Source organism: Empedobacter sp. GD03739, from assembly GCF_029843245.1.
GTDB classification, from domain to species: Bacteria; Bacteroidota; Bacteroidia; order Flavobacteriales; family Weeksellaceae; genus Empedobacter; species Empedobacter falsenii_B.
Window position 1 is genome coordinate 1 of the sequence record NZ_JAOCHX010000011.1, and the last position, 57,671, is coordinate 57,671.

A 57,671-nucleotide genomic window follows, 5' to 3' on the forward strand; every position below is an offset into this window, starting at 1 on the left:
GAGTTAAGTTTTCATTTCTATTTATCGCTTCTTTCGGAATTGGTAATTGCCATCTATAATCTGATTCTTTCAATTCTAATTGGACAGGTGCCGTTCCACTTCCATCTGCTCTATAGCCATTTCCAGAACGTTTGATTCCTTTACTATATTTTAATGGAATGTTTTTTACTCCTAAAAGTCTTTTTAAAGTAAACCATCGATCTCCATTCTCAAAGGCTAACTTCTTTCTGTAATAATTGCTTCAAATAATTCTTCTCCTTTTTCCTCTCCTTTAAAATTAGAATATCGCTGTGCTCTTTCTATGTTTAATGTTTGAAGAGACTGTACTAAATCACCTTTCAAATAATAAGCTTCTGCCAAATTAAAAATAACTTCCTCTACTCTCAAATACCTTGCATGATTGATATAATTTTTAATTTGACCCGGATAATATTTATTGATAACAATATTTGCATTATTCGCATCTCCCGCTAAATTATAAATCTTAAAATATGTATTTTTTCGTTCCGGTTCTGTTGATCCATTATACAAATCATACAAAGCTTTATCAGCAGAGAATTCCATCACCATATTATTTGCATTGGTTCCATAACCAAAATTAGAGCCTATTGACGGATCATTGGCTTGTAAATAAGGAATTTCAAATAAACTTCCTTGGCTTGTTTTTGACGACCAGAAACTCGCAATTTCATTTTTAGAAGTTGGCTGAATTTCATTTACAACTTTTTGTCCATACTTAATAACTTTATCATAGTTACCATTATACAAATAAACACGACTTAAGAAAGCACTTGCTGAATATTGATTCAAACGATTAATATCCTGATAATTACCTGGTAAATAATTGATAACACTTTCTATATCTTGAGTAATATTATCATAAACTTCTTTTATTGTTTTTGTACGACTTGACTGAAATTCAGGGTTATAAGTTGTTAGGTAAGGAATCCCTATCGAAGAAGCTGATGTTGCACTTTGAGTTGGAATTTCAGCATAATGTCTGGCGATTTCAAAATGTGCAATTGCCCGAATCAATATCGCTTCTGCTTTTATTCTATTTTTGAATTCTCCTTCTTTTAAATTATTAATTTTAGAAAGGATAAAGTTGGCATCTGAGATCATTCGATACGCGGCTACATAAATATCTGTAGGTGTTTGACTAGAATCATATGTCCAGTTATTTGCAGCGCGATTAGATCCTCTACCTCCATAATTGGACAATAAATTATCTGACAAGATATCTCCAACAACCACTAAATCTCTGGAATAGCCACTTCCTCCATAAAACCCGATTTGTTTAAAATCTTGGTACAATCCATAAATTGCTTTTGTAAAATCTTCTTCTGTCTTATAAAAACCATCAACCAATACATCGTTTGGTGATTCTTTTTTTATGTCATCATCTGAACAAGAATTAAATAGTGTCAACAGTCCTAAAACTGTAAGTAGAATTATATTTTTTTTCATAATTTCTTAAAATGTAATGTTAAAACCAAGTGAGTAAGTACGAACTTGAGGATATGTAAATAACGAATATGAGCCCGAAACATATCCCGCATCACCGACACTCATCATACTCTGAGAACCTGTAGCTGAAACCGGATCTCCATGATATTTTGTCCACAATGCTAAATTCTGTACTTGTGCATAAAGCCTCAGATTTTTAATAAACGTATTTTTCAACAACTCCGTGAATGTGTAACCAATAGAAAGATTTCTGAACATTACATAATTCGATTTCTCAAGATATTTTGTTGATTCTTGTTCGCCTAGAGTAGTTGGTCGACCAAACTTTGCATGATCTCCAGGATTTCTCCAAAAATCGTTTGCTTCCACTACCTGATTAAAATTCATAGGAGCATTTGTTAAATCTCTATATGTATAATTGTACATATACGCGCCTAAACTATACGTAAAATCTGCACTGATATCAAAACCGTAAAAGTGAGTATTTAATCCAAATCCTCCATACAATTTTGGAAGAGGAGTCTTTCCTGTTGCTACGGCATCTTCAGCTCTATACTCTTCTGTGATATGGCCATCTTTATCTAAATACAAGTTTTTTCCATTCTCAGGGTTAATACCTACATAGCGGACCAAACGAAACTGATAAGGCGATTGTCCTTTTACATGAATCATGCTTGGTGAAATCTCATCACCTGTGCCAATTAATAATTCATCTTTTCCATTTAATTCATTGATTTTATAATTTACCGAAGTTAAATTTCCATAAAATGATAATTTAAAATTCTTTTGAGAAATTGCTGCAATATTAAGATCCAATTCTATTCCTTTGGATGTTATTTCTCCTGCATTAACGGTTTTACTTAAATCTCCTGATTCTATTGGTAACAACGTTCTGAAAATAAAATTCTTTCTGTTGTCATTAAAATACGCGAAAGACCCTGTGACAATGTGTTTGAAAAAATCAAACTCGGCTCCTACATTTAATTTTCGATTGGTTTCCCATGTCATCTTAGGATCAATTGCATATCTCGGAGGAATTGCAGTTGTATTTCCGCCATAATTTCCTTTCAGATTAACATACGCCTGATTGATGTACCTTGCAATAGATGAATCATCTCCGACTTCTCCATAGGATGCTTTTAACTTAAGACCCGTTAAATATTGATTACCTTTCAAAAAATCTTCTCTTGCAACATCCCATGTTACCGAAGCTCCCCAAAAATTTCCATATTGTTTTTCTAGTCCTGCTAATGAAGACCCATCTCTTCTAAAATAAAAATCTAAAAAAAACTTTCTGTTGTAATCATAAGAAACAGCTCCTAAATAACCAAATCTCGCTTCTTCCCATCTATTTGTTAAAGAAGAATTCAAAATTCTATTGGCCAAAGATTGAACACTTTTATCTCCACTTGGATACCCCTCACTACGTAAAGTGACGTTATAGTTTTTTTCGTTGGAATATTCAGAAGCTAACGTAAAACGCAAAGTGTGTAAATCAAACTTATTTATATAATTGAATTCATTTCTCCAATTGTAAGCAAAACGATCGTCTCCTATATCAGCTTTACTTCCACCTGTACCACGGTTTTTAGAAACAAAAGCCAAAGGGGAAACGAAACTTTCAAACTGATTTCGGTTATATCTCGCTCCAAAAGTGGTTCTAAAAGTTAACTTTTCAGTTAAGTCTGCCTCTAAAAATCCAGAACCGAAAAGCCTAAAATTTCTATATTCTGCATCAGTATATTTCATTTGATCCAAAACTGGATTTTGTAAAATATTTACATTTGAATTGTATATAGGAGCGCCTGTTTCATCTAATTTCACATTTCCTGCTTCATCCAGCTCATAAACAGATGCGTATGGATAATTTAAATAGATATTGGTAAAAGGACTAGAAAAATTATACACGTCCGATGGTAAATCTCTTTTTGTATAAGCTCCATTAATATCAATACCGTATCGTAACCAATCTTTCATTTTTGATGAAATGTTAATGGAAGAAGTAATACGTTCAAAGCCTTTGTAAAACTCTACAGTACCATTGTCCTGATCATAACCTAATGAAAAAGATTGCGCTGTTTCGCCATCATTTTTATTGAAAGTCAAATAATGTGAACTAATTACACTTCTTTTAAAGATATCATCTTTCCAATTATGAGCATATTGAGACAATCGGTTAATTTCCTCTTGGCTTCTTGCTACACCTAAACCTAAACTACGCCCTGTTTCCAGATCTTTTAATTGACTTATTTCATTCTGAAAATTTAAAAACTGATGCCCATTCATTAGGTTGATGTTCTTAAATCCTAAATTTTCACCAAATCCTACACGTGAAGAATAAGAGATTACTCCTTCATTTTTTTTAGCGCGTTTTGTTGTGATTAGAATCACTCCATTTGCGCCTCGAGAACCATAAATAGCTACCTGAGAAGCATCTTTTAATACTTTTACTTCCTCTACATCATTAGGGTTTAAGGCAACAATATCCGCAGCAGACAAATAGGTTCCATCAACTACATAAAGTGGATTTTTAACACCACCATTCAAACCAATAGCTCCCCTTATCACAACATTTGCGTTACTGCCCGGCGCACCATTCTGTGCTTGAGAAGATAGTCCTGAAACTTTACCCGACAACAATTGATCTATCGAAGTTGAAGGATTTAAGTTTTTCAAATCATCACCTTTCAAGGTTGTTGTACCTGCAGATTGAGGTGCCTCGAAAATACTTTTTACAACAACTATATCCAAATCAATATTTTCTGATTTGGATTTCAAATCAATTATACCCAAATCATAGTGATCAACTTTATATTCTAAACCATTAATGATTAATATTGTTCCCAAAGGAAGATCGATTGAAAAATGACCATTTTCATCTGTATAAAATGTTTGGTCTTGATTTTTCACTTTTATTTCCACATCCTGTGATGGAAAACCTAATTCATCATTCACCTGTCCTTTGATCTGAGCATATGTTAGAGAACTTAACAGCAGCAGACCTATGAACTTAACTTTTTTTGAGCTTTCTTCATTCATAAATTTTTATACTGCAAATCTCTATATTTAAAGAATATTATACTATAAAATATATTTTTAACACCTTGTTTTAGAAAATATTTCTGTAAAATAAAAATATTTATTGTGTTAATAATCGTTAAAATATTAAATAATTATTAAAATTTTAACATAAAATATAACAAATTATAAAACAATACAGGAATCTAATTAATCAAATGAAATTATCAGGAAGTAATAGCGAATAGAAAAAAAATCCTATTTTATTAAAGTCTATGGAATTAATAGATTTTAAAAATATAAATCATAGAAATTTGTTAAAACCGATCATAAAACACCTTACAAACTGTTAATCAATCACATAATTAAAAACGAAATAAATTAATGAATAAAACAATAATATATTAAAGATAATATTTTGGCGTATTTTAATAATTTTTAAAAAAAAATATTAATCACTCTCTTATCTGAGAATATAAATCTAATACATGTTTTTTAGCACAAAATCTCTTACCATTCTGTATAAATTTTATACTAATAGTAGAAAATTAAAAACTTTTGTTTCTAATTATCCTGACAAAAAAAGTTAGTGAATTCACTAACCTTTTTCGTTTTATCTCTTAATCTTTCTCTACACCTTGATTAATCATTCCTCCAGATTTCCCCATCGATTTCTCAATCTCCTTGTCATATTCTTCCTTGGTTACTTTCTTCGATTTATTTGGTATTTCTATTTTCCCTGCGTATGGTTTTAAATCAATTGCCGTAAAACTAACATTTGTATCCATATCACTTGTAAATGGTAATTTGAATTTAATTTTTAAAATTAAACCCGGTAATCCGTTAAAACGAGAAGGTCCGTCACGAAAAGGTAAATCTGGTGCATACCACGCTTCCACAGTTTGTGTAGAATTGGTATATATTGCTTTTTTTACTTTATATCCCAAAATCGTTGCTTCATCTTTACTCAAAATCCATGGAAAAGACTGAATTGAATCTTTAATAAACAACTTCGGTTTCATTATACTATTTTCATATAACTCTTTTGCATTGAAATCTTTAAAAATAGTTGCGCTTATATTAGTTGTCAATCCAAAAGAAGTTCCTCGATTTTGTTCATTATTGATCCGTTCAATTTCTGTAAAATTAGAATTTGTAGCATTTACAAATAACTCAAAATAATATCGTTTATTTTCTGAATTGACAAGCATTTCTTCCATTCTAGCAGATGTTTGTTTTAAATTACTTCTATCAAATTCTTGACGAACTTCATATTCTACACGAACAGCATCTTGGGCAAATCCAATTATTGGAAGTATTAAAAATAAATATTTTAGCATTCTATAGTGTTTATTATTCTACTAATATAGAAATAAAATTTAATTCATTTTAAATAATCATCAACATAAGGAATATCATTCTTTAAGGTAAATAATCTTCGTAAATTAGCGTAGAGGTAAGATAAAAAGGCTTGTTGTATTGAATTTCAATAAATTATTATTAATCATATATCATAAATATAATTTATAGTTTAATCTATATTTGAAATTGAAAATATATGGACAGTTTAAAATATCAGTCTAAATTTGCATCAGTAAAAGAGATAAAAACTATTATAAGTTTTATCTAATCGAGAAGTAAAAAACAAAATATAAAAAATTAAAATTATGTCATTAGTAGGAAAAAAAGCGCCTTTATTCACAGCGCCAGCAGTAATTGATGGAGACGAAATCGTAGAAAACTTTTCAATGCCAATCGGAGAGAAAAACATCGTTTTATTCTTCTACCCAAAAGATTTTACATTTGTTTGTCCAACAGAATTACACGCATTCCAAGCTAAATTAGCTGAATTCGAAAAAAGAGATGCTGTTGTAATCGCTGCTTCTTGTGATTCAGAAGAAACGCACTTAGCGTGGTTAAACACTGCAAAAGATAACGGAGGTATCGAAGGTGTTACTTACCCAATCGTTGCAGACTTTGCTAAAACTATCGCTATGGATTATGGTGTATTAGCAGGTGAATATGTTTACAACGAAGAAAACGATTCTTTAAAATTTGAAGGAGCTCCAGTTGCTTACCGTGGTACTTTCATCATCGACAAAAACGGTGTTGTTCGTCACGAAACAATCAACGATTTACCATTAGGACGTAACATCGATGAGTATGTACGTTTATTAGATGCAATTTTACACGTTGAGAAATATGGTGAAGTTTGTCCAGCAAACTGGGAAGAAGGAAAAGATGCTATGAACGCTACTAAAGATGGTGTAGCTTCTTACTTAGCTTCTCACTAAAAATAACTTGAAAATCTTTTGATTTTCAAAATTCACGAAGAGGCTGTCTAAAAAATTTGACAGGAGATTTTAACGAATTCATTTTCAATAAAAATCACTAAGCTCAACACTTAGACAGCCTTTTTTATACCCAATTTTTAACTTATAAAAATTAATAAAATGTTTGCAGAATTAGAACAAGATAACTTAGCACAAGTAGTGGCTGATAACAATATAGTAATTGTACAATATGGTGCTGGATGGTGTGGAAACTGCCGTTTAGTAAAACCAAAATTCAAAAAATTAGCGGCTGAATATGAAGGTCAAGCTGAGTTTTTATATGTTGATGCTGAAAAATTAGTAGAATCAAGAAAATTAGCTGAAGTTCCAAATTTACCAACTTTCGCGGTTTTCAAAGGAGGAGAAAATGTAGGACAAGTAACTGCGTCTAAAATTGATGCTGTAAAAGAATTGATCAATGAAGCTGCCGGTATTTAAGAATTTAGCAAAAAACGTTTCTATTGAAGCAATGGAAACAGCTTTAGAAGTTTTGGAAGTTTATGCTGATTCTCCAGCTGTAAAGGAGCCAGAACAAGAAGTAATTGGAGAAATGATTTCTAACATTTGTGGAGCTATGGAAATGAAGCAAATGATGGAAGAAGAAGGATTGGACGAGCGTACTGCTGCCAATACTTTTATGCAACGCGTAATGGGTTCGATTGATAAATAATTTTATCAATTAGTTAGTATAGAAAAAGGATTTCAATTGAAATCCTTTTTTGGTTTTATATAATTAATGTTGAATCTTATAAATAATCTTCAATATCACCCTTACCTTCACGTAAAACCTCTACTCCATCCGTCATATTAACAACAGTAGACGCAATATTATCTCCATAACCACTATCAATGACAGCATCTACAAGCTTCTCCCATTTTTCAAAAATCAATTCAGGATCTGTTGTATATTCTACAATTTCATCTTCATCATAAATAGAAGTTGAAGCAATAGGATTTCCTAATTTTTCGACAATCATTTGCGGAACAGCATGATCTGGAACACGAATACCAACCGTTTTTTTACCTTTGTAAGCGACAGGTAAATTGCGCGATGCATTCATGACAAATGTAAAAGGACCTGGTAAAGCGCGTTTCAAAATTTTGAACGTACTGTTATCAATCGGTAAAGTATATTGTGACAAATGGCTTAAATCATTACAAACAATAGAGAAATGAGATTTTTCAAGTTTAACACCTTTCAATCGAGCAAGTTTCTCCATTGCTTTAATATTCGTAATATCACATCCTAATCCATACACAGTATCGGAAGGATAAATAATTAAACCTCCATTTTGTAGAATCTTAACCACTTGATCAATCGCTTTTTCTTGTGGATTTTCTGGATGAATTCTGATATAATCTGCCATTTGTAAATCTTTATTCAAAGATACGAAATAGTTAACAATTCTTTTCGAAATCTATTCTATCTCCTAACCTTTAGCTAAACCTATTATTTTCTTAACTATTGTGACAAGTACCACAACCAATAATCCTGCAATCAAAGCAATCAAAGCTTCACTAATCATCATTGGAATTGCTGTAGGTAAATGGTGATGAATATAATCGATGTTATGAACAAATATCCCACCTGAAACCAATAAAAGTGCAACAGTCCCTACAAATCCTAAAATTTTGATCACATAAGGTAATGCGTCAACCAAAAAATGTCCTAATTTAGAAACAGCTCCTTTGTCGTGTGATGCTTTTATCAGTTTAAAACCTGCATCATCCATACGAACAATTAAGGTTACAATCCCGTAAACACCAATGGTTGCTAAAATTGCAATAAACGAAACTGTAAAAACTTGTGTCAACATTGGTTGTTCCAAAACTGTACTCAATGCAATAATCACAATTTCTATCGAAAGAATAAAGTCCGTAATAATTGCAGATTTCACTTTTGATTTTTCCGAGACTTGCTTCTTATCTTCTACTTTATCTTCATGAATAACTTCTGAACCTTTTTTTGGACGGTGAAAAATAAACTCGATTATCTTCTCTACACCTTCAAAAGCTAAATAAAAACCTCCCAAAATCAAAACATATTTTATGACCTCTGGCATGTAATGATTTAGTGTCAAAACAATTGGAACAATGATCAATTTATTGATAAAAGAGCCTTTTGTAATTGCCCATAAAACTGGTATTTCGCGCGAAGATAAAAATCCCGTTGCTTTCTCAGCATTTACAGCCAAATCATCTCCTAAAATCCCTGCTGTTTTACTCGCTGCTACTTTACTTGTAACCGCTACATCATCCATCAATGCTGCAATATCATCTAAAATTGCAAATATTCCTGAAGCCATATTATTGTTATTTTTTGGTTCGTAAAAGTAAAAAATAATGTCAAATCTTTATAGATTATTTTTATGTTCTTTCGACGATTCATTTCAAGCAAATTGCACTCCAAATTCTGACTATAAACCTGATTAATTTTAAACTAAATTAAGTCCTTTCGGAAACTAATCATTAATTTTAAAGAGAAATATATTAAGCTTATAAAATGGAAAATTCTTTCGGTCAGTTAAAGAAACATATTCAAATTTTCACTTCAATTTCTGAAGAAGAATTTCACGATTCAGTCCAATATTTTGAAAAATTTTCGGTGAAGAAAAAAGAAATGATTCATAAAGCTGGAACAGTTTGTACGTACAATTATTTTATTATTTCTGGATGTATTCGATTATTTTTCATCAATGAAAAAGGTGTAGAACAAACCATTGATTTTGCTATCGAAAATTGGTGGTTGACAGATTCGTTTTCTTACATTAATCAACAAATTTCTGAGTTTTATATTCAAGCTCTAGAAAATGCAATTATTATGAAAATGAGTAAAACAAACGAAGAAATTTTATGCGAAAAACATCCTATTTTCAATTCGTATTTCAAACAAATTTATCAAAAAGCAAATGCTGCTGCTCAAATGCGTTCCAAATATTTGAAAGAGTTTTCGAAAGAGGAGTTTTATCTTCACTTCAAGAAAAATTTTCCTGAGTTTTTACAACGTGTTCCGCAATATTTATTAGCTTCTTATTTAGGTTTCACACCCGAATATTTAAGCGAAATCCGAAAGAAAGAGTTTTCTTAAACCAGTTTAATTTTTTTGAATAAATAATCGACGAACTTTGTTAAAAATTAAGAAATGAAATCACGATTAAACATTCAAAAATTAGAACCAAAAGCTTACGAAGCAATGTATGGTCTAGAGAATTATTTAGCAAATTCTGAATTAGATAAATTACATTTAGAACTTATTAAAATCAAAGCTTCACAAATCAATGGTTGTGCTTTTTGTATTAATATGCACACCAAAGACGCGATGAAATTAGGCGAAACAAATCAACGTATTTTTTTGTTGAATGCGTGGCGAGAAACGACACTTTTTACAGAAGAAGAGCGTGTGATATTGGCGATGACAGAAGAAATTACAAATATTAGTCAACATGGTTTATCAGAAGAAACTTATCAAAAAGCATTAACACTTTTTTCTGAAAATTATATTGCGATTATCATTATTGCAATTACCACGATTAATGCTTGGAATAGAATTGCAATCAGTTCTCATATGACGGTTTAAAATTTTAGCTTCAGAAATCTGAAGCTTTTTTTGTGCTAAAAATCGGCTTTCGGATTAAAATAGTTTATTTTTGAGTCTTGAAGTAAAATTGATATGAATATTTACGATTTAATTGTTGACGATAAGGAAGAAATTTCTTTGAATGATGTTTTTTTAGATGATCAAAATCTTGCTCAAGTAAAACAACTTATCAAAGAACATAGATATATAGAGGAATTGAGTAAATATAATTTACCAGTCAATAATAAAATTTTGTTGCATGGATTTTCAGGTTGTGGAAAAACAACAACTGCAAAAGCAATTGCAAATGAAATCGGAAAACCAATATTGATTTTGAATTTAAGTAATATTGTTTCATCAAGAATTGGTGAAACTTCGCAAAATATTCGAATGCTTTTTGATAAAGCTGCTCGTGAAAAAGCAATTCTATTTTTGGATGAGTTTGACCAAATCGGAAAAGCGCGTGGAAATGATGACAAAGATGTTGGCGAAATGCGTCGTTTAGTGAACACAGTAATTCAATTAATTGATTATTTGCCACAAAATTCGTTGTTGATAGCCGCAACAAATCATCCACATATTATTGATGTTGCATTATTGAGAAGATTTCAGTTAAAAATTGATTTCAAAATGCCAACATCTGAAATGTTAGATGTTTATTACGATAAACTTTTAAACGATTTACCAAAAGATATTCAATCTCTTAAACGAAAATACAACGTTTCATTTGCAGAAGCTAAAGATTATGCGCTTACAAATGCAAAAGCATTATTGATTGAAAAATTAGAACGTCAAGCAAATTCTTAAAACCAAAATATGGAAGACGAATTAATTTATTTCAGAGAACTTTTGGACACTGATGTAGCACACGGCTTTTCGAAATTTATTCGAATGCAAAAGCCATGAAATACCGCGAAACCGCATCAATGAAAACGATCAAAGATTCGTACAAAATGCTAGAAAGAGATAAAGAAAAAAAGAATTCTGGATATGAATTTCGCTTTGCTGTTATCGAAAAATCTTCTGAAACCTTGATTGGTACTGTAATGTTTCAACCTGTTCATGACAAAGCGATTATTGGCTATTCCATTGATGAACAATTTTGGAACAGAGGTTACGCAACACGAATCATCAATCTGATTTCGAAAGAGTTGAAATTGAGAAAATATATGCTGATTGAAGCTTGGGTGAAAAAAGAAAATATCGCCTCGTCTAAAGCCTTATTAAAAAATAATTTTCAGCAAATTTCGCAAACAATTTATCCGAAAAATCATCTTTTTCAATTAAGATTTACTTATTCTTAAGTTTTACTTAAGATAAGTCTTTAGACATTTATTTCTAAAATCATCGTCCTAATTTTGTAACAGAATAAAATTTCTGATCATGATTTTTACTATTTTTCTCCTATTTATTGGAGCAATTTTAGCATTTTGGATAAGTGCAATTTGTGGCGGTGGCGCAAGTTTAATCTTAATTCCAATCCTCAATCTTATTATTCCAACTTCGTTAGTCCCTTTTTCGTTAACAATCGGAACATTTACAAGTTCTGCCTCTCGAATAGCGGCTTTCAGAAAATCTGTACATTGGAAAATCTTCTTTTGGTTCGTGCCATTTTCGATTCCAGCAGTTTTAATGGGCGCTTATTTAATCAAATTTATCAACCCAATTTATTTACAAATTATTGTAGCTGTATTATTGATTTCAAATGTTCCACAATTATTTCTAAACAAAAAACAACAAGACAATGAAGAAAAACCTTCATCAAAATATATTTTGGCCATTGTTGGTTTTTTAGCTGGATTCGTTTCTGGAATAACAGGAGCAATAGGTTTATTATTCAATAGATTTTATTTAAAATATGGATTAACAAAAGAAGAAATTATTGCAACGCGAGCTGCCAACGAAATTATACTTCATATCATAAAATTAATCATTTATATTGTTCTTGGTTTATATTCAAAAAACGCGTTATTACTTGGATTGACGATTGCAGTTGCTTCAATTATTTCTTCTTATACGGTCAAATATATTTTACCTTATTTTAGCGATTTTATTTTCAGAAAAGTTGGTTATGCGGCGATGGTTATTTCTGGAATTACACTTTTTTATACAAGTTCCCAAAAAATCATTCAAGAAGATAAAGTTCAACTTACAACAACAAGTAAAGGTGACGAAAATAAAACAACTTTAAAATGGCGAAACAGCGATTTTGTGATGGAATATTCGTTAGATGGTGAATTTGAGATTGAACGTCCAATTCAACCGAATGAATTACCTGAAAATTTATTAAAGAAATACAATGAGATTTTACCTAATTACGATAAAATCCATCTCGAAAAAGTATTCAGAATTGGAGAAGATAGTTATGAGTTTTATTGTTACAAAGACAATAAACTGACCAAATTTGAACTGAAAGAATAGAAGATTGAACAATTAATTTTTACGAAACATTATTTTTGATAAATTATTCTTAAGTTTAACCAACATTACTATAAAAAATTTATGAATACAAAAGATAATCCCAAACTAATACGAGCTTGGATTTCTTACGATTGGGCGAATTCTGTTCATTCTTTAGTTATTGCCTCTGCTATTTTTCCGGTTTATTACACTTTAATGACCTATGATGCGAACGATCACCCAATTAAATTTTTAGGATTATTACCAGAGTCCGCATTCAATTTTTCATTGGCAATTGCTTTCTTTTTTGTGATTGTTTTGTCTCCTGTTTTATCTTCAATTGCAGATTTAATCGGAAATAAAATAAAATTTCTTCGCTTTTTTTGCTATTTAGGATCTTTCTCATGCATCGGAATGTTTTTCTTTACATCAAGCGATTTAGTTTGGTTAGCTTTATTACTCAATATCACTGCAAGCATAGGTTTTTGGGGAAGTTTAGTTTTTTACAACGCCTATTTACCAGAAATTGTTTCGGACGAAAAAATGGACAAAGTTTCAGCACAAGGTTATATGTTTGGCTACATTGGTTCTGTCATTTTATTGACAATTTGTTTGGCAATGATACAATTTGCCCCAGAAGAAAAACAAGCAATGTTTACCCGAATAAGTTTCTTATTAACAGGAGTTTGGTGGTTAGGATTTGGACAAATTGCTTTGAGTAAATTACCAAATCATAAATATGATCGCGAAATTCCGAAAGATATTATCAAATCGAGTTTTAGAAATTTAAAACATACCTTCAAAGATCTTAATCAATACAAAAATATTCGTGTGTTTTTGGCTGGATTTTTCTTTTACAGTTTAGCAATGCAAACTATCTTTTTGATGGCGGCAATGTTTGGAAGTTCAGAAATAGGAATGGAATCTTCAGAATTGATTATGACCATTTTATTAATTCAAATTGAAGCTGTTTTAGGTGCATGGTTATTCTCTTTTCTATCAGGAAAAATAGGAAATAAGAAAACTTTATTAATCGGTATTTTTATCTGGATTATTACATGTATTATTGGTTATTTGATTAATAAAAATGATCCAAATGTAAAAACTCAATTTTACGTAATGGCTGCAATGGTTGGTCTTGTAATGGGAGGTTTGCAAGCTTTATCACGTTCTACATACGCCAAATTATTACCAGAAACAGAAGACACAACAACCTATTTTAGTTTTTATGATGTGTTCGAAAAATTTGCCTTATTCTTAGGTTTAGTTATTTACGGATTATTGATTGAATATTCTGGCGGAATGAAAGCTTCTGCACTTGCAATGGGCGTTTCGTTTGCGATTAGTTTTGTGATTTTATTGTTCTATAAAATGGAAAAGAGGTAAAGTCATAATTACATTTTTTAAATAATCGAATAATTATTCTAACTTAGCAATATTATACAATACTGGTAATGAAAAATAAATATGTAGACTTTATTTCAGATGAGCATTTATTAAATTGCATTGAAAATTTATATAAATCTTATCAAAAAGCTAAAAGTAAGATTTCTAAAAAAAGTTTTTATACAAATAAAGTTGACACTATTAAATTAACTTTTGATTCAAAATTTAATAATATTGATGAAGAAGATTTGATACAATCTGAGATTCTTAGACAAATTGATAAATCTATAAACAATTCTATCGGAACTTTTCATGAACAAATTTTAGGTGGAATAAAAGGTTATGAAATTGGAAATTTAAGTGGATTTGATATAAAAGCAAATGATGACACGTTATTTGCAGATATCAAAAACAAACATAATACAATGAATAGCAGTTCTTCGGAAGCTCTTTTTCAAAAATTGGCTCGATATGCAGATGATTACAAGAAAGCTAAATGTTATTGGGTTCAGATTTTAGCGAAAAATAGTTTTAACGAAAATTGGAAAGGCGAAATTAATGGCAAAGAATATAGTCATTCAAGAGTTTTTAAAATCTCTGGAGATCAATTTTATGCTTTACTAACTGGAGAAGAAGATGCTTTCTATCAACTTTATAAAGCGCTTCCTATTGCAATAAATGATTTTTTAGAAACCACAAAAAAAGAACAAAACGAAAATGAAAATTCGGCTTTAGAAGAAATTACTTCAGAAACCGAAAATTCAAAACGTTCTATTCTTGATCAAATTTCCTTTGATAATTATTCTTATTATTCAGGTTTTGATAAACTATAATATTGGTTAAGAAAATTAATTATTGAATAACCAACCTCTTTTCCTAAATTAACGGGAACTGCATTACCAATTTGCTTATATTGTTGTGCCATAGGCCCTGAAAATTCCCATTCATCAGGAAAAGTCTGAATACGAGCATATTCTCTTACTGTAAAAGGGCGAGTTTCATCTGGATGACAACGCTCTGTTTGTTTTTGGGCAGGGCTACATGTTAAGGTTAAACAAGGTTCGTCCCAGCCTATTCTTCTTGCCATTCCTGTTTTTCCTCCACCTAAATAAAAACTTGCTCCCATAAATTCTTTCTGAATTTCAAGAGGTAAATCTCTCCAATAGCCTTTTGGAGGAACTAAATCTAATACACTTTTCTTGCTTTCAGGATATTTAGCTCCAGTAGATTTTGGAACATTACAATCGAACAATTCTCCTTTTTTCAATGCATCAGAAAGATTATATATTTTTTTGTACGGCGTTGGATAGTGATAATCTATTGGAATATCTTTACGAATTCCTACTAAAATTAATCGTTCTCTTTTTTGTGGAACATTATAATTAATTGCTTTCAAAACCTCTACTGGAACTACTTTATACCCAATTTCATCTAAAATTGAAATCATTCCACGTAAAGTATTACCATTATCATGATTCAATAAACCTTTTACATTTTCTCCAATACAAATAGGTGGATTAACTTCTTTTACAGCTCTTGCAAATTCATAAAATAAAGTTCCTCTTGCATCTTCTAAACCAAGTCTTTTTCCTGCGTAACTAAAAGCTTGACAAGGAAATCCTCCTGTTACAACATCAACTTTATTATAATATTCAGAAAAATTAAAATTCTTAATATCACCTTCTAAGACATTCCAATTTGGTCTATTTTTTCTTAAAGTTTCACAAGCGTGTTTATCAATTTCATTTAATGCAACACATTTCAACCCTGCTTTTTCCATACCAATTGCCAAACCTCCAGCTCCAGCAAATAATTCTAAGACATGAAAATCTTGCGTTGGCTTTACAAAATTTGAAACAGTTTCTTCAATATCTGTCTGCAAAAATTCAGCAAACAACGTCTCTACATCTCTTCTCCTATAAACTCTATAATTACTTATAGGTTCTCGAACAGCCGATAACTTCCCTTCTTCATCCCAACGACGAAGTGTTTTTGTACTTTTATTAAGTAATTTCGCTGTTTCTGAAATAGTTAAATATTCACTCATAACCAAATTATACAACATTAGACATTGGTTACAAAATAAAAGAAAAAAAATAGAATTTCAAAGAAAAAATTATAAAAAAACAACCCCAATATCATCGAATATTAGGGTTTAGTTTTAAAAATTATAACCTTCCTTTTTCCGAACTACTTTTTGATTGTTCTATTGTGAATGATTTTCCGAAATTGTATCGAATTCCAACACGATAATAACGAGCGGATTGTCCTGTATAAACAAATTTTGTATCGTTACTAAAACTTTGATCTTGCCAAGCTCTATCTTTAAATACATTGTTTACATTAAACGAAACTTCGAATTTTTTATCCAAAAATAACGCTCTCAAACCAAAAGCTGTACTCCAATTAGCGCGACTTCTTGACATAGCATCAATCGTTTTTGTTGTATAATTTGTGGTATGATTAAATAATAATGTTTTCGATTTATTCAATTCCAAATTATTTGTCAAACGAAATTCTCCATTAAATCCATCCAATACATAATTATATTCTGGAATAATTCCTTTCGTTTTTTTGTAATACAAATCAATCGCTCCATTGACTTTCCACCATTTTACAAGCTTAAAATTTACATTTTCACTAATCCCAAAACTCTCCGAATCAGCATAATTGTATGGAATCCAGTTTTGCGTATTTTCGCTCGGATTTACAACTACAATTTGATTGATTTCATCCGTAGAATTTCTGTAATATAATGTTGTAACTGCCAAATCTTTGTATGCATATTCTAACTCATAATTGTACGAATAAGACGGTTTTAACTTCGGATTTCCTTCGGCAAAAGAATAAGGCGAATAAATGGTACGAAACGGATTCAATTGTCCCATATAAGGTCGCTCAATACGGCGTCCAACATTAATACTTAACGAATGATTTTCAGCAGGTTTATACATCAAATAAGCGGTTGGAAATAATCCATCATATTTATAGGTATCATGTTAATTTTCTTGCGGAGAAAAACCTTTTGCATCTGTATTTTCGTATCTCAAACCAACTTTTGCAGACCATTTTTCTGAAATATCTTTTTCGATACTCGCATAAAAAGCCAAAATATTTTCGTCATAATAAAAACCATTACTCAACTTTTCATCATAAACAGGCGACCCAGAAGATGTGTTGTAAAATAAATTATCGCTATTATTTTTCGTCCAACTATAACGTCCACCATAATTTAGTTTCCAAGTATTAACGGGATGTTCCATATCAATATTCAAACTATAATTATTTGCTTTTTGGTCGGACAAACTTTTATTTCCTTGATATTCTGTTTTATTTTCAACATCTTCTGAATTAAAAAATCGGTTTGAAGTTACACTTGTATTGTTATTATTAAAATTTACCCAATCAAAATCAAATGTCAGTTTTTTTCCGATCGTATCCATTTTATAAATCACATGATAATTCAGCGTATTGTATTTCGTGTTTCCTTTGCTTCCATTTCGATCATTCAGAATATAACTCAACAATTCATTTTTATCCAAACTATTTATCGTTGTTTTCGTGCCACCAGTTCCTTTTCGATTTCCTGCATATAAATCAACCGTAAAACCAGTTGTCAATTTATCCGAAACTTTATAATCCAATCCTAATTTTCCTCCAATATTTCTATTTTTACCACTATTTTTTTCCTTTTCGGTCCAAACTTCATTAGTCTTTGTAAAATAAATATCCGATTGTCCAATTCCGTCATATTCGCCAAAACCACCAAAAATATTCGAAACTAACGTCCATTTATTTTTTCGGTAATTAAACGATGCACTATTGTTCCAATATGGTTTGTTATAATGTTGCAATGATGACGACAAACTCCCATTCCACGAGTCTTTTTTACCAGATTTTAATACAATATTGAGAATTCCACTATTTCCTATTGCTTGATATTTTGCGGGTGGATTTGTAATTACTTCAATTTTCTCAATATCATCTGCGCGAAGCGTTTTTAAATAATTTGTCAATTGATCACCAGACATTTCCAACAAACGATCGTCCACCATCACACGCAAATTACTTTTACCAATTATCGAAACTACATCATTATCAACCTTTACACGAGGCGCCAATTTTAGCAAATCTAATGCATCTCCACCTTTTGCTCCTTCCGCTAAATCAGCATTAAAAACAAGTCGATCAACTTTCTTTTCTATTAATTTTTTCTGACTCTTTACAACTGTTTCATTTAATGTAATATTTTCAGTTTTAGGAAGAATAATAACGCCTAAATCCTGATTTTTTCCACATAAAATCGTTTGAGTATGAAGCAAAACACCAGCTTCTTCTATTCGAAACATATAACTTCCTTCGGCTAAATCAACTGTAAAACTTCCTTTATCATCAGTTGAAATTTCATCGATAATTTGATCATCTTTCAGAATAATCACATCTGCTAGACTAACAGGTGTTTGATTCGTATATTGTAAACTTCCTTTATATTGTTGTTGCGCAAAAATAGAGGTCGACGCAAATAATAGAATTGGAATATATAATTTAGACATATTAGGTTTGTTTACTATATGACGTACGAATTACAGAAAAGTTACATGGAAAATGAAGAATAACAGAATTTGTCTTAAAAAAATAAATTAACAATGATTTAATATTTAAAGAATTTTACTACATTTCAAAAAATAATTATAACTGATTAAAAAAATATAAATGAATGGATTTTAATGTATTAAAAAACAAATTAGTGCAATCAACCAAACAAGCCTTTTTGAAAATTTATAACGAAAATCCTTCCCAAGACCTTTACGCTTTTGCCTTGTGCAATAACGACACGAAAATAGCTATTCATCCTTCGGCAAATTCTATCGAACATTTGGAAAAAGTATCGGATGAAGACGATTTTTGTTACTACAAATACGAGCCTTCTGAATGGAAATATGATTATTTAGGAGCTGAAAATTCTTTTCAAGAAATCAATCAAATGTGCAAACAAATAGTTGATGAACACGACGATGACGAAGATTGGTTTTATCAATTTCAGAATAAAATTAACGAAAAATGCATCGAAGTGTTGGAAGAATTAAAGAATGAAAATTTCTTTTCTAAATTAATCGGTAAAGATATTTTCTTAAACTTTTCTGTAATTGATGATGATTTGAACAAAGAAAAACAACAAAAAATTATTACTCAATTGAATGATAATTCATACAAAGAAGATTATTTTGAATGGATGACAACTTGGGGTAAAAATAAAAAAAGAGCTTTATAAAAAGCTCTTTTTTTATTGATTATATTTCTAAAAATTTTAGATTTCTTTTCTCAATCTTGCAACCGGAATATTTAGTTGTTCACGATATTTTGCAATTGTACGACGAGCAATTGGATAACCTTTTTCTTTTAAAATTTCGGTTAATTTTTCATCTGTCAAAGGTTTACGCTTGTCTTCATCTGCAATTACATCTTGTAAAATTCGCTTGATTTCGCGTGTCGAAACTTCTTCACCATCATCATTTGTCAACGATTCTGAGAACAAATCCTTTATCAAAAATGTACCATAAGGCGTTGTGACATATTTTGAATTCGCAACACGAGAAACTGTCGAAATGTCCATTCCAATTCGATCCGAAATATCTTTCAAAATCATCGGTTTGATTTTCGTTTCATCTCCTGTTAAGAAATATTCTTTTTGAAATTTCATAATCGCTTCCATCGTATACAAAAGCGTATTACGACGCTGCTGAACCGCATCAATAAACCATTTCGCAGAATCTAACTTTTGTTTGACAAACATTACAGCTTCTTTCTGTTGATTCGATTTATTTTCGGTTTTTTTGTATGTATCTAACATTTCTGCAAACGCACTCGAAATTTTCAATTCAGGTACATTACGTCCATTTAACGACAATTCTAAATCACCATCGTTGATATGAATTGTAAAATCTGGCGTTATTTGCTCTACAATTTTACTACTACTCGAAAATGATTTTCCTGGTTTTGGATTCAAACGTTCAATCTCCGAAATTGCATCACGCAATTCATCATCATCTGCATCATATTTTGCCATCAATTTCGAATAATGTTTTTTCGTAAATGCATCAAACGATTCTGAAATTAATTTTTCGGCTAATTCTACTGCTTCTGTTTGATTTTTATTTTCTAATTGAATCAATAAACATTCTTGCAAATCTCGCGCACCTACTCCAACTGGATCCATTCGTTGAATATAATTAATCAACAAATTTTCGACCTCTTCTGGCGAAGTGTAAATATTTTGCGAGAATGCTAAATCGTCTACCAACGATTTAATATCACGACGCATATAACCATCATCGTCAATATTTCCTAAAATAAATTCAGCAATTTGAAATTGTTCCGAAGTTAATCGATTCGTATATAATTGTGATGTCAAAAACTCGATAAAACTCTCTCCTTGTGCGTAAGGAACAGATTTATCTTCGTCATCATCACTATAATTATTCGTATACGTTTTATAATTTGGGATGTCATCATCGCTCAAATAATCATCAATATTGATGTCACTTGTATCAATCACTTGTTCGTCGCCAAAGTCATCACTCTGATTATCCCATTCTTCCTGCTCTCCTCCGTAATCTTCGTCATATTCAGAAGATTGATCATCCAAAGCAGGGTTTTCTTCCAACTCTTCCTTTACGCGTTGTTCAAAAGCAACCGTAGGAAGTTGAACCAACTTCATTAATTGGATTTGTTGTGGCGATAGTTTTTGTTGTAATTTTAAATTTAATTCCTGCTTTAACATATTTTGGGTTTTGGCTTATATAAAAAAACGGATTTAGCTTAAAGTTACAATTTTTAAGCATAAATCCGTAAAAATATTTTGATTAAAATTCAGCGTTATTCGGTGTTCTAGGGAAAGGAATCACGTCACGAATGTTACCCATTCCAGTAACGAATAATACCAAACGTTCTAAACCTAAACCGAAACCAGAATGTGGCACAGAACCGAAACGTCTTGTATCACGGTACCACCATAATTCTTCTTTATCGATTCCGAATTTTTCCATTTTTTCGTCTAAAACTTCTAAACGTTCTTCACGCTCAGAGCCTCCGATAATTTCTCCGATTCCAGGGAATAAAACGTCCATTGCGCGAACTGTTTTTCCATCGTCATTCATACGCATGTAGAATGCTTTGATTTCTGCTGGATAATCAAATAAAATAACTGGTGTTTTGAAGTGTTTTTCAACTAAATAACGTTCATGTTCAGATTGTAAATCTGCTCCCCAACCTTCGATTGGATATTTGAATTTACCTTTTTTATTTGGTTTAGATTCTTTTAAAATATCAATTGCTTCTGTATAAGTTAAACGAATGAATTTGTTATTTAAAACATATTCTAAACGCTCTATTAATCCTAATTCAGAACGTTCAGCTTCTGGTTTTTGTTTTTGTTCTTTGTCAAAACGTTCAGCTAAGAATTTCAAATCATCTTTACACGTTTCCATTGCATAAGTGATAACAGATTTCATGAAATCTTCAGCCAAATCCATATTTTGATCTAAACGGAAAAACGCAACTTCTGGCTCAATCATCCAGAATTCAGCTAAGTGACGAGAAGTATTCGAGTTTTCTGCGCGGAAAGTAGGTCCAAATGTATAAATTTTTCCTAATCCCATTGCTGCAGTTTCTCCTTCTAACTGTCCAGAAACCGTTAAGTTAGTCGATTTACCAAAGAAATCTTGTGTATAATCTACTTTACCTTCTTCATTTTTAGGTAAGTTTTCCATATCCAAGTTTGTGATATGAAACATCTCTCCTGCTCCTTCAGCATCAGATCCTGTAATAATTGGCGTGTTGATGTAAACGAATCCATTTTCGTTGAAATACTTGTGAATCCCGAACATTAACGCGTTACGAACACGCATAGTTGCAGCAAAAACATTTGTTCTGAAACGTAAATGTGCTTGCTCACGCAAAATCTCTAAACTGTGTTGTTTTGGTTGTAAAATTGTTCCTTTTAAATCATCAGATGGCGCAGTTCCTAAAATTTTGATTTCTTTCGCAACAATTTCAATCTCTTGACCAGCTCCTTCACTTTCTACCACTTCTCCTTTTACTTGTAAAGAAGCTGCTGTAGAAATTTGTTTTATAATTGATTCGTCAAAATTTTCGAAATCTACTACTACTTGAATATTATTAATTGTAGAACCGTCATTCAACGCGATGAAACGATTACTTCTGAACGATCTTACCCATCCATTTACAACTACTTCCTGTAGCAACAAATCCTTGCCTTTTTCTAATAAGGCTTTAATTCCGTACGATTGCATATTTTTTTAATTTATCCTTACAAATTTAGTTATTATTTAAAGTTATAAAAATTATAGGCATAATTTTTGCCAATATTTTTCAAGCAACCTAAAAATCCTTTACAATTTCAATGAAAATGTAAAGGATTTTTGATTTTAGTTCATTTTTTGAAGTGAAATTACTCTAATTCTTAGATTCAAAACGCAAAAGAATTTCATTTATTCTTTGAATAAGAACTTTATCAGAATTATTATTTTGAATTAAATAATCTACATAATTTTTTAATTCATGGAATTGACTCTCTGTTTTGATAAAACCTTTTTCAACTAATTTTTTAATTCTTTTGAAATATGATTCAAAAATATCAATTTCATAATGTGTTGTTTGAATTTTTAAACGAATAAATTCATCTTTCATTTCATTATTAAACGCAAGATGAACAATATAATAATCTAAAGTCGCAAGTACTAAATCTCTATATTTTTTAAGTTCAAACTCTTTATTCATAAATTTAAATCAATATATACGATTCTGAAACGAGTCCAGAATGACAAAATCTAAATACCTACAAAAAATTCAAATTTACAGTTAATTTTAAATAGAAATTATCTTGGAATTTTTCTTCTGAATAAGCACCTAAACGGTAAAATGCTCCCAATCCAAATGTTTTGAAAATTAAATTATTTACTTCAACTCCTGTTTCGTGGTAATAATGATTCAATGTTTTGAAATCTAAATTTTGATGATCTGTTTTATCTTTCATATCACCTAAAACTCCACGGTAAACGAATTGTGGGAAAATAATTTTGTTTCCAACTTTAACGCCAGCAAAAATATGTTTCAATTGAAAGGATACAAATCGATCCGAATAAAATTCTCCAGGACGCATTGTTTCGAAATTTGTTAAACCTCCTACTCCAAAGTTTGCAAAATCATTGCGTTTTGCGTTTCCTTGTCCTTCGAACAAGTTCATCAACGGCATTTTTCCTTCAACCCAACCCGCATTTACATTGAAATTTGTTTTACCAACTCGCGTATCGAACACATCAAAATAAGAAATATTGAAACGAAGTGGATCATAATCAGAATTGAAAATATCCCAATATTTCGTCAACATTGCATAGAAAACAGATTTCCCGCTATTCACCGTCACTTTTCCGTAAGGCGTGCGGATAAACTTGTCTTTTGGTGCAAAACGGATCGCTAATTGCGTATTATACAAATCGTACCAACCTATATTATTCAGGAAAGAATAATCAAATTCTGCTTGTTGTTTTTCATAATTTGCCGAAATATTGAAGGTTACATTCTTGAAAATATCTTGCTCATATCCAAAAGAATAATGTTTATACGAAAAATATTCGTGATTATAAATATTACTAAAAGCTCCAGAAATTAGACGTGTATAATTCGATTGTAATAAAATTGGCGTTTTCCCAGAAGCCGAAACATCTTGCGAGTATTTTGCAAAAATTCGACCTGAATAAGGCTTATTTACATAATAATCTCCACCAAATCCAAACTTGAATGTTTCATCTTTGAAACCATAAGCTGAATACGCATTCAACGAATATTTATCGCTCCAATTTTCATTTGTATTAAACGCGGCACCAAGTCTAAAACCTTCGTAATCGTTAAACGCTAAGATTTTTGTTAAATCTAAATCAACTTTTCCTAACGATAATTTTCCACCAGAATTGATGATTCGCGTCAATTTCATTTGACGTTCTAACTTATATTTATCGCCAATACTATCAATTGTCGTGTATGTATTTCGCTCTTTGTTCGATAATGACGAATCACGATAATCTTCCATCACATTGTCCCATTTCTTTTCGTTCATATTTTGAAAAGAAATTTCGTCTTCGTAACCTAAAAATTCGTTGCGTTTGAAATGAGCTGGATTCTGAATATCCTTGAAAGTTGTTTCGAGATTAATCCAAATTTTTTCTTTTTTATCAATAAAATCATCATCAGCTAGTTTCTCTGTAATCTTGAAATTACCAGCTTCCATGCGATATTTTTGTTGATTTGGAATCCAAGTTCCATTATTCAATTTCCAATCTGCTTCTAATTCGGCAACATAATTTGAAATCGTATTTTCTGCTTCAATTTTGATTAAAGCATACGTTCTATCATCAATCCAAAGTGTTCCTTTAATTTGTCTTTTATCTGTTTTGATTGATGGAAAAAAGCTAATAACAGCCGTTTTTCGTCCATCAATAAAAATATCTTCTTTGAAACCATAACGGTAATGCGAAAGACCTTCGCGACTTACTGGATTAATAATTCCTTTGAAGAAAAAATTGATTTTATCTTGATCAAAATTGAACGCAATTGGTTGCATCGCCAAATATTCGTACAAAGGCGAACGCATTCCAGAAATACGAGAAGATTGAACGATATTTTTTAGTCCAAAACGCTTCGAAACTTTGTGATCCATTGCACGTTCTCCCAAAAATAAATGACTATTGTCTAACAATTTTTTCCATTGATTATTGACAGAATCTTTGTGATTTTGAGGTTGAATGATAAACGGAATTGAATCGTTATTTACTGTACTCCAGAATTTTGTGTATGATTTTAGGAAAATATTTCCGCCATTTCTGATTGTATTTTTGGACTGATTGCGAATTGCTTTGATAATCAAATTACGACCAACGGAATCATTTGTCGTAAAACTAACCTCATCCAAACTAATGAAAGAAGGTTTCATCATAATTTCGACCAACTTTTTACCGTCAGTCTGAATACTTTCCGAGAAATATCCGTTTTTGATTACATCAATAAAATGAACAGAATCATTGATATCCAATTCTCCTAATTCGTCTGTTTGACCTAGGAATTGTTTGGTATCACTGTAAACATTGGCACCTGTTAAACGAAATTCGTCTTGAGCATCGAATACTCTTACTTTAATTTGAGCAAATGTGGCAATTGAGATACAGAAATTTAGCAGGAATATATAATTCTTCATCGTTTGAAATTGATTATGCAAATAAATAAAAAAAGCAGCGAAACGCTGCCTTAAAATATTTTTTTTTCAAGAAAGATTAAACTTTCATGATTTCAGCTTCTTTTTTCGTTAAAGCTTCTTCTAATTTCTTAGAAAACTTATCTGTTAATCCTTGTACACGTGTTTCGTAATCTTTCACCATGTCTTCAGAAGCTTCTTTTACACCTTTAAGAGCTTTGTTAGCATCTTGACGAGCATTACGAAGAGAAACTTTAGCGTTTTCCATTTCAGCTTTTGCCATCTTAACTAACTCTTTACGACGTTCTTCCGTTACTGGAGGAATACTAATGATAATAGAATCTCCATTGTTAGAAGGTGCAAAACCTAAATTAGCATTAATAATTGCTTTTTCGATTTCACCAATTAAATTTCTTTCGTACGGTTGAATACTCAATGTCATTGCATCTGGTGTATTTACATTTGCAATTTGAGTTAACGGAGATAAACTTCCGTAGTAATCAACACGAACAGAACTTAACATTGCAGGAGTTGCTTTACCTGCTCTTAATTTGTCAAATGCTACCTCTAAGTGACTTACAGTACCTTGCATTTGTTCCTTAGCCGTTTCTAAAATAATATCTAATTCTTCCATTTCGGGATTTATTTATTTGTTACTAGAGTACCTACGTTATCTCCTAAAATTAATTTTTTCAAGTTACCATCAGTATTCATATCAAATACAATAATAGGTAAATTATTTTCTTCACTCAAAGTAAAAGCAGTCATATCCATTACTTTTAAGTTTTTATCGTAAACTTCTTGATAAGAAATTGTTTCGAATTTCTCTGCTGTTGGATCTTTTTCTGGATCTGCAGTATAAATTCCATCAACACGAGTTCCTTTCAAAATAACATCAGCTTGCGTTTCAATTGCTCTCAAAACGGCTGCTGTATCTGTTGTAAAATATGGATTTCCTGTTCCTGCACCAAAAATTACGACACGACCTTTTTCTAGATGACGCGTAGCTCTTCTTTTGATAAATGGTTCTGCGATTTGCTCCATACGAATAGCCGTTTGTAAACGCGTATTAACGCCAGCATCTTCCAAAGCTCCTTGTAATGCCATACTGTTAATCACAGTTGCTAACATTCCCATATAATCTCCTTGTACACGATCCATACCAGAAGCAACACCTTGTACACCTCTAAAAATATTACCACCTCCGATTACGATTGCCACTTCGCAACCAAGTTCTGCAACTTCTCTAATTTGTTGCGCATATTGTTTCAGCATATTTGGATCAATACCATATTGTAAATCTCCCATTAATGCTTCACCACTCAATTTAAGTAATATTCTTTTGTATTTCATCTTGTCAAAGGTTTTCTTTTGCAAATATAATTTTTCTATTCTGATTTATCCTAACGTTCGAAAATGTCAAACGCATTTTTTGTTGTAATTGCTGCAATTTCAGCTGGTGTTAGATGGTAAATATCGACCAACTTATCGCAAACATGTGTCAAATAACTACTTTCATTTCGTTTTCCACGAAACGGAACTGGAGCTAAATAAGGTGAATCTGTTTCGAGAACGATATGTTTGATATCAAAATCACCTAAAAATTGATCTATTTTACCATTTTTGAAGGTTACAACTCCACCAATTCCTAATTTCAGATTGAAATCAATTGCGCGTTGTGCATCTTCTTTTGTTCCAGAAAAGCAATGAAAAATTCCGAATAATTTTTCATCTTTCACTTCTTCTAATACTTCAAAAACTTCGTTGAAAGCATCACGGCAATGAATCACAATTGGTAAATTCTTTTCTTTTGCCCATTCAATTTGCGTTTTGAAAGCATCTTGTTGCGTTTGTAAAAATTCTTTTTCCCAATACAAATCGATTCCAATTTCGCCAATCGCCTTAAATGGACGTTTATCAATCCATTCGCGCACATGTGCCAACTCCTCCTTTATTGTATCTGGATGAACCGAACACGGATGCAAACCCATCATCGCAAACATCGAATCTTGATGTTGACTTTCTAATGCCAACATTCTATCCGTGTAACTTCTATCAATTGCTGGTAAATAAAATCGCTCTACTCCATTTTGCTTTGCTCGCGCAATTACTTCATCTATATCATTCTCAAATTGCTCCGAATATAGATGTGTATGTGTATCAATTAACATGTTTTATTTTTGATTTCAAAAGTTCTTTTTCAGCAGAAAAATCAAGTTGATTTCCTTTTTCTAGTTCATTCATCAATGCAATCGTTTTTATTAAAAATTGTTGATGATTTTCTGATTCTTCATTAAAAGGACGGTGATTAATTGCTGAAATAACTTTGTTTATTTTTTGAATAATTGTTTGCGTTGATTGCTCGAAATACGTTTCTGAAAACTTTTCCCAAATGTAATCAACGGCTTGTTTCGATGGATGAATCAAATCTTCTTTGAAAAAACGATAATCTCTCAAATCATCCAAAACTAATTCATATGACGGGAAATATTCAACTTGATTATTTTGAAGACTTAATTGATATAAAGCATCCAACAATCTAGCTTTACTTACATTATTTTCGATCATTCCATCTTTTGTATGACGAACAGGACTAACTGTTGTAATGATGCGAATAGTTGGATTAATTTTCTTCAAATCTGAAACAATCAATTCCAACGATTTTAGATTATCTTCTGTTGTTAATAATCTTTTTTCAAATTGTTTTGCCTCAACTTTATGACAATTCGCGACAATTTGATTTGAAGTTTTCCATTCATAAATCCACGATGTTCCCAATGTAATCATCAACACATCACAAGAATGAATGTAATCATGAACCTGATTGATTGTTGAATTTAATTCCTCTAAAACAGCTTCTTTCGTCAACGCATTAAACGACGAATGTACATCGAAACAGAAAAATTCTTCTCCGTTTTGATGTACATCAGTTATTGTAAAATATTTTTTATGAATGCTTCTTTCTATTAAATTTTGAATGGAATGTGAATTAAAAATCACTCCAAATGGATTAATTAATCCGTCAAACTTTAAATCGGTCAAACGCTTTCCAATTTCATCTGAAAAACAAGAACCTATCGTCAATATTTTGTGTTGATGATTGAGTTTAAAATCAGAAGATTGAATTTGAAAAGACGTTCGAAATTGCATTTTTTATCCTTGTCGATCAATTAAAACTTCGCTTAATTCTCTCAAATAAGATTTACGTTCTTCTGGAACATCAATTTGATCCAAATAGCTGTGCGCTTTATTTGTATATTCTCTAATTAATGTAGAAAGTTTACGGTTAACATTCAGTTTTCTGAATAATTTTTCTACCGCATATACTTTATCGATATTATCTGTATTTGAACTATACCAATATAATAATTCCTCTTTTTCTTCTTCATTTGCCGCTTCTAAAGCAGAAATGTAAAGAATCGTTTTCTTATTCTCGAAAATATCTCCAGCATGTTTTTTACCTAAATGTTCAAGGCTACCAAAAACATCCAAATAATCATCTTTCAATTGATACGCGATTCCTAAATTCAAACCATATTGGTACAATTTATCCGAATCCTCTTCCGAAGCGTTTCCAATCATTGCACCTAATTTCAAAGCACAACCAAGTAAAACACTCGTTTTTAAAGAAATCATATTGATGTAATCATCGTACGAAACATTCAATTTTGTTTCATAATTCACGTCCAATTGTTGTCCTTCACAGACTTCTAAAGCAGTTTTAGAAAATAATTTTGTCGAACTTTTAAATAATTCTGGTTCTAAATCTTCTAAATATTGATACGCTTTTACCAACATTGCATCACCAGAAAGAATCGCTGTATTTAATCCAAATTTTTCGTGAACTGTTGGTTTACTTCTTCTTAATGAAGCATTATCCATAATATCATCGTGCATCAACGAAAAATTATGAAAAAACTCAATCGCTAACGAAGGTTTCAATGCTTTTTCAACTTCACCATCAAACAAATCAGTTCCCAATAAAGTCAAAATTGGACGAATTCTTTTACCACCAATATTCAAAATGTAATCCATCGGTTCGTATAATTCTTCTGGATTTTTAGAAAATGGATTTTTATCAATTGTTTCGGCAATTAATTCGTGAAATTTATCAAATGAGTACATAGTTTGATTTTTGTAAAAATTAAGTTTTGGCAAATATAACTAAGAATGATTGATTTTGGGTTGTTTTCTTTTATTTTTGATTGAACCTAAAAATTCGATTCCGACAATCAAATACAAAAGAATTTGACCAATAATCGCAGCAATAAAATAAGGATGACCTTTTTGTAAAACAATCTCAGCACTTTGCAACGAAGGAATTGTCCAAAAATAAGTAGAAACAATTACTAAAAGCAACGCATTAAGCCTAAAAATCCAAATTTTATTCATTTTATATGTTCCGAAATGGATAAAAAAAGCGCCCAAAAAAGTATAAGCCAACACCTCAAAAAATTCATTCAGCACAAATTGTTCTCTAAATAAGCCAAAAATATCTTTGTGACTTACAAACAAAAATTCTTCAGGAACAAGATAACTCCAATGGTTTGCAATAAAAAATAAAACAAGATTTAGCATCAAAACAATCGTCAATTGATCTTTGAATTGATCAACAAACATTGAATAATACTTGAACTTTGAGATTGATTTCTTTGATTTCATTTAACGAAATAATTCACTTACAATTTGATACGATTTTCGTTTTGCTTTTTGATCAAAAACATTCGTCGAAACCATAATTTCATCAATTTTAGATTCAAAAATAAATTCATCTAAACTCTGCGCCAGAGCACCTTTACTTCCAATAAAAGACAAAGCTGTCATTCCTTTTAGCATATATTTTTGCTCAGGCGAAGCTAATTCTAACTGTGTTTTTTCGGGTGGAACAATTGGTTGGCGTTTATCGGTAATAATATTCAAAAATCCTTGGTACATCGACATCGATAAATAATGCGCTTCTTCGTCTGTATTCGCCGCAATTACATTGACACAAGCTATCGTATAAGGTTCTTGCAAAAATTCTGAAGGTTGAAATTGAGAACGATAAATCTCTACCGCATTATAAAATTGTTGTGGCGCAAAATGCCCCGCAAATGTATAAGGCAAACCTAATTTAGCCGCCAAAAAAGCAGAATCTGTACTTGATCCCAAAATATAAATCGGCACATTTGCACCTTCTCCAGGAATCGCACGCACTTTACTTTCTTTATTATCTAAACTAAAATAGTTTTGTAGATTTTTGATTTCAGCTTCAAAATCGTAATTCATAAAATTATCTCCTCTACGCAAAATAGAAGCTGTTAATTGATCAGTTCCTGGTGCACGACCTAAACCTAAATCGATACGATTTGGATAAAGCGCATCCAAAGTCCCAAATTGTTCTGCAACTGATAAAGCAGTATGATTAGGTAGCATTATTCCTCCCGAACCAACTTTAATTCTTGAAGTTCCATTTGCTACATAGCCTATTAATAAAGAAGTTGCCGCGCTCGCTACATTCTGCATATTATGATGTTCAGATAACCAATAACGGCTATACCCTATTTCGTCTACAAATTTTGCGTTATCTAACGTGTTTTTGAACGTTTGATTTAATGTATCTCCTTCTCTTACATAAGCCAAATCCAACACTGAGTAGTTTATTTTTCTCATCCGTTCTTTTCTAATTAAAATATTAAACTAAATTACAAAGAAAAAAATTCAAAAAAAATTCCCCCATAACATACATTATGGAGGAGATAATTTTGTAATTGGATTTATAAATAGGTTTAAGTAGTTGAAGAGTCTAAAATTTTTAATTAATAGTTTGATGATAGATTAGTAATCTTTCGAGATACTTAATTCAAAAATAGATAATTAAAAAAATAAATACTCAATTTAGAGGGGGACAACTGGGGGGACATTTCATATTTATCTAAATATCAATATTTTGAAAATAAAGTGAAACATAAAAATAATTCAATTTTTTGTTAAGATTTACAATTTTTTCGGTCTATATTTGAAAAAATAATATATTGAAAGTTTCTATTTTTTTTACGCTCCTACTCTTTCCTTTTTTATTTTTATCATCATTTAGTTCTATTAGTAAAAATGATGAACGTATTCTTATTGAAAAAATCATCGAACAGAATAAAAATGTGACAGATACTATTCAATTGCAAAATAATTTCAAGAAATTAGATATCTCATCAACTTCTTTTTTATCAAAAAGTCTAAAATCAATTTATCAAGTTTATTTAGCTAATCTTTATGCACAAACCAACGATAAATTAAACAAAAAAAGTAATTCGTTATTTGAGTCTGCATTAAAAGTTTCAAAAAATGTTAACTCACCAGAATTACAAATTTGGGTGAACACACAATATGGGTATTACTATTATAATTTTAGCCAATATCAAAATGCTTATCCATATTTTATGGAAGCATCAAAACTTCTCGACTTAACAAAAGATGAGGATATTTTTTCTAAAAGTGATGTTTACAAAAAGAATGCATTTTACTTTATGAATGTAAAAGAATTTGATAAAAGTGAAAAATATCTTTTGTTAGCTTTAAAATATACCAACAAAAAGGACCACGAATATGGAACAATTCTGAATGCGATTGGTCATGTTTTTATGAATAAAAATAATATTAATATAGCAAATAATTACTTCGAATTAACAAAAGAATATGCAATTCAAAATAAGGACGAAATTCGATATGCAAAAGCTTTAGGTGATATTGCCTCTATAAATATTCTCAACAAACAGTACAATTTAGCGATTGATAATTTGAAAAAAGATATTAAAATTTCTAAAAAATTAAAAAACGCTCGAAATTTAATGTACGCTAATATTCAATTGGGAAAATTGTACTTGCAATTAAATCGAATTGATGATGCTAAAATAATTTTGAATGAAGCAAAAGAATATGCTTCTCAGAAAATTTATTTGAACAGTTTTGAATATGACATTTATAAAATCTTATTAGAAATTGCTGTAAAAAACAATAACACCAATGAGGAGTTAATTAGTCGAAGAAAACTAGATGAATTGGAGTTAGAGTTACAAAAAACTGATGGTCAAAATGTGATTAATGAAATTAATTGGAAAATTCAACAAGATAATTTCAACTTTAAATTTGAAGCAGAAAAAGCAGAACAAGAGAAAACAACCATCCTAAAAAATGCATTATTTCTTATTTCTTTTCTATTAATCATCATCATTTTATTTGTAATAATTTCTTATCGTCGAAAAATAAAAATACAAAATTCTACATACGATAATAAAATATTATCTATTCAAAATGAAAAACTTAAGTCTGAAAATAAATTAAATAAAACCGCTCAAACTTTAGAATCTTATAAAACTTATTTGTCTGAAAAGAATAAACAAATAGTTACATTAAAAAATGAAATCAATTCTATTTCCAATTCAAGTACCATAAACAAAGAAAAACAATATAATGAATTAGTTAATCTCTTAGATTCGCATTTAATGACAGACGAAAGTTGGGGAAATTTCAAAAATATTTTTGCTCATGAACAAAACGATTTTGTAAAATATCTTTCTCAAAATTTTCCATCTTTAACCGAATCTAATTTGAGAACTATTTATTTGTTAAAATTAGGCTTGAACAATTTAGAAATTTCGCAAATCTTAGGAATTTCGGCTGATTCAGTCAAAAAAGCGAAACAACGCTTAAAAAAGAAATATAAAAATTTTGATCAAATTTTTCAAGATTAAGAAAATAGGAGATAAAAAAGATGATTTACTAAATAGTAAATCATCTTTTCACTATTACTTCAACTCGAAGAAATCTCGTTTTCCTATTTTAATTTTAGTTTCGGTTTTTAATTCAAAATCATCAAAAGCATCCATTTTTTTTTCTCCATTAATTTGTACAGCGCCGCTTTCTATCAAACGTCTAATCGCATTTCTCGACAAATCTTTCTTTAATTGATGACAAACATCTAACAATGTAATTTTATCATTTTCAAAATTGAATGAATCAATTTCAATTATTTCAAAAACTCGATTATCATCATTTCTTTTCTGAAATTGATTATTAAAAAATTCTTCTGCTTGCTCAGCTTCTTTTTCAGAATGATATTGTGTAATAATATTTTTTGCAACTAATTTCTTAATTAACATTGGATTATCTGTTTTTAATCGCTCATTCAAATTCATTTTTTCTTCAATAGAAAAATCCGTTGCTAACGCAATATATTCTTCTAATAAATCATCTGGAATAGACATTGTTTTCCCAAACATTTCATTTGGTTCATCCGTCAAACCAATAATATTATTCAACGATTTACTCATCTTTTCTTTTCCATCGGTTCCTCTCAAAAGTGGCATACACATTACAATCTGAGCAGCTTCTCCATTGGTTTCTTGCAATTGTCGTCCCATTGTACAATTAAATAATTGATCCGTTCCTCCCATTTCGATATCAGCACTTATCTGAACAGAATCGTATGCTTGTAAAATCGGGTAAACCAACTCATGCATTGCAATCGGCGTATTTTCGGTGAAGCGTTTATTAAAATCATTTCGATGCATCAGTTGTGCAACCGTAACTTTTGACAACAACTGAATAATATCCGAAAAAGGTAAATGATCTAACCAGTCTGAATTAAACACAATTTCAGCCTTATTCACATCAATAATTTTTGACAATTGATTAATGTAGGTTTCCGCATTGTTCTGAACTTGTTCTGCATTCAGCGGTTGACGACTTTTATTTTTTCCTGTTGGATCTCCAATCTGAGCTGTAAAACTCCCAACCAAAATAACTATTTGATGTCCCAAATCTTGAAATTCTTTCAATTTCTTCAATACAACGGCGTGACCAAGATGTAAATCTGGTGCGGTAGGATCAAAACCTAATTTGATTCGTAATGGTCGATTTTCTTTTTCAGCTAATTTTAATTTTTCTTCCAATCCATTTTCTGGTAAAAAAATAGCTACATTTTCCTTTAAACTTTTTAAATTTTCCATGATTTTTTTTAAATAAAAAAAGCCCGAGCAAAACTGCTCGGGCTTGTAGATTATGATTAAATTTTTGACGTACAAAATTAATACGAAGTATACACATAGTCTACCCGAGCAAATATTGTACGATAATAAGTGCTAAAAAACGGTAAACGTAATATGTGTTGCAAAAACTTCATTTATAATGCAAAGGTAAGAATAGTTTTGAGAATAGAAATTTTCGTTCAAAAAATTATCTTAGACAATAATTCTATAGAAAAACCTTTATAAAAGTTTTTCGTAATAACTTTGTGTAAATTATTATAGAATGAGCAATAAAACTGCTAAAACAAATGTAGTACGAATTTTAGACACACACAATATTTCGTACGAATTGCGCGAATATGAAGTTGATGAAGAACATATTGATGCTTTGCATGTTGCAAATTCATTGAACGTAAATCCGGAAGGAATTTATAAAACTTTGGTTTTGAAAGGAAATATAGAACCATTTTTAGTTGCCGTAATTCCTGCAAACACACATCTTGATATGAAAAAATTTGCGAAAATTTCTGGTAATAAAAACTGCGAAATGCTTCCTTTGAAAGATTTGCTGAATGTTACAGGTTATATTCGTGGTGGTTGCTCACCTATCGGAATGAAAAAGCAATTTCCTACTTACATAGAAGAACTGGCTGTTTTGCAAGATCAGATTTGTATTAGTGCAGGAAAAAGAGGTTTACAAATTATTCTAAACCCCGAAGATTTAAGAAATTTGATTGAGGCTAAATTTGAAGATATTACACAATTTGATTCATAATTTATTTACTATTCAGAATGATTTTTTCTAAAATAGTTGGAAATTTTGCTTCATCTTCAAACGTCAAATCTGGATTTGCATACACAATAATTCCATTTTTATCAATCACATAAGTTGCTCTATTATTGTAACCTAAACGATTATAAGAATTATACATCAACGAAATTGCATAATTCTCATCATTCAAATACGTAATATTATTTGTTCGCAAAGCTGATTTCCATAATTCTAACAACGGATTTGTAGAACTAGAAACTGCGTAATTTTTTACATTTTGTAACAATGGATTATGATCGATTAATTGAATTTGAGCAGCACAAGTCATTGCTGCTTTCGTATCAATTGACGTAAAATCAGGCAAAATTTGTCCACTAAACGCCGCAGGATAAAACGTTAAAACTTTAAAAGTCGATTTATCATTCAAAAATTTATCTGTCGAATTAGTCTTATAATTCGGTCCATTCAAAATAAAATCTGGTGCTTTATCACCAACCTTCAAGGTTTTATTTTCTGTGATATTTACTTCTATGTTATCGATTTTAGACGTTCTTTTAATCAATCTTTCCAAAGGTTTCAGATGTTCGCCTTGCGCACGATAATCATTATCTCGCATCAAAATTTTATTGTTTTGATCCACTAGAAAAAGAATCGAACTTTCTACTAAAACATTGTTAGAATTTGACGTTGGAATTATACTCGAAATTGAATTTTGCTTAAAAGGTTTCAACCCTATTGCATTGTAAATTTTTCCAACTTCATCATAAATTACCTTCGTTCCATCCAACTTATTTTGATTAGTCGTTTCATTAAAAGCAAACGTTTGCTGCGGTTCTTTACTCCATTTATTATCTTCATTTACAATATAAATCACATCAATTTTTGGTGGATTTTGAGACGAAAATGCCAAATTCTTCACAAAATAATAATTCAGCGAAGTTGTCATCATGCTCGCATACGGATTCGTTTTGTATAAACTTGGCGTAAATACAATAATTTTAAAGTTTGAAGATTGATTGATATTTTCAATTTTATTAATCGGAAACTGAGCGCCAACATTCAAATTTTGAGCTTTTGTAAAACAAAAACCACATATAATTAGTACTATCGAATAGATTCGTAACATAAAACGTTTATTTTAAATAAACTAATAAAAACTACCACAAGATAACTAAAATTCTACTTTCTCAAAAAAACTATTCATTAAATTCTCATTAGAATTGACGATTAACTTTTGAAATTATCAAGTTTTTTTTGCAGTAAATCAGTTACCTTTGTGTTGATTTTTAATTTAAAATTTACACAAATGGAATTCAATGTTAGCAATGCTTTGAAACAATTAAATAATGATTATTCAGAAGATAAGGCGTCAGAAATTATCGAAAATCTATTGTATAATTCAACTGATTTTTCTGATGAAGACCATGAAATAATCGATCAATTGGGTGATAAATTTCTACGAATTGCTGCACAAATTTTTGTGGAAGATTTGGCGTATGATTTCAATACTTTGGTGAATTATTGGGAAGCTTTTATTGGACAATTAACAGAAGAACAATCTCAAAGCTTATTGAATTTCGCTATTGAACAAACGGATACAGAATTTGTAGAAGATTTTATTATTGGATACCGAAAATTTTATTCAAATCCCAAAGAAAGTATTACATTTTTCAATAAACTGAATGAAGACGAATTTTACGAAATTAAATTCTTTAAAGCACGTTGTTATGAGGTTTTAGGTGAAAATGAAAAAGCTGTGGAAGCTTATAATAGTTACTTAAATTCTGCACATTTCAAAAAAGAAGAAAATACTGAACAAGCTGCTGTAAACGAGTTCTATATTAGTCATAGTATTGCGCCTTTATTGGTGAGTTTAAAAAAATATGATGAAGCCAAAACTTACTTTGATCGTGTTTTAGGTAATATCGATTTCGAAGATTATTTAGCTAATTTTGAAGGTTCTAATCAACAAGAAATCAAAAGTTTCTTAGACGATTATGTCACAACTTTGGAAGAAACTGGAGATAAAACAACTGCTGAAAAAATTTCAAAAAAAATAATGCAATATTTTTCTTAGAATTACAACATTCGGAAATATAGTATTGATTTTTTAGCAAATATTCATAAATAGGTAAATTTAATATTTTCTTAACATTAATATAAATCCTATCTATTTGAGTATAAAAAAATAAATGTAAATTTATTTATCAAATTAAGAAATCTACCTACCTTTGTACTATAAATAATTTATTCATAGTTGTTAAGGATAATGAAGTTGATTTTCTGAAGAAGAATATCCTTAATCAAATAGAGTTTTTTTATAGTATTTTTAGGTTGGTTAGTGGTTCAATGCAAGTTGAACCATTTTTTATTTCTTATAACCATAAGCACAATGTCTGCAACCATTTTGGCAACATTTTCCTTTCTGATAATGGAAAAATTCTGTAAAAACCCAATACCCGTTTTCGATATAATAATGTATATGAGGAACAAACTCCGAAGGCATTGTTGGATGTGGATATTCTTGATCTAATTCTACAAAATAATTCAGTTTTTCTATACAAGAATTACACAAACATTTGTAATGCGTTTTCTTCAAAAACTCTTTTATTTCATCTTTTATAACAATTGTAGTACAAGCACAATTCGAAATATCATCTACCTTACACTCCATTGTTTCGTTACAACGCGAACAATTTTCGATCATTTTTTTAGATTATTTATTTGATTTTTCAAAATACGAAAAATTCATAAACTTATCTTAAATCATCTGATTGAAATTCTCTATAACCATCATAAATAAATAGTTATAAATTAATTCTATCTAGACATAAAAGAAATCATTTAAGAATAATAGATTTAAAGTCAAAACTTTAAGAAATTTGTAAAAGAATAAAAGATAGACATTATCATTATTCAATTAGTGTTTTTATAGTAGTTTTGATTGGTTAAAATCCTCGGAATAATTTTCCGAGGATTTTTTATTTTCTTAATCTATCAACTAATAAACCTATTACAAAACCGATAATCGAAGGTGCAATCCAACCTAAATCGTATTCGAAAAATGGAATTTTATTCAGATTTTCTATAGTCGATTCATCTAACTTTCCTAATAATTTCAATAATCCTAAAATTGCGATGATTGTAGACGCTATTAATGCAAAAATATAAGGTGTTTTGCTTTTAATTGTTTTTCCAAACAACACTATATAAATAACTAACGTGATTGTAATTGGATATACGAAAGCCAAAGGTGGATATGCAAAATTAATAATTTCGTCTACACCTTTTATTGATAAACCAAACGATATTACTGTACATAAAATCACTAAAGCAGTATAACTTACTTTTCCATTTGTTAAACGTCCAAAAAATGTACCTACCGCAGATGTTAATGCGATTGAAGTTGTAAGACAAGCAAACGCCATACATAACGCAATTGCAATTAACCCATACTGTCCTAATGTATTTCGAGAGATTTCTATTAATAATTCTGCACGAGAAATTTCTGGATTTGTAATTCCAGAAGTAGCACCTAAATAAATCAATCCACCATATACAAATAACAAACAAGTTGTAGACAATAAACCTGATATAATTACAATTTGAGATTTACTTTTTGTATCAATATACCCTTTATCTCGTGCTGCTGAAATAATAATTCCAGCAAAAATAACAGAAGCCAAAACGTCTAATGTTTGATAACCTTCTATAAAACCTTTCGAAAAAGATTGCATCATCGTTAAGTCTGAAGGTAAGAAATCAGCGGTTGGGTATATAATTCCAATGACTATTAATAAGGTCAATAAAATCAATAATACTGGTGTTAAATAATTTCCAATAACGTCTACCACTTTTGAGGGACGAATCGCTAAAATAAGTGTTACTGCAAAAAATAGTAACGATCCCCACATCGGATCCAATGTTGGAAAAAATGGTTTTAATCCCACTTCGAATGTTGTTGCGGCAGTACGAGGAATCGCAATTAACGGTCCGATACAAATCATAATAATTGTACCTAAAATAGCCGCCAAATGTTTGTTCACACGATGCCCTAAATCATTAAAATTATCACCCGAAAAAACAACAGATAAAATACCAGTAAATGGCAATAAAATACCAGTTAACCCAAATGCAATCATCGCGACGAAATAATTTGAGCCCACTTCTAATCCTATCAAAGGAGGTAAAAGAAGGTTTCCTGCACCAAAAAACATCGCAAACAACGCAAATCCAAGTGTTAATACATTGGTTAACTTTTTACTTTTCATATATTTAATAATTCTATCTGTTTTAAAAAACGGTTCGCAAATTACTACAATTGCATTTTCAAGCCTTAAACTTAGTAGAATTATTCGATAATCACACAGCTAATTTATAAATTTGACAGATTTGAATAATAATTTTTATATTTATCAGATTTTAAACTTTATATATTATGAATGTTTTAATCATCGATATCATCAAATCTTAATTGATTTGAAATTTTATCTAAAGTGATAATTCGATTCGTTGGTGTATAACTTTCTCCATTTGGCTGAAAATATTGAATATCTATCTTCATAGTTTCAAAGTAAACATTCATAACAAAAATTTTTAAGCTTTTAATTTTAAAATTTTTGTAATAATATTTATGAGATAAATATTAAACATCATAAAACAGATTGATATTGAAGGATACTCAAAAACAGCGAAAAATAGTATGACCGAACTAAAAAATAGTATTAAAACTACCGCTAAAAAAATCGAAAAATAATTAAGATAATTAAAACCTATCGTTTCTTCATCATCAAAATTAGTGTAGAATATTGCTGCAAAAAAATTGACTATAATTAAAAGAAACAATAAATAACCTAAAAGCGGCAAATAAAAACTTAAATCATAAAATCCTCGAATAATTGTTTCATCTAAAACAAAAGCTACTGAAATACAAAGCCATGTAATGTTGGTCCAAGTAAATATTTGTCCAGAATTAGAGAAAATTTCTCCTAAAAACAACTCCGAAATCTTATCAATTTTCAAATAAAATGACACTGCAAATAGGCAAATCACTAACTCTATAATAAAAATAGAAAAACTGAAAATTGTATCATTATTTTTAACCACAATATCTGTAAAGGAAATTGCCATCAGTACAAGACCGATGAAAAAATCCCAAAAAATAAGTGTGCAAATGTTATTTTGTTTTGTTCCATTCGATGTTTTTTGAATAGTACATTAGGATTGCAACAATAATAAATAATCCTATACTTCCTACTAATAACGCGTGTTCTTTGAGTTGTAAAACACTGTAAATAAATGTGTATAATAAAATTAACATTAATGTAATTTTGAATGTTAATCCAAAGGATTTTAGGAAAGAATTAACGAAAAATGTAATCAATAAAATAGTTGCACCAGATGAAATAAAGTAAGCGATGTCAAATCCTAAATATTCTGACAACGATAACAATAACACAAAATTGACACAGATTGCAAATCCAACTAACGCATATTGTACCAAGTGAATATTAAAATTATTTCGACTTTCGATAAAGAAAAATGCCACAAATGTTAATCCAATGAACAGAATCGCATATTTTGTCGAACGATATGTTTTGTCATAATGATCGTTCATCTGTAAGAAATTAACGCCAAAACTATAATCAGAAAAGTTAGAAGCGTCTTGCCAAATCTGTCCTTGCAAAGGATTTTGTTGATAAATAGACCATTTTACATTGGTTTTTCCATTCTTTGTTTCGGGATCAGAATTAGGTAAAAAATTCCCATCATATTTCAAATCTTTCCAATTTGTAGTCAAATCAACTTTTGTATTAATCGCCGATGGAATGATATTCAACATTTGCGAACCTTTCATCACCAAATTGATTGAAACTTGATTAAAATCGAATGTAGAAGGATCTATTTTTTGAGACATCATTTGCACAGGCATCACTTTTTTAGTGGCACTCGCTTGTTCCTGATATTCTCCATTTTCTACTCTAACTTCTGGTTGAATAGTAATTGTACTAGTCGAATTATCCATATTCAGCGGATAATTTTTGTCGTTAGATTGTACAATTACTTTGTTCTCATATCCTTTAGAATCGGAAATACCAAAAACAATTTTAGTCGAAACTATATTTTCTGCGTTTACTTCCATTTCTGCAAGCATATCCGAATAATTTTTAAATTTCGAATTGATATTTAGCTTAGAATTGTAAACTACTGCTTCATAAATACTACGACTTTTTAACTGCGTATCAATCGTTCCATTGATATTTAAATCATTAGCAGAAATATACTTTTTCACTTGTTGCTTCACAATTTTTCCTTGTCCATCATTTACATTTTCCATGTAAGTAACCTCGATAAAAGGACCATAAATCGTCTGTTTCCCACTCCATTTATCTGAAATTTCGGTAATTACTTTTTCCTTGTTTCCTTGTCGTTCTTCAATTAAATTTAAAATGAACGGAATCGGAATTAAAAGTCCTAAAACTAAAAGGCATACCAAAAATCCTTTTATCATTGTTTTGTTTTGTGAATAAACTGATTCATTTTCAGGTTGATATTCATTTTCTAAATCATTGTTTTCCATAAGTTTGAATTTTATTATTTATTTTAAAAAGTACTTTTTTTTTCAAAGTTTAAATGCAAAAAAAATTATTTTATATTCTTTATTAATTTTTCAAGATAGTTCAAATGCTCCTGAAAAGCTTGTTTTCCAAGTGCTGTTATCGAATAAGTTGTATTCGTTTTTCGACCTATAAATCCTTTGTGTACAGTAATATAATCGTTTTCTTCTAGTTTTTTTAAGTGCGAAGCCAAGTTACCATCAGTCAAATCTAAAAAGTCTTTCAAATCCTTAAAAGAAATTTCTTCATTCATGACCAAAGCACTCATAATTCCCACACGAATACGATTATCAAAGACTTTGTTTAATTTATTAAGATTAAAATCCATGTTGCAAATTTAAGCTTTGTAATCATATTTTCGCACCATCCAAATCCCAAAAATTAGATGTAAAAGCCCGAAACCGATAAACCAAAACAATAAACCATTGAAAATAAAATAGAAAGCCAATAACCCTAAAAAGATTTCGCACATTGCCAAATATTTTATTTCTACAATTGTGTCACGTTCTACCGTATACAAAGCTAAGCCGTAAAACAAAAGCGTTGCTGGAGCTACATAAGCAAAACTAAAATTATTGATAAAAATCAAACTTACTATTCCTCCAACGATTAAAACAAAAAGAAATTTACGCAATATTCGTTTTGTAACTGGATTTATAAATTTAACGCCATCTTTTGTCGATTTTCTGGTCATAAAAAAGAAACCTCCAATACATGCAACCATTAAGGTTATAATTCCTAAAATGAATAATTTAATTTCTAAATTTTTCATTAAAATAGGTGTCAATGTTCCTCTATAATTTACTTGAAGTGCATCTTGTAAAATTAAAACATAAGCGATAAAAGCAGAAATCATTCCCACTACTCCAACCCAAACACCACTCCATCCACTAATACTTGTGAATTTTGATGTGCGTTGCATCATTGATTTGATTTCGTTTAAACTTTCTACAGGATTATTTGTGCTCATATCAAAAGTACTTTGTAATTCAAAGTTAATATAAAAAATGATTCCTCAAAATATTTTTTCAAAAAAAATCCAATTTCTAAATGAAATTGGATTTTATAAATATGATTAATTAATCAATTTTTAAGGATTTGTAGACCACAAAGAAGCTGAAGCCAGCATTGCGCGTTTATCTAATTTTAATAAATCGACAATTAATTGAGCAAAATCTTCAGGCTGAAGCACTTTTTCTGGATTTCCATCTGTGATTTTCAACACATCTTTTGACATCTCAGATGCAATTGTACTTGGAGTTAAAGTCGTAACACGAATGTTTTTCTTTCTCAATTCAAACATTAATGATTCTGATAAACCTATCAATCCCGCTTTTGAAGCTGAATAAGCAGAAGTTACTGCGTTTCCTTTTAATCCTGCTGTTGAAGATACATTGATAATATCACCACTTCCTAACTCTACCATCGAAGGAATTACTGCTTTAGAAACATAATATGGTCCAAATAAATTCGTACGCACAATCTCTTCCCAATCATTTTCTGGCATTTCCAAAAAACTTCCGAAAGCCGCAATACCGGCATTATTAATCAAAATATCAAACGCTCCAAAACTCTCAATTAATCGTTCAAGTTGCATTTTCACTTCAACTTTTTCGACTACATTAAAAATCGAATAATCCGCTTTTACTCCAAAACTTTTGATCTCTTCTACAGTTTCTTCTAATGTCTTTGTATTTCGTCCTGTCACAGCTACATTAACACCTTCTTTAGCCAATGCCAAAGCAACAGCTTTTCCTAAACCTCTACTACCTCCTGTGACTAAAGCATTTTTCCCTTTTAAATCTTGCATAATTATTTTATAATTAAAATTTTACAATTTATTTTTTTGAAGATTTTTTATGATTTTGAAGTACAAAGATAAACAACACAGATTTCTAAAAAAATATTTTTTATCTACTTAATTATAAGTATTTTTACTACTTAATCACACACTGAATGGATAAATATTTATTTTTTACTCTACTCCTTATCAACGTTCTCTCTTTTTTTTTATTTAAAATAGATAAAAAAAACTCAATTATTGGTAAAAGACGTGTATCTGAATTAGCACTTTGTTTTGTGACTTTGATTGGTGGAACAATTGGTTCTCTTATGTCAATGCAGATTTATCGTCATAAAACAAGAAAAAAGTCTTTTATTTTTAAAATAGTAATGATTATAGCAATACAATGTAGTTTATTATTTTTTTTAGTTGATCGAATTTAATTGTTCTAAAATTTAAATCTACGACCGTCTTTTTTCTCAGCTTGTTGTTTCTTTTGATTCAGTCTTTTTTGTTGAGAAGCTTTAGTAGGTTTAGTCTTTTTTCTAAACTTTGGAATAATCAATGCTTTTTCAACTAATTCTAACATTTTCTTTGTTGCAGATTCTTTATTGTCCAATTGAGAGCGAGATTCTTGCGAATTGATTTGTAAAAATCCTTCTGAATTAATCTTATTTTTTAGCTTTTCTGTGATTAATGCTTTTTCTTCATCAGAAAAAAATTGGGAATCTTCAACGTTCCATTTTGCTAAAACCATCGTTTCAACCTTGTTTACATTTTGCCCTCCTGCACCGCTACTTCTCGCTGTTTTATATGTTATTTCAGAAGAAAAATCTTTCATCACTTATTATTTTTATTGAATAAAATATGAGAAATCAAACAGATTAAAGTAAAAAAAACGCCAACAGCAACCACTCCATTCCATTGAAATTTATCCCACGCATTTGCTGCAATAAATGTTCCTAAAGATCCACCGATAAAATAGCTTGTCATGTAAACCGTATTCACTCGATTTCCTGCTTTGGCATCTAATCCAAAAATAATGGTTTGATTAGAAACATGCATTGCTTGTAAACCTAAATCGATCAAAATTACACCAACAATTAATCCCCAATATGTATAACCAAATTCATAGAAAAATCCCCAAGAAATTAGCATAGTAATGATGGAATAAAAGATAATTTTTGATGTTGACAGAACTTTTGAAACTCTACCAACTAATGCAGCAGCTAATGCTCCTACTGCTCCAATTAATCCAAAAGCACCAGCAACATCGCTTCCGACAAAAAATGGTGCTTCTTCTAAGTGAAAAACCAATGTTGTCCAAAATGCACTAAATGCTGCAAAACCTGTAGCTCCTCGAAAAGAAGCTAATCTTAATTGCGGTTGATTTTTTACTAAATCGACAATCGATTTCATCAAATTACCATAAGTTCCTTTGAAATTTGGTTGTATTTCTGGTAAAAATATATAGATAAAAATCCATAGAACAAACATTAAAATTGCGCCTATCATATAAACTTCTCGCCATCCTAAATATTCACCAATAAAGCCACTAAAAACGCGAGAAAGTAGAATACCAACAAGCAAACCACTCATAACCATTCCGACAGCTTGCGCTTTTTTTTGAGGTTCAGCTAATTCAGCCGCCATTGGCACAAAAACTTGCGGAATAACTGAGGTGAAACCGATTAGAAAACTTAATGGAAAAAGCCAACTTACAGATGGTGCAAAATACATTCCCAAAAGAGCTACTATTATAAAAACAAAATCGATTAAGATCATTCGTTTTCGTTTCAGTAAATCTCCTAAAGGAATAATAAACAACAATCCACAAGCGTATCCAATTTGTGTTAACATTGCAATATTAGAAACTTTACTTTCGGAAACATTAAAATCTTTAGCGATTAATGACAATAATGGCTGATTGTAATAATTATTTGCCACAACCAAACCGCTCCCAATAATCATTATCCATAAAATGATTGGAGTTAATTTGGGTTTCATTTGTAAATTTTCCATTCTAATATTCACTTGCTTCAGTCAAAAGTTTAACATCATCATGAGATAATTGCACATTTACAGCTTCTACAAAAGCATCAAGATGTTGTTCCTTAGTTGCACTCGCAATGGGAGCTACAACAGTTTTCTGATCCATTAACCAAGCCAATGCAACTGCCGAATAAGAAATATTATATCGTGTAGAAATAGTTTGTAAAGCGTCCAAAATTTTGAATCCTCTTTCATTCAAATACTTTTTGATTCCATTACCGCGCAAACTTTGTTGTAAATCTTCTTCAGTTTTATATTTACCTGATAAAAAACCACTCGCTAAACTGTAATAAGGGATAACAGCTAAATTATATTTCTCTGCAACAGGTTGCAAAAATTCTTCAAAATGCTGACGATCATATAAATTATATTCAGGTTGCAAGGTTTTGTATTGCGGTAAATTATAAAGTTCTGATTTATCCAACGATTCAGTCAATCGCTCCGAAGAAAAATTAGAAGCTCCTATAAATCTCACTTTTCCTTCTTTTATCAATTGATTATAAGCGGATAAAGTTTCTTCTACAGGTGTATTTACATCATCATAATGAGTTTGATATAAGTCAATATAATCTGTTTGTAAACGGATAAGTGATTCTTCTACTTCTTTTAAGATATGAACTTTTGTAGTATTTGGCTTATCTTGAATCATATTTCGTCCACCAACTTTCGTTGCCAAAACGATTTGATCTCTGATTCCTCTCGATTTTAACCAGTTTCCGATAATTCGTTCAGATTCTGTTCCAACATTACCTTCCACCCAATACGAATAGTTATTTGCAGTGTCTACCGCATTAAATCCTCTGTCCAAAAATCCATCTAAAATTCGAAAAGATTCTTCTTCATTCAATGTCCAACCAAAAACATTTCCTCCGAAAAAAATTGGTTTTATTTCTAAATCTGTATTTCCTAATTGTACATTTTTCATGGGGATAAAGATAAAAAAAAGCTACTTTGCAGTAGCTTCTTGTTGTAAAATTTTTTGACTCACACGTCGAAAAATGTAACTTTTAAGATACTTTTATGGTGTCTTCATAGGTTTAGAAAACAAAGCATCAAAGTTTAATACTTAGTTTGAAATCGATACCACAAATATATATACTGAATAATATCTATCATTAAAATAGAGTTCAGATTTCGTTAATTCACGTTTCAGCAAGGTGAATTGTGAATTTATTCAGGTGAAATTTTAATCAACTTTCAAAATCATTCGAACTTTTGTTCCTTTTTCATGAAAATCTATAAAAATATTTTCTTCAATATTATGATTAAGCAATTGTAAACGCTCATTAATTATCTTAAGTGCTTTCGAATCGTGAGTTTTATTTTGCGTAATTTGTGTTGTATTTCCTTTTCCGTTATCTGCAATAATTATTTCTAAATAATCACTTTTTAATCTAATAATCAATTTGATAATCGGTTGTAAATGATTTTGATCAAATGCGTGGACAAAAGAATTTTCGATAATTGGCTGAATCAACATTGGAGGAATTTTGATACGATAAATATCCAATTGGTTATCAATTTGAACATCAAATTCTATTTTATTTTTCCATCTAAAATTCTCAACTTCAACATATAATTTCAAAAAATCAATTTCATCTTTCAAACTAATTTCATCTTTTGTTGAAAGATTTAACATCTGACGAATCAAATGAGAAAAACGTCCCAACGAATTTAACGCATTATCAATATCATTATCCAAAATATAAAACTGAATAGAATTCAACACATTGAAAATAAAATGCGGATTCATTTGAGATTGTAAGGCTGTTAACTTCGTTTCGGTTAATTGTCGCTCTAATTGCAAACGTTGATTTTCTTGTGTATTTTTCTCATTTAATTGACTAATTTTTAATTGATTAAATTTATTTAACGTCTTGATTTTATTTGTATTATAACGATAAATAATCAATCCTAAAGTTAAGACTGACAACAAAATAAAATAAATATTCAAGTAAAAAGGTTCGTCAACATTCAACGAAACCAAATCAATAATTTGTTTTTGTCCGTTGCTTGTATCTGTTATTTCTAATTGAATACGATATTTACCATATGGTATATTCCGCAAATAAATAGATGGGTTATAAAAATACTCATTCCACTTTTCATCAGGATTTACACGATATCTGTACTTATAACTTTGAGCGAAATTAGCATCAACGACAGCAAAATTTAGTGTAATATTGTTCTCATTATTTTTTAAATTCAAATCTTTATCAATCAAATCAAACCACATAAATTTATCTATCCCAAAAGATTCATCATTAATTTTAAAACTTGTAATAATAATCTCTTTCGACTGATTTTTTTGCTTTAATAAATTCTCAAGATTTAACTTATAATAACCATTTTCAACACCAATTGTAGCCGTTTTTCCGTCAAAAATAGACGAATGTATATCCTTATTCACAAAACCTTGTTCATTGCCAATCATATATGTTTTACCATTATTGAAAACGAGTAAATTACGATTGGTTCCAATTAAAATTGAGTTCCCAAAAATGTCAATTGAACTAATATTTTCTCCACCAATTTCACGAATATTAATTACTTTTTTTGTGATTAACTCATCTCCCTTTATCTCTAAAATATAAACTTTCGCAAATTCTGTTGCAACCAACAACTGATTATCTCCAACACATTTTATCATTTTAATTTTAGATTCTTTAAACTGATTATTTTGCAAATACGAAATAAAATTTCCATTTTCATACTTGAATAATCCATCTAAAGAAGATCCAAAAAATACAGCTTTTTTATTTTGACAAATCGAAACAACATCTTTCGGAACATTCGCTTGCGTAGCTGAATATGCGTGATATTTTAGATTATTCAGATCATCAAAAACCAAAATTCCTCCAAAAGGATTTGTCTGAATAAATTGATTATTAAAATATGTAAATTGACTTGTTCGATTAGGTAAATAATCTTTGAATTCTCCATTAAAATCTAACTCGAAAAGTCCTAAATTAGTTGCTATAATAAACGAATTATGACGAATAATCATTTTATAAAAACGAAGATTTTTTTCTTTCAAATCAAAATCAATTTCATAAAAATCTTTATTTGATTGACTTAAAAAATCTTTGAATTTTGACTTATTTCGAAGCATATATTGATAAAAAGCATTTCTCTTTATCTGCTTATTGAATACATTATTCTCTTGAAAATAAAGTCCTTCTGGTGTTAAAAAATATTGTGTATTCGCAACTTTTAGAATTTCAATGACTCTTTTATTATCAATCGTTGAAAAATCTAAAAAATGATTAAAATGAACTTCAAAAAGTCCTTTATCAGCACTTCCAACATAAATTAAATCATCCGTTTTACTACTAAAAACTCGATACGGATAATCCGAAGTGATTTTAAAATTTTCTGTTTGATCTGTTATTTTATTATTCTTTAACTCCGCAACCATACCATTTCCCGCACCCGTTTCGTAACCAGCCAATAAAAGAGAATGACGTTTATCTGAAATGTTGTGATTTCTAAAAACTGGAAAATCATACGTTTTAAAATTCAATTTTTTATCCAAGAAATCGTTTATCGGAATAACATTAAGACCTTTAGACGATGACAAATACAAATCATTATTATACAAAAAACTATAGTTAATTCGATTGAAAGGATTGACCAACTTCAACTTATCACGATGAACTTCATAAACACCATGATCTATTGTTGCAACATAAACCTTGTTTTGATATTCGAAAAAAGATACCGCTTCGAACACAATATTGTTATTTTTTTCAAAAGAAGGATTATAAATTTTCTTTGATTTTGTATCAATAATCGAAACACCACCTTGCGCAGCAACATATATTAAATCATCTAAATAAAATAAATTTCGAACACGATCCGAAACTAATCCTTTCGCTGTATTAATTTGTTCAAAACGTTGACCAGTAAATTTCAATATCCCTTGTCCGTAACTTCCGAACCAAACATTATATTGCCTATCTTCTATTATTGTCCAAACATTATTGTATTGTACTTTCTCGAAGCGTTTCATCATTTTGAAATTGTCCATGTCTTTCACAAATACGCCAAAACGAGTTCCAACCCACAAGATTTTACGAGAATCTTTGTAAACACTCAAAATCTCATTGGCAGGCAAGCCATTTTCGTACGTGTATTGTTTTGTCAGAACATATTGCGCAGAAAGTTGATGAGAACAAAGAAATAAAACAAGTAAAAAAATGAAGTTACGCAACCACATTCGATAAAATTTTATACCCCAAAGAAGTCACAGGAAGATTTAATTCACCATCTTTTGGATGACAATTCAGAATCAATAAATTGTTTCGTTTATCAAATTTTTTAGCAAAATTAATATTAACCAAATACGATCTATTGACACGGAAAAAATTGGTTTGATCAATTAAATTTTCTACTTCTTTCAACGTTTTAGTTACCATGTACGCCTCTTTTTCGGTAAAAATTGTACAATAACTATCATCTGCTTTACAATAAATAATATCTTCAATTTTCAGTACCAAAACCTCTGTTATAGATGGAATAAATATAATTCCATGCTCATTTTTGAAAACATCTTTCAGATTATCAGTTTCTACTTCATCTTCAAAATCATCTGCAATATTAATAATCTCTTTCGTTATTTTTGTTTGATTTTGACGCTCTACAAAACGATTCAATAATACTTTAAGATCAGAAATTGAAATAGGTTTCATCAAATAACCCAAACATCCCCATTGATTTACAGCTTCTAAAATATAGTCTGAATGAGCTGTTGTGAAAATGACATCAAACGTAATATCATCGAAATAATCAAATAATTTAAACCCAAATTCCTCTGGCATCTGAATATCCAAAAAAACTATATCTGGTTGATTTTCCTTAATTTTTTCTACACCTTCTTTTACAGAATTTGCCGTATCAATGGAAACAAAAAAATCTGGCAAAGCATGTTGAATAATTTTCTTTAACCCTTGTTGAGCAAAGTGTTCATCGTCTATAATAAGAGCTTTGTAATGATTCATTTGAGTTTAATTTGTTACAAATATAAACTAAAAAAGGATGCTCCGTAGAACATCCTTTGATTATGATTGAAGTAATATTTTTAAACTCTTTTCGATTTTAATTGTAAAAAGATTGCTGCAATTATTGATCCGACCGAAGCCATAATAAAGCCAACCCACAATTGCGAATTATATCCTAATCCCATTGCAATCGGAATTCCTCCTAAAAATGCACCTAAAGCATTTCCAATATTAAAACTTGCTTGACCAGCCGCTGCTGCCAAAGTTTCTGATCCTTTTCCATTATTAATCAACATCATTTGAATTGGTGAACCAATTGTAAACGCAATTAACCCTGTAATAAACGACATGATATAAGCCATTATTTGTATATGAGATGTGAAATAAACAATCACTAAACAAATCGCCATCGACGCAAAAGAGATAATTGCAGCTTTATTTGGCGACATGGTATCTGCTAATTTTCCACCAATAAAATTACCTACAAACATTCCTAGACCAATCAAAGTCATAATAATTGGAATTTTTGTTTTGGGTAAATCTGCTACGTTTGTCATTAACGGAGAAATGTAACTTATCCACGCAAATAATCCTGAAGTTCCGATAGAAATCATCACAATTAATACCCAAGCTTCCCATTTTTTGAAGAAACTTAATTGTTCTACCAAACTTCCTTTGTTTGTATTTTTAAGATTCGGAACCCAAAGAGAAATCGCTAACATCGTGATTAATCCTAAACTTGCAATAATCCCAAATGTTAATCGCCACGAAAAAACTTGTCCTAATTTCGTCCCTAATGGAACACCGACCAAATTCGCAAACGTTAATCCCGCAAACATAATCGAAATGGCTTGCGCTTCTTTTCCTTTTGTTGCTAATTGTGCAGCCACAACAGATCCTACACCAAAAAATGCTCCGTGAGGTAAACCAGACATAAAACGAGCAATTAATAAGGTATTGTAACTTGGAGCGATGACAAAAAGTGAGTTGAAAATGGTAAACAATAACATAAAAAAGATCAACACTTTTTTTGGCGAATATTTACTTGTAGCCATGATCAATGTTGGAGCTCCAACCATTACGCCCATTGCGTACATTGATATAAAATTCCCTGCTGTTGGAATTGAAATATTCAAATCTTTTGCAAAATCTTCTAAAACTCCCATCATCGAAAATTCCGTCATTCCGATGGCTAAACCTCCCATTGCTAAGGCAAGTAAACTCTTTTTTACCATTTATTCTTCTATTCTTCGTATAATTCTATCGGCAAACCATCGGGATCTTCAAAAAAAGTAAACTTCTTTTGCGTGTATTCATCCACACGAATTGGCTCTACCATCACATTCAACTGCGTTAATTTTTCTACTTCATTTTCTATATTTTCCACAGCAAAAGCAATATGTCTCAATCCAGAAGCTTCTGGTCGAGAAACACGTTTTGGTGGATTAGGAAAAGAAAATAATTCGATGCAGTAATAATTTTGCAAAGCTAAATCTAATTTATAAGAATCACGTTCTTTTCGGTAAACTTCTTGCACAATTTCGAATCCTAAAATTTCTGTGTAAAAATGTTTTGATTTTTGATAATCCGAACAAATGATTGCAATATGATGAATTTTTTTTAATGCTAACATAATTTATGCGTAATGATTATTTTTTGCTCTTTCATATTGTGGCAACCACTTTATATCTTCTTCTAACTCTTTTGCAGCACGTAATGCGAAATATGGATCGCGTAATAATTCTCTTCCTAAAAAGATTAAATCTGCTTTTTCATTTTGAAGAATTTCTTCGGCTTGTTTTGGCTCAAAAATTAATCCAACAGCTCCAGTAATGATTTCGACTTGGTTTTTAATTTCATTTGCGAATGGAACTTGATAATTTTTTTTGACATCAATTTTTTGATGACTCACTCCTCCTCCAGACGAAACATCAATCACTTCTACTCCATTTTGTTTTAAAATTTTACACAATTCAATTGTTTCATCTAAATTCCAACCATTTTCTGCCCAATCCGAAGCTGACAAACGAACCCAAAGCGATTGAGTTGTAATATATTTTTGCATTTCAGCAACAATTTCTAACACAAAACGAATTCTATTTTCGAAACTTCCTCCATATTCATCTATTCGATTATTAATTAAAGGCGAAAGAAATTGATGAACCAAATAACCATGCGCACCATGAATTTCTAAAATTTCAAAACCAGCTTTTATGGCACGTTCAGTTGCTTTTCCCCATTCTTCTACAACATTTTCAATTTCAGAAATTGTTAATTGATGTGGAATTTCATCCGATTCATTAAAAGGTAAATTAGAACTCGAAACTGTTTTCCAACCATTTTTTTCGTCAGATTTTATTTGATTGTGTCCCAACCAAGGTTTTTCTGTACTTGCTTTTCGTCCTGCATGCGCTAACTGAATCCCAGGAACGCAATTGTATTTTTTGATTTCAGAAGTTAATTTTTGATACACTTCGATATGTTCATCTTTCCAAATTCCTAAATCGCCATACGAAATTCGACCATCTGCAACAACCGCGGTTGCTTCTTGTATAATCGCCGAAACATTGCCAACTGCACGCGAAACATAATGCTGAAAATGCCAATCATTTGGAAAGCCATCTTCCGAAGAATATTGGCACATTGGCGACATAATAATTCTATTTTTTAATGAAATAGATTCATTTATATTAATTGATTCAAATAATTTGCTCATTACTTGTTTTTTTGATTTGATTAATTTGGAATAAAATTCGTGAATTTGATTGATTTCTTAAAATGATTCAGCTTAAAAATAGTTTAAATTCTAATCTTTCAGAAAAATTAAAAAAGCTTAGAAATACATGAAATCACAAATAATTTTAACAATTTATTTAAAACTGACAAAAAACATAAATTTAAAAAAATCTAATAATCAATCCGATATCATAGTAAATATCTAAGGTTCAGAATAATTTTTAATAAATCTTTCATTGTTTCTTAGTTTGTTCGTAATTTTACAAAAAAGTGAATTTTGGAAAAGAAAAAGATTGTCATTTTAGGTGCTGGATTTGCCGGACTTAAATTAGCCCGTAAATTAAATAATAACCCACACTTTTCTGTTACACTTATTGACCGTTATAACTATCATCAATTTCAACCTCTTTTTTATCAAGTTGCTACAGCAGGAATAAACGCTAGTGATATTTCGTTTCCTATACGAAAAGTATTTCAAGGAAGTAAAAATGTCAGCGTACGATTAGCTGAAGTAACAGCTATAAAAAAAGAAGCTAATATTGTTGAAACCACAATCGGGGATTTTTCTTACGATTATTTGGTTATTGCCATGGGATGTACCACAAATTTCTTTGGTAATAAGCAAATTGAGGAATTATCATTCCCAATGAAATCCACAAACGAAGCTTTAACGCTAAAAAACAGATTGTTAACAAATTTTGAAAGTGCTTATTCTGCTGAGTCAGAAGAAGAATTAGAAGAAATTTTGAACATTGTTGTTGTTGGTGGTGGACCAACTGGAGTAGAACTTTCTGGTGCAATTGCACATATGAAAAAACACATTCTACCAAAAGATTATCCAGATTTAGATTTCTCTAAATTGAATATTTATTTGATTGAAGGAGGTCCAAATTTATTAGGACCTATGTCTGATTTAGCTCATAAAAAGTCTCACGAATATTTGACAAATATGGGAGTACATATTTGGACAGAAGGACGAGTTACAGATTATGATGGAAAAACTATTTCCTTAGCTGACGGACGCACAATCAAAACAAAAAATTTAATTTGGTCTGCTGGTGTTACAGGAAATATTCCTGAAGGAGCTGTGTCTCAAGAAGAGTTACAAAGAGGTAACCGTTTTAAGGTAGATCGTACAAGTAAAATTATTGGAACTGATAACATATATGCTATTGGTGACATTTCTTGTATGGAAACACCTAAATATCCTCATGGACATCCTCAATTAGCACGTGTTGCTGGGGATCAAGCTATGAATTTAGCCAAAAATTTCAATAAAATTGGACAAGGTTTATCAGAAGATAAATTAACTTTATTTGAATATCAAGATCCAGGATCTATGGCTACAATAGGAAAACATAAAGCTGTTGTTGACTTACCTAAATTCTCTTTCTCTGGACGTATGGCATGGTTTACATGGATGTTCTTACACTTAATGTTAATCTTGACTGTTCGTAACAAATTAGCTATTTTCTTAAACTGGGCACAAACTTATTTTACAAATGATTCATCATTACGTATTATTGTTCGTCCAACGAAAAAAGATTTTAGATTTAATTTGAAAGGTTATCGCCGTTTCCCAAAGAATCGTGATAAAGAAGTAGAAGCTTAATCAAAAAAGTATATCAATAAAAAACACCGCTAAAAATTTAGCGGAGTTTTTTTTATCTATAAATTGAAATTTTATTTTCTTGCAGAAGGTGTTCTCACTCCTGTTTTTACTCTTTCTGTTGATGCAGATTTTGCACTTACAGCATCTTTAGCAGATTTGCTGTATAATTGGATAAAATCAAATAATCCATCAAAATCACCAGTCAATGTTTTACCATTCGAAACTCTCAATGCAAAGTTTGTAGATAATAAACTTCTGTTATAAGGGTCAAAATAATTTTTTAGATTAATAGATCCAGAAGAAAAATCTGTATCTAACAAAGCAAACGTTCCAGAATTAAGAACTGGCACATAATTTTGCATTATAGGATCTTCATAATATTCGATATAATCCAATCCTCTATCATTATTTTCTGTTACGTAAGATCCATTAAAACTTAAATCACCTCTTTGGAAAATTTCTAAATACAAATAAGCTCCATTTAATTTACCATTCTTAGGAACTGGATTTGTAGATAATTCTACACTATAATAAAATCCGCCATCAGCCTTTTTTATATCTGCAACAACTGCATTTCGAAGCGGAAATGATACACCATCATAATTGATTTGTCCAACATTAACAATTTCAGGTTCATAATAGCCATCATCATTATTCACACAAGATGTTAATGAGATAGACGAGACAGCTAACATTGCTAAAAATATAATTTTTTTCATAATTTCTAAATTTTCAAACTAATTATATTGCCAGTATTACAAATAGCGTGCTAAAAAATAACAACAACCAGTTTTGGCATAAAAAAAGTGTCACACAAACGTGCAACACTTTGATATTAAATAAAATATTTTTTAACAGAAAATTATCCTTTGATAACGATTTCCATTTTTTCTTGCTCTTCTAAAGCCAATTCCAAATCAACCAAGATACGTCCTGAATGTTCATCAGCGATAATTTTTTTACGTTGAGCGATATCCATCTGTCTTTGTGGTGGAATTGTAAAGAAAGATCCCGCAGAAGCTCCACGTTGTACAGGAACAACAGCTAAACCATTTTTCACAGAATTTCTGATACGGCTGTAAGCATCTAATAATCTTTGTTCGATTTTAGCAGAATATTCAGAAGATAATTTCAATAAATTACTTTCTTCTTTTTCTGTATCTTTTACAATTGTATCCAACTCAGCTTGTTTGTGAGATAAATGCTCTTTCATTGAGTTTAATTTTGCATTAAATTCTTCAACTTGTGCATTTTTTTGAGAAATTTTAACTGTAAACTCACGAATACGTTTCTCAGATAACTCAATTTCCAAACCTTGATACTCTACTTCTTTCGCTAAAGCATCAAATTCTCTATTGTTTCGTACGTTATCTTGTTGTTTCGTGTATTTTTTAATTAAAGCTTCAGCATTTTTGATTGCTTCTTTCTTCAATTTAATTTCTTCATCCAAACCTTTAGTTTCGTCAACTATTTTTTGGATTCTCGTTTCTAATTGTGCAACATCGTCGCTCAAATCTTCAACTTCTAAAGGTAATTCACCTCTTGTGTTTCTGATTTCATCTAAACGTGAATCAATTAATTGCAAGTCGTATAACGCGCGAAGTTTTTCTTCTACGCTTAGTTCTTTGATATTTTTTGTTTCAGACATAGTTAACAATAATTAACAGGATTGGTATTAATTCCAGAATTAAAGACCACAAAATTAGTAAATTTTTCTTTAAGATACGAAGTTATTAAGTTTTTTGTAAACTGTTCCGATTCAAAATGTCCAATATCTGCCAAAACAAGCTTATTTTCAGCTGTAAAAAAATCGTGATATTTCAAATCTGCCGTGATATAAATGTCCGCTCCAGCCGAAATTGCATTTTTTATTCCAAATGCGCCAGAACCTCCAAGTACAGCAACCTTCTTTATTTTTTTGTTTAATAATTTCGAATGACGAATAACGGGTGTATTCATTTGAGTTTTTAGATAATTGAAAAAATCGAGTTCTTCCATTTCATTTTCTAACTCTCCAATCATTCCAATTCCAATATAATTGTTTTGATTATTCAACGAAATAACAGAATACGCAACTTCTTCGTACGGATGATTTTTGAACAAAGCATTCATTACATCACTTTCCAAATGTTGCGGAACAACAACCTCTATTCGCGTTTCATTTACTGATTCCAATTTACCTATTTCACCAATAAAAGGGTTTGCACCAGCAATTGGTCGAAAATTTCCTTTGCCTTCTATCACAAAACCACACGAATCATAATTCCCTATTTTTCCTGCTCCAGCTTCATACAACGCAGATTTCAACTGCTCAGCATGTTCTGTTGGCACATAGGTAATTAATTGTTTGATGATTTGCAATTTTGGAATAAGAATTTTAGTATTCAATAAAGATAATTGTTCAGAAATCTTGAAATTAACACCAACTTTCGAATTATCTAAAGCTGTATGCGTTGCATAAATATTAATTCCATTTTTGATTGCTGTCATCACTGCTTTTTCAACATAATTTTTTCCGTTCAATTTCTTTAAACCAGAAAAAATAATTGGATGAAAACTCATAATCAAATTACAATTTTTCTCAATCGCTTCTTCCACAACTTCTGGTGTTGTGTCCAACGTTACCAAGATCTCTGTTACCTCATTATTG

Annotated in this window: 53 protein-coding genes and 1 pseudogene (1 of these 54 running past the window's edge); 16 read left to right on the forward strand and 38 right to left on the reverse strand. The window is 30.3% G+C overall.

Annotated elements, in window-relative coordinates; genetic code table 11:
• Window positions 1-216: 216 nt before the first annotated feature.
• The 3 genes from N5E64_RS05160 to N5E64_RS05170 all read right to left on the reverse strand — a co-directional run bounded on the left by N5E64_RS05160 (window position 217) and on the right by N5E64_RS05170 (window position 5,825).
• Window positions 217-1,467 carry a RagB/SusD family nutrient uptake outer membrane protein gene (locus N5E64_RS05160; RefSeq protein WP_125349307.1) on the reverse strand — a complete coding sequence of 417 codons (1,251 nt, stop codon included), beginning with the start codon at window positions 1,465-1,467 and terminating at the stop codon, window positions 217-219.
• A 6-nt stretch (window positions 1,468-1,473) separates the two neighbouring features.
• Entirely contained in the window at window positions 1,474-4,506 is a 3,033-nt protein-coding gene (locus N5E64_RS05165; protein ID WP_280036124.1) for a SusC/RagA family TonB-linked outer membrane protein, read from the reverse strand.
• A gap of 599 nt (window positions 4,507-5,105) precedes the next feature.
• On the reverse strand, window positions 5,106-5,825 hold the full coding sequence (locus tag N5E64_RS05170; protein WP_125349305.1) for a GLPGLI family protein: 720 nt from the start codon (window positions 5,823-5,825) through the stop codon (window positions 5,106-5,108).
• Window positions 5,826-6,152: 327 nt separating this feature from the next.
• On the opposite strand from N5E64_RS05170, the gene N5E64_RS05175 reads away from it, so the two are divergent.
• The 3 genes from N5E64_RS05175 (at window position 6,153) to N5E64_RS05185 (ending at window position 7,488) form a co-directional block, all read left to right on the forward strand.
• The gene (locus tag N5E64_RS05175) at window positions 6,153-6,779 is read left to right on the forward strand and encodes a peroxiredoxin (protein ID WP_125349304.1); all 627 of its coding nucleotides are present in this window, start codon (window positions 6,153-6,155) and stop codon (window positions 6,777-6,779) included.
• Between the two features lie 159 nt (window positions 6,780-6,938).
• Complete coding sequence (locus tag N5E64_RS05180; protein ID WP_038336696.1) at window positions 6,939-7,256, forward strand: co-chaperone YbbN; 318 nt, start codon at window positions 6,939-6,941, stop codon at window positions 7,254-7,256.
• Window positions 7,237-7,488, forward strand: a complete 252-nt coding sequence (locus N5E64_RS05185; protein WP_038336694.1) for a DUF6952 family protein — start codon at window positions 7,237-7,239, stop codon at window positions 7,486-7,488. Before N5E64_RS05180 ends, N5E64_RS05185 begins: the two co-directional genes overlap by 20 nt.
• Window positions 7,489-7,564: 76 nt before the next feature.
• On the opposite strand, the gene N5E64_RS05190 is transcribed toward N5E64_RS05185, so the two are convergent.
• Window positions 7,565-8,185, reverse strand: a complete 621-nt coding sequence (locus tag N5E64_RS05190; RefSeq protein WP_125349303.1) for an L-threonylcarbamoyladenylate synthase — start codon at window positions 8,183-8,185, stop codon at window positions 7,565-7,567.
• A 63-nt stretch (window positions 8,186-8,248) separates the two neighbouring features.
• On the reverse strand, window positions 8,249-9,124 hold the full coding sequence (locus N5E64_RS05195) for a DUF808 family protein (RefSeq protein WP_115000953.1): 876 nt from the start codon (window positions 9,122-9,124) through the stop codon (window positions 8,249-8,251).
• A 197-nt stretch (window positions 9,125-9,321) separates the two neighbouring features.
• Between N5E64_RS05195 and N5E64_RS05200 the strand changes: the two genes are divergently transcribed.
• The 7 genes from N5E64_RS05200 to N5E64_RS05230 all read left to right on the forward strand — a co-directional run bounded on the left by N5E64_RS05200 (window position 9,322) and on the right by N5E64_RS05230 (window position 15,014).
• Window positions 9,322-9,906: a Crp/Fnr family transcriptional regulator gene (locus N5E64_RS05200; protein ID WP_115000954.1), complete on the forward strand. Its 585-nt coding sequence runs from the start codon at window positions 9,322-9,324 to the stop codon at window positions 9,904-9,906.
• Between the two features lie 54 nt (window positions 9,907-9,960).
• The gene (locus N5E64_RS05205) at window positions 9,961-10,395 is read left to right on the forward strand and encodes a carboxymuconolactone decarboxylase family protein (protein ID WP_038335884.1); all 435 of its coding nucleotides are present in this window, start codon (window positions 9,961-9,963) and stop codon (window positions 10,393-10,395) included.
• 93 nt (window positions 10,396-10,488) lie between these two features.
• The gene (locus tag N5E64_RS05210) at window positions 10,489-11,202 is read left to right on the forward strand and encodes an AAA family ATPase (protein WP_115000956.1); all 714 of its coding nucleotides are present in this window, start codon (window positions 10,489-10,491) and stop codon (window positions 11,200-11,202) included.
• Window positions 11,203-11,276: 74 nt separating this feature from the next.
• Entirely contained in the window at window positions 11,277-11,699 is a 423-nt protein-coding gene (locus N5E64_RS05215) for a GNAT family N-acetyltransferase (protein WP_260392513.1), read from the forward strand.
• Between the two features lie 79 nt (window positions 11,700-11,778).
• Complete coding sequence (locus N5E64_RS05220; protein WP_280036134.1) at window positions 11,779-12,816, forward strand: sulfite exporter TauE/SafE family protein; 1,038 nt, start codon at window positions 11,779-11,781, stop codon at window positions 12,814-12,816.
• Window positions 12,817-12,897: 81 nt separating this feature from the next.
• Entirely contained in the window at window positions 12,898-14,181 is a 1,284-nt protein-coding gene (locus tag N5E64_RS05225) for an MFS transporter (protein ID WP_280036136.1), read from the forward strand.
• 68 nt (window positions 14,182-14,249) lie between these two features.
• Window positions 14,250-15,014, forward strand: a complete 765-nt coding sequence (locus N5E64_RS05230; RefSeq protein WP_280036139.1) for an Eco47II family restriction endonuclease — start codon at window positions 14,250-14,252, stop codon at window positions 15,012-15,014.
• Here the strand turns inward: N5E64_RS05230 and dcm are convergent.
• Both dcm and N5E64_RS15740 read right to left on the reverse strand, forming a co-directional pair.
• Window positions 14,990-16,228 (reverse strand): DNA (cytosine-5-)-methyltransferase, encoded by a 1,239-nt coding sequence (gene dcm / locus N5E64_RS05235; RefSeq protein WP_407933289.1) that lies wholly within the window; start codon window positions 16,226-16,228, stop codon window positions 14,990-14,992. The genes N5E64_RS05230 and dcm overlap by 25 nt on opposite strands.
• 121 nt (window positions 16,229-16,349) lie before the next feature.
• A pseudogene (locus N5E64_RS15740) lies at window positions 16,350-18,734 on the reverse strand (TonB-dependent receptor domain-containing protein).
• 164 nt (window positions 18,735-18,898) lie between these two features.
• On the opposite strand from N5E64_RS15740, the gene N5E64_RS05245 reads away from it, so the two are divergent.
• Entirely contained in the window at window positions 18,899-19,453 is a 555-nt protein-coding gene (locus N5E64_RS05245; RefSeq protein ID WP_219034351.1) for a DUF4303 domain-containing protein, read from the forward strand.
• A 36-nt stretch (window positions 19,454-19,489) separates the two neighbouring features.
• Here the strand turns inward: N5E64_RS05245 and rpoN are convergent, their stop codons facing one another.
• The 11 genes from rpoN to N5E64_RS05300 all read right to left on the reverse strand — a co-directional run bounded on the left by rpoN (window position 19,490) and on the right by N5E64_RS05300 (window position 31,099).
• Window positions 19,490-20,962, reverse strand: a complete 1,473-nt coding sequence (gene rpoN, locus N5E64_RS05250; protein ID WP_280036142.1) for an RNA polymerase factor sigma-54 — start codon at window positions 20,960-20,962, stop codon at window positions 19,490-19,492.
• A gap of 82 nt (window positions 20,963-21,044) precedes the next feature.
• Window positions 21,045-22,493: an asparagine--tRNA ligase gene (gene asnS / locus N5E64_RS05255; RefSeq protein WP_219034349.1), complete on the reverse strand. Its 1,449-nt coding sequence runs from the start codon at window positions 22,491-22,493 to the stop codon at window positions 21,045-21,047.
• A gap of 163 nt (window positions 22,494-22,656) precedes the next feature.
• A complete protein-coding gene (locus tag N5E64_RS05260) occupies window positions 22,657-22,980 on the reverse strand; it encodes a hypothetical protein (protein ID WP_280036145.1) in 324 nt (107 codons plus the stop codon).
• Window positions 22,981-23,038: 58 nt separating this feature from the next.
• Window positions 23,039-25,450, reverse strand: a complete 2,412-nt coding sequence (locus tag N5E64_RS05265; RefSeq protein WP_280036146.1) for a DUF5686 family protein — start codon at window positions 25,448-25,450, stop codon at window positions 23,039-23,041.
• Window positions 25,451-25,526: 76 nt separating this feature from the next.
• Complete coding sequence (frr, locus tag N5E64_RS05270) at window positions 25,527-26,081, reverse strand: ribosome recycling factor (protein WP_280036147.1); 555 nt, start codon at window positions 26,079-26,081, stop codon at window positions 25,527-25,529.
• Between the two features lie 8 nt (window positions 26,082-26,089).
• Window positions 26,090-26,800, reverse strand: coding sequence for a UMP kinase (gene pyrH / locus N5E64_RS05275; protein WP_115000992.1), 711 nt, complete (start codon window positions 26,798-26,800; stop codon window positions 26,090-26,092).
• A gap of 50 nt (window positions 26,801-26,850) precedes the next feature.
• Window positions 26,851-27,618, reverse strand: coding sequence for a TatD family hydrolase (locus tag N5E64_RS05280; protein ID WP_280036149.1), 768 nt, complete (start codon window positions 27,616-27,618; stop codon window positions 26,851-26,853).
• The gene (locus tag N5E64_RS05285; RefSeq protein WP_280036150.1) at window positions 27,608-28,597 is read right to left on the reverse strand and encodes a GSCFA domain-containing protein; all 990 of its coding nucleotides are present in this window, start codon (window positions 28,595-28,597) and stop codon (window positions 27,608-27,610) included. Before N5E64_RS05285 ends, N5E64_RS05280 begins: the two co-directional genes overlap by 11 nt.
• Before the next feature lie 3 nt (window positions 28,598-28,600).
• Window positions 28,601-29,572 (reverse strand): polyprenyl synthetase family protein, encoded by a 972-nt coding sequence (locus N5E64_RS05290; protein WP_280036151.1) that lies wholly within the window; start codon window positions 29,570-29,572, stop codon window positions 28,601-28,603.
• A 39-nt stretch (window positions 29,573-29,611) separates the two neighbouring features.
• Window positions 29,612-30,109 carry a hypothetical protein gene (locus tag N5E64_RS05295; protein ID WP_280036153.1) on the reverse strand — a complete coding sequence of 166 codons (498 nt, stop codon included), beginning with the start codon at window positions 30,107-30,109 and terminating at the stop codon, window positions 29,612-29,614.
• Complete coding sequence (locus N5E64_RS05300) at window positions 30,110-31,099, reverse strand: LLM class flavin-dependent oxidoreductase (RefSeq protein ID WP_280036155.1); 990 nt, start codon at window positions 31,097-31,099, stop codon at window positions 30,110-30,112.
• A gap of 362 nt (window positions 31,100-31,461) precedes the next feature.
• On the opposite strand from N5E64_RS05300, the gene N5E64_RS05305 reads away from it, so the two are divergent.
• Window positions 31,462-33,174: a tetratricopeptide repeat protein gene (locus N5E64_RS05305; RefSeq protein ID WP_280036157.1), complete on the forward strand. Its 1,713-nt coding sequence runs from the start codon at window positions 31,462-31,464 to the stop codon at window positions 33,172-33,174.
• A 54-nt stretch (window positions 33,175-33,228) separates the two neighbouring features.
• Here the strand turns inward: N5E64_RS05305 and tyrS are convergent, their stop codons facing one another.
• Window positions 33,229-34,431 (reverse strand): tyrosine--tRNA ligase, encoded by a 1,203-nt coding sequence (gene tyrS, locus N5E64_RS05310; protein WP_280036159.1) that lies wholly within the window; start codon window positions 34,429-34,431, stop codon window positions 33,229-33,231.
• 301 nt (window positions 34,432-34,732) lie between these two features.
• Here tyrS and ybaK point away from each other — a divergent pair, with 301 nt between their 5' ends.
• Window positions 34,733-35,224 (forward strand): Cys-tRNA(Pro) deacylase, encoded by a 492-nt coding sequence (ybaK, locus tag N5E64_RS05315; protein WP_125349287.1) that lies wholly within the window; start codon window positions 34,733-34,735, stop codon window positions 35,222-35,224.
• A gap of 1 nt (window position 35,225) precedes the next feature.
• On the opposite strand, the gene N5E64_RS05320 is transcribed toward ybaK, so the two are convergent.
• Window positions 35,226-36,347: a redoxin domain-containing protein gene (locus tag N5E64_RS05320; protein WP_038331384.1), complete on the reverse strand. Its 1,122-nt coding sequence runs from the start codon at window positions 36,345-36,347 to the stop codon at window positions 35,226-35,228.
• 180 nt (window positions 36,348-36,527) lie between these two features.
• Here N5E64_RS05320 and N5E64_RS05325 point away from each other — a divergent pair, with 180 nt between their 5' ends.
• Complete coding sequence (locus N5E64_RS05325; protein ID WP_125349286.1) at window positions 36,528-37,298, forward strand: hypothetical protein; 771 nt, start codon at window positions 36,528-36,530, stop codon at window positions 37,296-37,298.
• 291 nt (window positions 37,299-37,589) lie between these two features.
• On the opposite strand, the gene N5E64_RS05330 is transcribed toward N5E64_RS05325, so the two are convergent.
• The 7 genes from N5E64_RS05330 to N5E64_RS05360 form a co-directional block, all read right to left on the reverse strand.
• On the reverse strand, window positions 37,590-37,928 hold the full coding sequence (locus N5E64_RS05330; RefSeq protein ID WP_038331257.1) for a cysteine-rich CWC family protein: 339 nt from the start codon (window positions 37,926-37,928) through the stop codon (window positions 37,590-37,592).
• A 274-nt stretch (window positions 37,929-38,202) separates the two neighbouring features.
• On the reverse strand, window positions 38,203-39,492 hold the full coding sequence (brnQ, locus tag N5E64_RS05335; protein WP_038331255.1) for a branched-chain amino acid transport system II carrier protein: 1,290 nt from the start codon (window positions 39,490-39,492) through the stop codon (window positions 38,203-38,205).
• Window positions 39,493-39,817: 325 nt separating this feature from the next.
• On the reverse strand, window positions 39,818-40,327 hold the full coding sequence (locus N5E64_RS05340; protein ID WP_280036163.1) for a hypothetical protein: 510 nt from the start codon (window positions 40,325-40,327) through the stop codon (window positions 39,818-39,820).
• 70 nt (window positions 40,328-40,397) lie between these two features.
• Window positions 40,398-41,801 carry a cell envelope integrity protein CreD gene (gene creD / locus N5E64_RS05345; RefSeq protein ID WP_280036165.1) on the reverse strand — a complete coding sequence of 468 codons (1,404 nt, stop codon included), beginning with the start codon at window positions 41,799-41,801 and terminating at the stop codon, window positions 40,398-40,400.
• Between the two features lie 65 nt (window positions 41,802-41,866).
• On the reverse strand, window positions 41,867-42,166 hold the full coding sequence (locus N5E64_RS05350; RefSeq protein ID WP_280036166.1) for a transcriptional regulator: 300 nt from the start codon (window positions 42,164-42,166) through the stop codon (window positions 41,867-41,869).
• Window positions 42,167-42,175: 9 nt separating this feature from the next.
• Window positions 42,176-42,808, reverse strand: a complete 633-nt coding sequence (locus N5E64_RS05355; RefSeq protein ID WP_280036168.1) for a hypothetical protein — start codon at window positions 42,806-42,808, stop codon at window positions 42,176-42,178.
• 120 nt (window positions 42,809-42,928) lie between these two features.
• Window positions 42,929-43,648, reverse strand: coding sequence for a 3-ketoacyl-ACP reductase (locus tag N5E64_RS05360; protein WP_038331245.1), 720 nt, complete (start codon window positions 43,646-43,648; stop codon window positions 42,929-42,931).
• Between the two features lie 146 nt (window positions 43,649-43,794).
• On the opposite strand from N5E64_RS05360, the gene N5E64_RS05365 reads away from it, so the two are divergent.
• On the forward strand, window positions 43,795-44,064 hold the full coding sequence (locus tag N5E64_RS05365) for a DUF1294 domain-containing protein (protein ID WP_125349280.1): 270 nt from the start codon (window positions 43,795-43,797) through the stop codon (window positions 44,062-44,064).
• A 5-nt stretch (window positions 44,065-44,069) separates the two neighbouring features.
• Here N5E64_RS05365 and arfB read toward each other — a convergent pair whose 3' ends face one another.
• The 8 genes from arfB to N5E64_RS05405 all read right to left on the reverse strand — a co-directional run bounded on the left by arfB (window position 44,070) and on the right by N5E64_RS05405 (window position 53,389).
• Window positions 44,070-44,462, reverse strand: a complete 393-nt coding sequence (arfB, locus tag N5E64_RS05370; RefSeq protein ID WP_221856281.1) for an alternative ribosome rescue aminoacyl-tRNA hydrolase ArfB — start codon at window positions 44,460-44,462, stop codon at window positions 44,070-44,072.
• Window positions 44,462-45,643, reverse strand: coding sequence for an MFS transporter (locus N5E64_RS05375; protein ID WP_125349278.1), 1,182 nt, complete (start codon window positions 45,641-45,643; stop codon window positions 44,462-44,464). The genes arfB and N5E64_RS05375 overlap by 1 nt, the downstream gene beginning before the upstream one ends.
• Before the next feature lies 1 nt (window position 45,644).
• Window positions 45,645-46,598: an aldo/keto reductase gene (locus tag N5E64_RS05380; RefSeq protein ID WP_125349277.1), complete on the reverse strand. Its 954-nt coding sequence runs from the start codon at window positions 46,596-46,598 to the stop codon at window positions 45,645-45,647.
• A gap of 261 nt (window positions 46,599-46,859) precedes the next feature.
• Window positions 46,860-49,892, reverse strand: coding sequence for a histidine kinase (locus N5E64_RS05385; RefSeq protein WP_280036170.1), 3,033 nt, complete (start codon window positions 49,890-49,892; stop codon window positions 46,860-46,862).
• On the reverse strand, window positions 49,879-50,673 hold the full coding sequence (locus N5E64_RS05390) for a LytTR family DNA-binding domain-containing protein (protein WP_115000885.1): 795 nt from the start codon (window positions 50,671-50,673) through the stop codon (window positions 49,879-49,881). Before N5E64_RS05390 ends, N5E64_RS05385 begins: the two co-directional genes overlap by 14 nt.
• An 80-nt stretch (window positions 50,674-50,753) precedes the next feature.
• Window positions 50,754-51,908, reverse strand: a complete 1,155-nt coding sequence (locus tag N5E64_RS05395; RefSeq protein WP_280036172.1) for an MFS transporter — start codon at window positions 51,906-51,908, stop codon at window positions 50,754-50,756.
• A gap of 8 nt (window positions 51,909-51,916) precedes the next feature.
• Window positions 51,917-52,306 (reverse strand): VOC family protein, encoded by a 390-nt coding sequence (locus tag N5E64_RS05400; protein ID WP_125349274.1) that lies wholly within the window; start codon window positions 52,304-52,306, stop codon window positions 51,917-51,919.
• A 3-nt stretch (window positions 52,307-52,309) separates the two neighbouring features.
• Entirely contained in the window at window positions 52,310-53,389 is a 1,080-nt protein-coding gene (locus tag N5E64_RS05405; protein WP_280036176.1) for an NADH:flavin oxidoreductase/NADH oxidase, read from the reverse strand.
• Between the two features lie 297 nt (window positions 53,390-53,686).
• Between N5E64_RS05405 and N5E64_RS05410 the strand changes: the two genes are divergently transcribed.
• Window positions 53,687-55,021 carry an NAD(P)/FAD-dependent oxidoreductase gene (locus tag N5E64_RS05410; RefSeq protein WP_280036178.1) on the forward strand — a complete coding sequence of 445 codons (1,335 nt, stop codon included), beginning with the start codon at window positions 53,687-53,689 and terminating at the stop codon, window positions 55,019-55,021.
• 71 nt (window positions 55,022-55,092) lie between these two features.
• On the opposite strand, the gene N5E64_RS05415 is transcribed toward N5E64_RS05410, so the two are convergent.
• The 3 genes from N5E64_RS05415 to N5E64_RS05425 all read right to left on the reverse strand — a co-directional run.
• Window positions 55,093-55,740, reverse strand: a complete 648-nt coding sequence (locus tag N5E64_RS05415; protein ID WP_125349271.1) for a hypothetical protein — start codon at window positions 55,738-55,740, stop codon at window positions 55,093-55,095.
• 143 nt (window positions 55,741-55,883) lie between these two features.
• Window positions 55,884-56,669 (reverse strand): zinc ribbon domain-containing protein, encoded by a 786-nt coding sequence (locus N5E64_RS05420; protein WP_125349270.1) that lies wholly within the window; start codon window positions 56,667-56,669, stop codon window positions 55,884-55,886.
• Window positions 56,670-56,671: 2 nt separating this feature from the next.
• A protein-coding gene (locus N5E64_RS05425) for a Nif3-like dinuclear metal center hexameric protein (RefSeq protein WP_407933290.1) crosses the window boundary here: on the reverse strand, window positions 56,672-57,671 show its 3' portion. 98 nt of this gene lie beyond the right edge of the window; 1,000 of the gene's 1,098 nt are visible here — the last part of the coding sequence; its start codon lies off the right edge, out of view; its stop codon occupies window positions 56,672-56,674.

Bases quoted from the DNA above. Each gene is read 5' to 3' on its own strand.
- N5E64_RS05160 (WP_125349307.1), bottom strand. From the start codon at position 1,467: ATGAAAAAAAATATAATTCTACTTACAGTTTTAGGACTGTTGACACTA.
- N5E64_RS05165 (WP_280036124.1), bottom strand. From the start codon at position 4,506: ATGAATGAAGAAAGCTCAAAAAAAGTTAAGTTCATAGGTCTGCTGCTG.
- N5E64_RS05170 (WP_125349305.1), bottom strand. From the start codon at position 5,825: ATGCTAAAATATTTATTTTTAATACTTCCAATAATTGGATTTGCCCAA.
- N5E64_RS05175 (WP_125349304.1), top strand. From the start codon at position 6,153: ATGTCATTAGTAGGAAAAAAAGCGCCTTTATTCACAGCGCCAGCAGTA.
- N5E64_RS05180 (WP_038336696.1), top strand. From the start codon at position 6,939: ATGTTTGCAGAATTAGAACAAGATAACTTAGCACAAGTAGTGGCTGAT.
- N5E64_RS05185 (WP_038336694.1), top strand. From the start codon at position 7,237: ATGAAGCTGCCGGTATTTAAGAATTTAGCAAAAAACGTTTCTATTGAA.
- N5E64_RS05190 (WP_125349303.1), bottom strand. From the start codon at position 8,185: ATGGCAGATTATATCAGAATTCATCCAGAAAATCCACAAGAAAAAGCG.
- N5E64_RS05195 (WP_115000953.1), bottom strand. From the start codon at position 9,124: ATGGCTTCAGGAATATTTGCAATTTTAGATGATATTGCAGCATTGATG.
- N5E64_RS05200 (WP_115000954.1), top strand. From the start codon at position 9,322: ATGGAAAATTCTTTCGGTCAGTTAAAGAAACATATTCAAATTTTCACT.
- N5E64_RS05205 (WP_038335884.1), top strand. From the start codon at position 9,961: ATGAAATCACGATTAAACATTCAAAAATTAGAACCAAAAGCTTACGAA.
- N5E64_RS05210 (WP_115000956.1), top strand. From the start codon at position 10,489: ATGAATATTTACGATTTAATTGTTGACGATAAGGAAGAAATTTCTTTG.
- N5E64_RS05220 (WP_280036134.1), top strand. From the start codon at position 11,779: ATGATTTTTACTATTTTTCTCCTATTTATTGGAGCAATTTTAGCATTT.
- N5E64_RS05225 (WP_280036136.1), top strand. From the start codon at position 12,898: ATGAATACAAAAGATAATCCCAAACTAATACGAGCTTGGATTTCTTAC.
- N5E64_RS05230 (WP_280036139.1), top strand. From the start codon at position 14,250: ATGAAAAATAAATATGTAGACTTTATTTCAGATGAGCATTTATTAAAT.
- dcm (WP_407933289.1), bottom strand. From the start codon at position 16,228: ATGAGTGAATATTTAACTATTTCAGAAACAGCGAAATTACTTAATAAA.
- N5E64_RS05245 (WP_219034351.1), top strand. From the start codon at position 18,899: ATGGATTTTAATGTATTAAAAAACAAATTAGTGCAATCAACCAAACAA.
- rpoN (WP_280036142.1), bottom strand. From the start codon at position 20,962: ATGTTAAAGCAGGAATTAAATTTAAAATTACAACAAAAACTATCGCCA.
- asnS (WP_219034349.1), bottom strand. From the start codon at position 22,493: ATGCAATCGTACGGAATTAAAGCCTTATTAGAAAAAGGCAAGGATTTG.
- N5E64_RS05260 (WP_280036145.1), bottom strand. From the start codon at position 22,980: ATGAATAAAGAGTTTGAACTTAAAAAATATAGAGATTTAGTACTTGCG.
- N5E64_RS05265 (WP_280036146.1), bottom strand. From the start codon at position 25,450: ATGAAGAATTATATATTCCTGCTAAATTTCTGTATCTCAATTGCCACA.
- frr (WP_280036147.1), bottom strand. From the start codon at position 26,081: ATGGAAGAATTAGATATTATTTTAGAAACGGCTAAGGAACAAATGCAA.
- pyrH (WP_115000992.1), bottom strand. From the start codon at position 26,800: ATGAAATACAAAAGAATATTACTTAAATTGAGTGGTGAAGCATTAATG.
- N5E64_RS05280 (WP_280036149.1), bottom strand. From the start codon at position 27,618: ATGTTAATTGATACACATACACATCTATATTCGGAGCAATTTGAGAAT.
- N5E64_RS05285 (WP_280036150.1), bottom strand. From the start codon at position 28,597: ATGCAATTTCGAACGTCTTTTCAAATTCAATCTTCTGATTTTAAACTC.
- N5E64_RS05290 (WP_280036151.1), bottom strand. From the start codon at position 29,572: ATGTACTCATTTGATAAATTTCACGAATTAATTGCCGAAACAATTGAT.
- N5E64_RS05295 (WP_280036153.1), bottom strand. From the start codon at position 30,109: ATGAAATCAAAGAAATCAATCTCAAAGTTCAAGTATTATTCAATGTTT.
- N5E64_RS05300 (WP_280036155.1), bottom strand. From the start codon at position 31,099: ATGAGAAAAATAAACTACTCAGTGTTGGATTTGGCTTATGTAAGAGAA.
- tyrS (WP_280036159.1), bottom strand. From the start codon at position 34,431: ATGGAAAATTTAAAAAGTTTAAAGGAAAATGTAGCTATTTTTTTACCA.
- ybaK (WP_125349287.1), top strand. From the start codon at position 34,733: ATGAGCAATAAAACTGCTAAAACAAATGTAGTACGAATTTTAGACACA.
- N5E64_RS05320 (WP_038331384.1), bottom strand. From the start codon at position 36,347: ATGTTACGAATCTATTCGATAGTACTAATTATATGTGGTTTTTGTTTT.
- N5E64_RS05325 (WP_125349286.1), top strand. From the start codon at position 36,528: ATGGAATTCAATGTTAGCAATGCTTTGAAACAATTAAATAATGATTAT.
- N5E64_RS05330 (WP_038331257.1), bottom strand. From the start codon at position 37,928: ATGATCGAAAATTGTTCGCGTTGTAACGAAACAATGGAGTGTAAGGTA.
- brnQ (WP_038331255.1), bottom strand. From the start codon at position 39,492: ATGAAAAGTAAAAAGTTAACCAATGTATTAACACTTGGATTTGCGTTG.
- creD (WP_280036165.1), bottom strand. From the start codon at position 41,801: ATGGAAAACAATGATTTAGAAAATGAATATCAACCTGAAAATGAATCA.
- N5E64_RS05350 (WP_280036166.1), bottom strand. From the start codon at position 42,166: ATGGATTTTAATCTTAATAAATTAAACAAAGTCTTTGATAATCGTATT.
- N5E64_RS05355 (WP_280036168.1), bottom strand. From the start codon at position 42,808: ATGAGCACAAATAATCCTGTAGAAAGTTTAAACGAAATCAAATCAATG.
- N5E64_RS05360 (WP_038331245.1), bottom strand. From the start codon at position 43,648: ATGCAAGATTTAAAAGGGAAAAATGCTTTAGTCACAGGAGGTAGTAGA.
- N5E64_RS05365 (WP_125349280.1), top strand. From the start codon at position 43,795: ATGGATAAATATTTATTTTTTACTCTACTCCTTATCAACGTTCTCTCT.
- arfB (WP_221856281.1), bottom strand. From the start codon at position 44,462: ATGAAAGATTTTTCTTCTGAAATAACATATAAAACAGCGAGAAGTAGC.
- N5E64_RS05375 (WP_125349278.1), bottom strand. From the start codon at position 45,643: ATGGAAAATTTACAAATGAAACCCAAATTAACTCCAATCATTTTATGG.
- N5E64_RS05380 (WP_125349277.1), bottom strand. From the start codon at position 46,598: ATGAAAAATGTACAATTAGGAAATACAGATTTAGAAATAAAACCAATT.
- N5E64_RS05385 (WP_280036170.1), bottom strand. From the start codon at position 49,892: ATGTGGTTGCGTAACTTCATTTTTTTACTTGTTTTATTTCTTTGTTCT.
- N5E64_RS05390 (WP_115000885.1), bottom strand. From the start codon at position 50,673: ATGAATCATTACAAAGCTCTTATTATAGACGATGAACACTTTGCTCAA.
- N5E64_RS05395 (WP_280036172.1), bottom strand. From the start codon at position 51,908: ATGGTAAAAAAGAGTTTACTTGCCTTAGCAATGGGAGGTTTAGCCATC.
- N5E64_RS05400 (WP_125349274.1), bottom strand. From the start codon at position 52,306: ATGTTAGCATTAAAAAAAATTCATCATATTGCAATCATTTGTTCGGAT.
- N5E64_RS05405 (WP_280036176.1), bottom strand. From the start codon at position 53,389: ATGAGCAAATTATTTGAATCAATTAATATAAATGAATCTATTTCATTA.
- N5E64_RS05415 (WP_125349271.1), bottom strand. From the start codon at position 55,740: ATGAAAAAAATTATATTTTTAGCAATGTTAGCTGTCTCGTCTATCTCA.
- N5E64_RS05420 (WP_125349270.1), bottom strand. From the start codon at position 56,669: ATGTCTGAAACAAAAAATATCAAAGAACTAAGCGTAGAAGAAAAACTT.